The following is a 57671-nucleotide window of genomic DNA, read 5'->3' as shown; positions in this document are numbered from 1 at the left end:
ATCCAGGTCGATCTTTTCCAGAACCACCGTGGTCCCGAAGCGCTTGGCGATTTCATGCAGGCGGACCCGTTGCATCCTCATCATCCCTTCACGGCCCCGGCCGCGATCCCGCGCACGAACAGCCGTCCGGACAGGAGATAGACCAGGATGGTGGGCAGGGCGGCGATCATGGTCGCCGCCATGTTGACATTATATTCCTGCGGCCCGAGCTGCGACCCGGCCAGCACGTTCAGCGCCACCGTCACCGGCTGCTGCCCCGGCCCCGCGAAGGTCAGGCCCAGGATGAAATCGTTCCAGATATAGGTGAATTGCAGCACCAGGGCGACGGCACAGACCGGCAGCGACAAAGGCAGCATCACATACCAGAAGGTGGCCAGGAACCCGGCCCCGTCGATCCGCGCCGCCTTCAGAAGGTCGCGCGGCACCGACAGGAAGAAGTTGCGGAACAGCAGGGTGACGAAGGCCAGACCCCAGACCGTGTGGGCAAAGACCAGCCCGCCCCGCGTCCCGAACAGGCCCAGTTCGCGTACCAGTGCAATCATGGGATAGAGCGTGACCTGCGGCGGGATGAACAGGCCGATCAGCAGGGCGGCGAACAGGTAGTCCACCCACCGCGCCGTGCGCAGGCTGAGCGCATAGCCCGTCAGCGCCCCAAGCCCGAGGGAGCAGAACAGCGCCGGCAGCACAATGGCAAAGGAATTGCCGAACCAGACCGACAGGCCCCGGCAATCACCGGAGATGCAGGCCCCACCCCAGGCCTTGGTCCAGGCATCGACAGTCGGTTCCTGCGGCAGGGCGAACAGGCTGCCATTATTGATCTCCGCCAGTGGCTTCAGCGAGGTGGAAAGCATGACCAGCAGCGGGAACAGCACCACAATCGCCGCGATGGACAGCATCAGGTAAAGGGGCAGGCGCCGCATTCTCAATTCCCCTTCTTCTGCCGGATTTCGGCATAGAGATAGGGGCCGACGACGGCGGCAATGGTGGCCAGCATCATGCAGGCACCCGCCGCCCCCAGCCCCAGTTCCTGCCGGTTCAGGATATGCTCCATGACGAAGCGGGCCGGCAGGTCGGAAGAGAAGCCCGGCCCCCCGCCCGTCAGCGCCACCACCAGATCGAAGGATTTCACCACCAGCGAGAAGAGAAGAATGCCCGCCGTGAAGAAAACCGGCCGCAGCATGGGTGTGATGATGGAGGCATAGACCCGCCAGGTGGGAATGCCGTCAACCTTCGCCGCCTTCCAGATATTGGGGTCAACCCCGCGCAGGCCCGCCAGGAACAGGGCCATGCACAGGCCCGATTGCTGCCAGATGCCGGCGAGCGCCACGGTGTAGATGGACCGGTCGGCCCGCACCAGCCAGTTGAAGGCAAATTCCTCCCATCCCAGCCCACGCACGGCCTGCTGGATGCCCAGGCCGGGATTGAGCATCCATTGCCAGATGATGCCCGTGACGATGAAGGACATGGACAAAGGCAGCATGAAAATGGTGCGATACAGGCCCTCCGCCCGCACGCCCCGGTCGATCAGGATGGCCAGCAGATAGCCCAGGGCCAGGCAGCCCGTGATGAACAGCGCCCCGTAAAGGACCATATTGCCCAGCGCCGTCCACCAGCGCGCACTGGCGAACAGGCGCTCATACTGAAGCAGGCCGACAAAATCCCAACTGGGCAGCAATTGCGAGCCCGTCAGTGAGATGGCGAAGGTCCAGCCGATGAACAGATAGAAACAGACGAAGGTGATCAACCCTGCCGGCAACAGGGCGATGGTGGGTGCCCGATGCGATGCCTTCATCCCCGTCCTCCCTTATCCTTGATCATTATGGCCGTTTCTGGCGGGGTCAGCGAAATGCCAGCAGCGATTTGCGCAGCAGTTCCTGCCCTTCTTCCGGGCTCAGGCGTGGATCGTTCCAGAAATGGGAGATGGCGTCATCCAGGGCCCCCGCCACCCCACCGGGCAGGCCCATGCCCGTCGATGCCAGATTGGTGGCCGGATCGCGGATCAGGGCCATGGCCTGTTTCGCGCAAGCGTCGAAGCCATCTTCCGGCACATCGGTGCGGACGGGGATGGAACCCTTGGCCTGGTTCAGCCCGGCCTGCACATCCCTGTCCATCATGACTGTGACGAAGTGCTGCTGCGCCGCCGCCGTGGCGGCATCACGCGGGGGGGTGAAGGCGAAGGCGTCCACCACCATGATGTAGGCCTGGTCGCGGGCAGGGGCCAGGGCGCAGCCGATCTCCACCCCCGGTTCCAACCCGGCCGCCCTGATATCCCCCTTGGCCCAGTCGCCCATGAACTGAAACCCCGCGTCACCGCGCATCAGCATGGCCGTCGCCTGGTTCCAGCGCCGGCCGGGGCTGCCCTCATCCACGAAGGGGCGCAGGCTGGCGAACACGCGGAACGCTTCCAGCATGGTGGGGCTTGCCAGGGCCGCCGGGTCCAGTTGTTCATAGACCTGACGGTAGAAATCGCGCCCGCCGACACCCAGCACAACGGCGTTGAACAGCAGCCTTTCCTGCCAGGGCTGGCCACCGAGTGCGATGGGTATCTTGCCCATGGCTTTCAACCGCGCCGCCGCATCCAGGAACTCCGCCCAGGTCCGCGGCACGGCCAGACTGGCCTGTTGCAGCAGGGCGGCGTTGTAGAACATCCAGTTCTCGCCATGGATATTCAGCGGGGCACCCATGTAATGCCCCTGATATTTGGCCGACCGCGCCAGCAGCGGGGGCAGGACCCGGTCCCATTCCGGCCCTGCCCCTGGTACCGGCATGACAAGACCATGTGCCGACAGTTCCGTCAGTTGCGTCCCCACGGAGAACAGGAAGACCGGCGGCGGGTTGCCCCCCAGGATACGATTGACGGCAGCAGCACGGGCGGATGAGCCGCCGGGCACCGGCGCATCACGCCATCTTCCACCCTGATCCTGATAGGCTTGGCGCACGACGGCCAGCGACGCAGATTCCCCGCCAGAGGTCAGCCAGTGCATGACCTCCAGTTCCTGCGCCTGTGCGGCGGCGCCCATCAGAGCCAGCCAGGAAATTGCCGCGAATTGTGCGGCAGCGCAGCATGTTTTGATCCCTGATCTCATTGCGCCGCACAATCCAAAACGTTTCGATTTGTCGTGAGTATGGGCAGGATGCCCTCAATGTCAAACCTGTAAAAACACGTTTTGACGGAGATTCTTTCTAGACATGCTATTTCCGTAACGTTACGATTTTTCTGTTGATGCTCACGAGCCATCTATCCGACCGCCTGCGCGCCCTGGCGATGTGCAGCGGCATCGGCTGACTTCCTTTTCCGACAGGCAGTAAATGACGGCGACAATGCGTTTCCCCGACGGGTTCCGGTGGGGTGTCTCCACCTCCAGCTATCAGATCGAAGGGGGGGCGCCCGATGACGGGCGCGGACCCAGCATCTGGGACACCTATTGCGCAACACCCGGTCGGGTTGCCAATGGCGATACCGGCACCGTGGCCTGCGACCATTATCATCGCTGGGCGGGCGATCTGGACCTGATCCGCGACCTTGGTGCCCGTCAGTACCGTTTTTCCATCATGTGGGGCCGCGTGCTGCCGGATGGCTTGGGGGCTGTCAACCAGAAGGGCCTGGATTTCTATGACCGGCTGGTGGATGGCATGCTGGAACGGGGGTTGGAGCCCTGGCCCTGCCTATATCATTGGGACCTGCCGCAGGCCCTTCAGGACCAGGGCGGCTGGGTCAACCGTGACAGCGCCGGCTGGTTCGCCGATTACGCCGACCTGATGGTGCGTCGTGTGGGTGACCGCGCCTGCGCCTGGGTCACCTTCAACGAGCCGTCCGTCTGCGCCTGGGTGGGCAACGAGGAGGGCCGCCACGCCCCCGGCCTGACCGATCCGCGTGCCGCCGTGCGCGTGGCCCACCACCTGAACCTGGCCCATGGCCGCGCCGTTCAGGTGGTGCGGGACCTGGCGCCCGGCGTGCCGGTCGGTTTCGTTCTGCCTGTCCACAAGGGCCGCCCCCTGCCGCAATTCGCCGACCGCGACCGCCATCTGGTGGGGCTGTTTGAAGATAAATGGAACGGCGTGTTTCTGGGTCCGGTCCATCGGGGCCACTATCCCGACAGCGTACTGGATCGTTTTGCCCCCCATATCCAGGCGGGCGATATGGCGGAAATCCACCGGCCCGTGGATTTCCAGGGGGTGAACCATTATTTCCCCACCTATCTGGCCCCTGCGGAAGGAACCGCCTGGCCGTTCCGCATCGTGGAGCCGGAGAAATATCTGCGCCGGACGGAGATGAACTGGGGCATCGACGGGCATGCCTTTTATGAAATCCTGGACGGGCTTCGCCGCGACTATGACAATCCGCCTGTCTTCGTGACGGAGAACGGGGCGGCCTTCCTGGATATTCCCGGCCCGGACGGCCGCATCAACGACCAGGACCGCATCGCCTACTACCGGGATTATCTGGCCGGCATGCACCGTGCCATCACAGCGGGCGCCAATGTGCAGGGCTACATGCCCTGGTCCCTGCTGGATAATTTCGAATGGGCGCACGGGTACAATAAGCGCTTCGGTCTGGTCCATGTGGATTATGAAACCCTGAAACGCACGCCCAAGGCGTCCTTCGATTTCATGCGCCGGGTCATGCATGAGAATGAGGTGCCGCCGGCTGCCGATTGCCCATAATACTTTGGCTACGCCGCACGAGCGGTGCTGTGGCGGTCGCCACTGGACCAACTTGCGATGAGTTCTACTCATCGCAAGTTGGTATAACCTCGCGGCCCTTGTAAAGGTGAACAGACGAGCCGCCTGCCATGCAACCCACCCAGCGCACCAACCTGAAAACCCTTGCCGAGCATCTGGGGCTGTCGATTACGACCGTATCGCGGGCGCTGAAAGACGGGCCGGAGGTGAAGCCGGAGACGGTCGCGCGGGTAAAGCAGGCGGCGGCCAGCCTGGGTTATCTGCCCGATGCCGGTGGCGTTTATCTGCGCACGGGGCGGACGATGAAGATCTGTTCGATCTTCTTCGCGCCCGAAGTGGCGGATTATGGCGATGCCGGCTTCCTGGCACAGGTGGAAGGCGTGTCCCGCACGCTGGAGACGGACAGCTACAACCTGATCGTCCTGGCGCAGACGGCCACGCAACCGCCCCTGGAAATGGTGCGCCGCGTCTTTCAGCAGCGTCTGGCCGATGGGATCATCTTCTCCCGCACCACGCCGATGGATGAGCGGGCCCGTTTCTGCCTGGAATTCAAATTTCCCTTCGTCAGTTTCGGCCGTACCGAACTGCACAGTCCCCATGCCTTCGTCGATCATGATGACGAAGGCGGGGTCTATGACGCCATGATCCGCCTGGCAGCGGAGGGACACAAGCGGATCGCCCTGTTCAACCCCACCGGTGGCCTCACCTATGCCAGTTTCCGCCTGCGCGGATACCAGCGCGCCCTGGCGGAACTGGGCCTGCCCTGGGACAAATCGCTGCTGGTCAGCGGCAACCTGTCGGTCTGGGCCAGCCAAGCGGCCGTGCGTGACCTGCTGCGGCGTGACAGCACCGTCACCGCCATCCTGTGCGCCAACCAACTATCCATGTTCGGCGCCATGGAGGCGGCCCTGGAACATGGGATGGACCCGACCCGCGACGGGCTGCGCATCGTCGGCTTCGGCGGCATGCCCTTCCGCATGCCGTTCGAACAGGGTGTCACCTATTATTACCAGCCGCAGCGCCGCGATGGCGAGGAACTGGCACGGCATATCCTGGCCCTGCTGGGCGGAGAGCCGGCGGAAAGCCTGCAGACGGTTCTGCCCTATCAGCGGATCGACGATTTGCAGCGCTTCCGCATTGAACTGCGCGCCCAGGCGGCAGCCCGCGACAGCCAGCAACCCATGGAAGAAGGATGATGACAGGCCCGGACACGCCTAGCATTCATAGGTGGAATAATGACGGACTTCAAGTCATTTGACGCATGATTGACCACCCGCCGATACTTGCCGGAAGCCGGACCCTCATCAGGATGGGAACCGGAACAACGGCATCAATCGGGAGGGAAGGCGGCATGGAAAACTTCCTGCTAAATCGCTGGTATCAATTTGGTTTCAGCCATGAGCTGGGTGATGTTCCGCTTGCCCGGACGATCATCGACATCCCGGTCGTGGCCTTTCGCGCATCCACCGGCATCAGCGCGCTGCTGGACCGGTGCCCACACCGCTTCGCCCCCCTTTCCACGGGCACGATCGAACAGGACCGCATCGTCTGCGGCTATCACGGGCTGGCGTTCGACGGGTCGGGGCGCTGCGCGCTCAATCCGCATGGGCGGGCGACCACGGCGCTGCGCGTGCAAAGCTTCCCGGTTGAGGAACGCCACGGCGCCATCTGGATATGGATGGGTGATGCCCGACAGGCCGACACGGGCCTGATCCCCGATTTGTCGTTCATCGACGAGACGCCGGAAACGGCGCGCATCCATTTCACCCTCGCCATCCGGGCCAGCTATCGCCTGGTCACCGACAATCTCCTGGACCTCAGCCACGCCGACTATCTGCATCCAGACAGCCTGGGCGGTGTCATGACGGGGGTGCGGCCGGCCGTGGCCGAGACCGATGCCGGTCTGGCCGTGGAATGGGAGAACCGGGACGTTGTGCCGCCGCCCCGGTTCCACGAACGCATTTCCGCCTCGCAGCGGGCGAATGCCTGGACCCGGGCGGAATGGCAGGCCCCGGCCGTCATGGTCATCAAGACCGCCCTGACGCCGGCCGATCGCGGCCGCAGCCGGGAAGACGAGGTCTGGGCCCTGCACAGCATGACGCCGGAAACAGCGCAAAGCACCCACTACTTCGTCTGCGGGACAAGGCGTGACCGCATGGATGATGCCGAATATTCGACGCGGCTGCGGGCGATGCTGCAGCGCGCGTTCGAGCATGAGGACAAGCCGATGCTGGAGGACCAGCAACGGCGCATCGGCACCGCCGACCTTTCCAGCCTGCGCCCCATGCTGCTGCCGATCGACGCCGGTGCGGTGCTGGCCCGCCGCAAGCTGGACCGGCTGATCGCACAGGAACAAGCAGCCGACAGTGCCCCCAGTCAGTGACGGTTCCGGAGACGCTTTCCCGCGCAATAGGTCAGGGTGCGCAGGGCAGGCAACAGCGCCGTCACCTGCCGGCGACCGACTGATCACCCCTGCAGGAGGCACCGCTGGACATGGGCGGCCCGCAGCGCAGCGCGGGGGGGGCAGATCAGGAACCGGTGGTCTGGTGGGGTGGGAGATGATCCCGCGGCCCGGTGCCGTCTCCCGCCATGTGGCGGCCTTGAGATGGCAGACGGCCCTGGGCTCGGCCGGCATCAGAACGGCTTCAGGCCTCCCACCGGCCCGCCAGGCGTTTCAGGATCGGGACCAGGCCCGGCTCGCTGATCAGTTCAAGTGCTTCCGCCGGGGACAGCCAGCGCCGCTCCCGCTGGGTCCGCTCCGGCCAATCCGCCAGTTCGGTCGAGACCTCCAGCGGGAATACCGTCACATCGCAAGCCAGGACCGATCCGTCCTCCAGCCGCTTGTCATAGATATAGTCCCCGACAGGCTTCTTCTTGACCTTGCCGCGGACGCCAGCCTCCTCGAACGCCTCGATGGCGGCCATGTCGTGCGGCGCGACATTCTTTTTCGACCAACCCTTGGGGATGATCCAACGCCGCGTCTCCCGCGAGGTGACCAGCAGCACCTGCGGGCCGGTCGCGGCCAGACGATAGGGCAGGGCCGCGTACTGCACACTGTTTTTTCGTTCGCCCATGAAACTAAGTCTATACCCCGGACGCGACGGATGGGTAGCTATCCGTTGTCGGCACAGACGGATAATCATCCAGTATCTTGGTTCAACATGACCGTTTTGTGACAATTACATTACATCCTGACGCCGTTCAATGGTAGGAGGGGGCCAACCGGGTGGTCTTCCTCCGCCCCTGCCATGCGTTATCCGGAAGCCCAAGATGCTGAGCCTGTTCCGGGCCCTGATGCCCCGCGAAGAACGGTTTTTCGACCATTTCGACGATCATGCGCGCCAGATTCTCATCGCCGCGGAGGCGCTGCGGGATCTCATCCGCAACGGGGATGAGCTGGAAATGCGTTTCCAGCGCATCCATCAGGCCGAGAACGACGCCGACAAGATCACCAAGGAGATCCAGGCCGCGGTCCACCGTTCCTTCATCGTCCCGTTCGACCGGCCGGACATCCAGGATCTGGCCAAGCGCATGGACGACATGGTGGACCTGATCCAGGATGTTGCCCGGCATATCACCGAAGCGGGGCCGATGGAATATACGGCGGAAATGCATGCGCTGGCCGACCTGATCGTGCGCTGCGCCGCCATTCTGCCGGAATGCCTGCCCAAGCTGCGCAACATCCCCCGCCACGTGACGGAGATGACGCGCATGACGCGCGAAATCTCCGAACTGGAAAGCGACAGCGACAAGATACTGCGGGCCGCCAAGACGCGCCTGCGCCAGGAAAGCGGTGGACTGGACGCACCCATCACCTATCGCCAGGCGCTGATCCGGGAAATCCTGGAACTCATGGAAGCCGTGCTGGATGCGGGCGAGGATGTCGCCGACATCATCGACAGCATCATCGTCGACAACGTCTGATCCCGCGCGCGCGATCCCCTGGAATGATCCCATGGAACTGATCTCCCTGCCGCTGCTGATCGGGCTGATCGCCCTGGCGCTGGCGTTCGACTTTCTGAACGGGCTGCATGACGCCGCCAATTCCATCGCCACGGTGGTATCCACGCGCGTGCTGTCACCGCGCAATGCCGTGATCATGGCAGCCTTCTTCAATTTCATCGCCTTCCTGTTCTTCGGCCTGCATGTGGCCACGACCATCGGCAAGGGCATCGTCAGCGCCGACATCATCGACGCCTCGGTCATCTTCGCGGCGCTGATGGGGGCGATCACATGGAACCTGATCACCTGGTGGGGCGGCATTCCGTCATCCTCCTCCCACGCGCTGGTAGGGGGGCTGGTCGGGGCCGGCATCGCCAAGGCGGGGGCGGGCGTGGTGGAAAGCGGGCTGATCAAGACGGCGGTCGCCATCTTCGTGTCGCCGACCATCGGCTTCATCCTGGCCATCATCCTGATGACCATCGTCTCCTGGATCTTCCGCGGCTTCTCGCCCTTCAAGGTGGACAAGGTGTTCCGCGGGCTGCAGATCGTTTCCGCCTCGCTCTATTCGCTGGGGCATGGCGGCAACGACGCGCAGAAGACCATGGGCATCATCGCCGTGCTGCTGTTCAGCCAGGGCTATCTGGGCAACGAATTCCACGTGCCCTTCTGGGTCGTCATCTCCTGCCAAGCCTGCATGGGGCTGGGCACCCTGTTCGGCGGCTGGAAGATCGTGAAGACCATGGGGTCGCGCCTGACCGACCTGAAGCCGGTCCATGGCTGCTGCGCTGAAACGGCGGGCGCCATCACCCTGTTCACGGCAACGGCCATGGGCGTGCCCGTCAGCACGACGCACACGATCACGGGGGCCATTGTCGGTGTGGGCTCGGCCCGCCGTGCGTCCTCGGTGCGCTGGGGGCTGGCCAAGGGCATCCTGGTGGCCTGGGTTCTGACCATGCCGGCGGCGGCCCTGGTCTCCGCCACCTTCTTCGCCCTGACGCGCCTGCTCTGACCGGCCGCTTGCCGGAAAGCGCAACCAGGACCATTTTTCGTGGCAGGGCCCGGGATGAAACCCGGGCCCTGCGCGTTCTCCTGGGTGATTGGAGCCTCCGGCCGGCATCATGATGAGTGACGACCCGTTCAACCAGCAACTGACCTCGCACCTGGCAGCGCTGCGCCGCTACGCCTTCGTGCTGACGCGCGCGTCGGACGAGGCGGAGGACCTTCTACAGGACTGCCTGACCAAGGCGGTGGCATCGGCCGCGCAATGGCAGCCGGGAACCGACCTGCGCGCCTGGCTGTTCCGCATTCTTTACACCTGCCATATCAGCCGGCGGCGCCGGCAGCAGGTTCACCAGCGGATCATCGCCGACGCGGATGAGGGCAGCGACGGTGCGCGGGAGCCCGACCAGTTGGCGCGGGTGGAGGCGGGCCGGGTGCTGGCGGCGCTGGACAAGCTGCCGGAAGCACAACGCCAGGCCATCCTGCTGGTCGCCGTGGAGGACCTGCGGTACGAGGAGGCCGCCACCCGGCTGGGCATCCCGGTGGGAACCTTCATGTCCCGCATCTCGCGGGGGCGCGAGGCCTTGCGGCAGGCACTGGAGGGGGTGGAGAAGCCGGTTCTCAAAATGGTGAAGGGGGGGCGCCATGATGGGTGACGAACAGCGAGACGGGATCGAGGAAAGCGACCTGCATGCTTTCCTGGATGGGGCCTTGGACCCGTCACGGGAGGCCGCGGTGCGTGAATGGCTGGCCGTCCGGCCCGAGGAACATGAGCGCCTGGCACGCTATGCCGAGCAGCAGCTCGCGCTGGTCGCGGCGCGGGCGGAGCCCGACCGGCCGCGTCTGCCGGCCCCGCTGGTGCAGGCGCTGGAACGGGGTCTGCGCCGCGGTCTCTGGCGCCGCCGCATGGCGCGCGTCGCGGCCATGATCCTGATGGTCGCGGTCGGCTGGGGGGCGAACGACCTGCTGCGCCTTCCCGTCTTCGCGGGCCTGCCGGCCTATGCGCAGGAGGCCGCCAACCTGCATGGCGATTTCGGGAATGATACCGCTGTTTCCGCCGATCTGTCCGGAAAGCGGCCGGACGATATCCGTCACTGGCTGTCAGCCCGCCTGGGAGAAGCGGTGACCATTCCCGAACTGCACCTTATCGGCCTGGAACTGGTCGGTGCGCGGGTCATCGACAGCGAGCAGGGCCCCATGGGTCAGCTTTTCTACGAGGATGCGCTGGGGCGGCACATGACCCTGTCCCTGAACGCCGACGAAACCCTGGCCCCCCACCGGCCCACGCTGGCCGAATATGAAGGGATGGAGGTGGGCTACTGGCGCAATGAGGATTTCGCGCTGGTGGTGGTGTCCAGCAGCCTGCCCATCGCGCTCGACAAGCTGGTGGCGACCATCGACGGCGTTGCCGACGACCCGGGTCTGTGAAAAACGCATCCCTTGCCGGGATGAAAGTGGAAGGGCGCACGTTCTTCAAGGGTCAACAGCCGCAAAGACCCAAGCGCCCATGTCGAAGAACCCGCCATCGCAAGCCCGCGACCTGCGCATCGATATGCTGCGGGGTCTGGCGCTGCTGGCCATCTTCATCAACCATATTCCGACCAATCCGGCACGCTACCTGACCTGGGGCTGGCTGGGCTTTTCCGATGCGGCGGAAGTGTTCATGCTGCTGGCCGGTGTGTCCCTGGCCATCGGCTATGCCAATTACCAGGCCAGGCATGGCTGGGTGACGCTGGCTGCCCGGCTGGCCTCGCGCTCCTTCCGGCTGTACCGCACCTATCTGCTGCTGGCCATGGCGCTGGCGGCCGGCGGGGCCTTCGCCTTCGCGGTGACGGACAACCGTGCCGTGCTGTGGCACCTGGGCATCACCCCCTTGATCGACAATACGGTGGCGGCCCTGCCGGCCATGTTCGCCCTGTCATATCTGCCCGGATATGCCGACATCCTGGCCACCTATGTGCCGCTGGTGCTGTTCAGCGCCTTCCTGCTGCCGCTGGCCGGCCGGCACCCGGCCCTGGTGCTGGTGCCCTCGCTGCTGCTGTGGCTGATGGTGCAGGTGACGGGCCGGAACCTGCCGTCCGGCTTCGACGGACAGGGCTGGATGTTCAACCCGCTGGCCTGGCAATTGCTGTTCTGTATCGGCATGATAATCGGCCTTGGCGCCCGGCGGGGCTGGTCCTGGCCCCGGCACCGGTTGCTGGACGCGGCCGCCATCCTGTGGGTGCTGGCCGGTCTCGTGGCAGCGACCCCATGGCGCCATCTGGGCATCACGTTCGGCTTCCCCATGGAAGGGGAGATGCCGCTGGGGGCCAAGAACGACCTCGCCTGGCAGCGCCTGCTCCACATTCTGGCCCTGGCCCATCTGGTACAGCGGTTCATCTCCCGGGACGCCGCCTGGCTGCGCCAGCCTTGGCTGGTGCCGCTGACGCTGATGGGCCGGCAGCCGCTGCCGGTCTTCGCTGCCGGCGCCATTCTCAGTTTCGTTGGTTACTGCGCGCTGGTGTTATGGCCCGATCCGTCCTGGGCCCGGGTCCTGCTGGTCAATCTCGGTGGAGCGTCGCTGCTGGTGGCGCTGGCCCTGCTGAAGGAATGGCGCGCCGGCAACCTGTCTCAACCTGTTGCCCTTCGCCAGGGGCTGTGGCTGCCAGTCAGCCTGCAGCCGGCCCGGCGGGATAGCGCCCTGTCATGACATTCCGTATCTGAAGGCCTGAAGCATCATGGACTTCCTGCTTCCCGACACCGACCGTCCCGGTCCCGGTGAGCCCGCCCCCTTGTTCGTCGCCCCCTGCGGCGGCAACCCGCAGTTCCAGCTTGGCAGCATGGGGGGCCGGCATATCGTGCTGTTCTTTCCGGGGGTCGACCGGGCACGATCCATGCTATCCATCGAAATGATGGGGAAGCTTGCGGCCGGCCGGCCGGTGGGCAGGCTGGCCTGCTTCGGCGTGGTCGGACCGGCGGATATCGGGGTCTTGCGTGATCGTTTCCCGGCCCTCAACCTGTTCGAGGATGGCCAGGGCCAGATCCGGCGGCTTTACGGCGTCGACCGGGAGGGGGGCTTCATCCTGATCGACCCCATGCTCCGCGTTGTGCGGCGCGGCCCGCTGGATGACGGCCCGTCCCTGCTGGCGGAAGCCGCGCAGCGGACGGCGGGGTCCGCCACAACCGAGGGGCTGGCCCCTGTCCTGATCGTGCCTGACATCTTCGAACCGGCCTTCTGCCAGTACCTGATCGCACTGTACAGGCAGGATGGCGGTACGGACTCGGGCTTCATGCGCGATGTCGGTGGCAAGACCGTGGGCATCATCGACCATGGTTTCAAACGTCGGCGTGACATGGACATCCAGGACGAGAAGACCCGTATCGCCGCGCGTCAGCGGATCGAACGCCGGTTGCTGCCCGTCATCGCGCGGTCCCTGCAGTTCCGGGTCACCCGCATGGAACGCTATATCGTCGCCTGCTACGACGGTGACGATCAGGGCTTTTTCAGCCCGCACCGGGACAATACGACCCGCGCCACGGCGCATCGCCGGCTGGCCGTCAGCATCAACCTGAATGCAGAGGCGTTCGAAGGCGGTGATCTGCATTTCCCGGAGTTCGGCAGCCGTTCCTACCGCCCGCCCACAGGCGGGGCCGTGGTCTTCTCCTGCTCCCTGCTGCATGGCGCCATGCCGGTGACCAGCGGCACGCGCTATGCCTTCCTGCCATTCCTTTATGATGAGGAGGGGGCGAAGCAGCGGGAGGAGAATGTCCGTTATCTGGGCGACGGCAGCGCACGCTATCAGGCACAATCCAAACCGCCGGCGACGCCGGCCCCCCTTCCCGGGGGCTGACCCCGCCTTTCCCGGAACCCCGTCCTGGCCGTTCCCCGCCGGGAAACGCCAGGCCTGCGGCGGGAAATGCCGCCCGCCGGTATATTCCAGGTCGCAGGCCGTTTCCAACCTGTCCAAAGGATCATTGCAAGCCCCTTGCGGCCGGACCGATCTTGGCAGATGACACCGTTGGGAAGAACGGGAATGCCAGACCCCGGCCGGCACCCGTGCCGGCCGCCGGGCCCAGGGCGCTCCCGCGGTGACGGGCGGTGCCATGATGGAAAGCGTGACGGAAGACGGTGCGGCCATGCCCTGGCGGACCTGGGTGAAGGGCGGGCTGACGGGGCTGGTCATCCTGGCCGTGGCGGCCCTGGCCTGGACAGCCCTGTCGCGGCTGGCCGCCGAGATTTCATATGCGGAAGTGGTCGTGGCCCTTCGGGCCACGCCGCTCTGGGCCATCGGCCTGGCCCTGGCGGCCACCGGCGTCAGCTTTCTGGCACTGACGCTTTATGATTGGACGGCCCTGGCCTATGTGGGCCGCAGGGTGCCGTATCCGGTTGTCGGCCTCACCTCCTTCTGTGCCTATGCCGTGGGCAACACGGTCGGTTTTGGGCCGCTGACGGCCGGGGCGATCCGGTATCGCTTCTATACCCCGCACGGGCTGGAGCCGGAGGAGGTGGCGCGGATCGTCGGCTTCGTCACGGCGACCTTCGGCCTGGGCGTTGCCGGGGTGACGGCGCTGGGATTGCTGGTAGCGGGCGATGTGACGGGCCTGAGCCTGCCCGGCTGGCTGGGGCATGCCGCCGGGGCCGCGGGCCTGCTGGTGCTGGCAGGGTTACTTGTGCTGGCCGGCCGGCATGCCAGCCTGCCCCTGGGCCGCTGGCGGGTGGATTTGCCCCGGCCGCGCCTGCTGCTGGTACAGTTCGCCGCCACGCTGGTCGATATCGCGGCGGCCGGCACGGTGCTGTGGGTGCTGCTGCCCGCCACCGGCGTCGGGTTGCCGGCTTTCATCGCCATCTATGCCGTGGCCGTGGGGCTGGGGGTCCTCAGCCATGTTCCGGCCGGGCTGGGTGTGTTCGAGACGATCGTGCTGGCGGCATTGGCCGGACGGGCGGATACCGAACAGGTGCTGGGGGCGCTGCTGCTCTATCGCATCATCTACCATGTGGTGCCGTTGCTGCTGGCGGGCCTGCTGGTGGGGTTGCTGGAAACGCGGCGTGTGGCACTGGTTGTGGCGTCGAGCCGGGCGGTACAGGCCGGTGCCAGACTGGCACCGCCCGTGCTGGGGGCGCTCACGCTGCTATTGTCCGCCATGCTGGTCTTTTCCGGCGTGACGCCGGCCGATGACACCCGCCTGGCGTTGCTGGCCGGCTGGATGCCGTTACCCTTGCTTGAGGCGGCGCATTTCCTGTCGTCGGTCCTGGGTCTGGTCCTGTTCGTGGCGGCGCGCGGCATCACCTATCGCCTGGATGGCGCATGGTGGGCGGCTGTCTGCATCGTGCCCGTGGCGATCTTCCTCGCGCTGGCCAAGGCACTGGCCCTGACCGAGATGCTGCTGCTGACCTTGCTGCTGATCCTGTTGCTGATCACGCGGCGGGAATTCACACGTCATACATCCCTGCTGCACCAGTCCCTGACGCCACCCTGGCTGGTGGCCATGGGCCTGCTGCTGATCTCCGCGCTGGCCATCCTGTTCTTCGTTTACAAGGACATTGCCTATGTCCATGACCTTTGGTGGCGGTTCGAATTCTCCGCGGAGGCACCGCGCGGCCTGCGTGCCCTGCTGGGGGTGACGCTGCTGGCCGGGGTCGGTGCCACCTGGGTGCTGCTGCGTCCGGCACGGCTGAAGCCGGAAAGCCCGCCCGACGCCGCGGACCGGGCCCGCGCCCTGGCCATCGTGGATGCACAACCGCGCCCCGGGGCACAACTGGCCCTGCTGGGCGACAAGAGCCTGCTGTTCGCGGAGGATGGATCGGCTTTCATCATGTATGCGCGGCATGGCCGCTCCTGGATTGCGCTGTCCGATCCGGTCGGCCCGCAGGAGGCCTGGCCCCCCCTCATCTGGCGGTTCGTGGAAATGGCGCGGGCCGTGGGCGGCCGGGCCGTCTTCTATCAGGTCGCACCGGACAACCTGGCACTTTACGCCGATGCCGGGCTGGTCGCCTTCAAGTTGGGGGAAGAGGCACAGGTGGATCTGGCCCACTTTGAATTGAAGGGAGCGAAACGCGCCAATCTCCGCAACGGCTACAACCGCTGCGAAAAGTCGGGCCTGGAATTCGCCCTGGTCCCGCCCGAAGGCGTGCCGGCCATCATGGAGGCGTTGCGCGCCGTGTCCGATGAATGGATGGCGGCCCATAACGTCCGGGAAAAGCGGTTCTCGCTGGGGGCCTTCATTCCCGACTATCTTTTGTTGCGTCCCGTCGCGGTGATCCGCCATGAAGGCCGGATCGTGGCCTTTGCCAGCCTGATGCTGACGGGGATGACGGAAGAGGCGGGCATCGACCTGATGCGCTTTTCCGCCGCGGCACCTCCGGCAACCATGGAATATCTGATGTTGAAGCTGATCTTGCATTTCAAGGCGGCCGGCTACCGGCGCTTCAACCTGGGCATGGCGCCATTGTCGGGCCTGTCGGCCAGTGCAGTCGGCCTGTGGCAGCAGGTCGGGCGGGCCGTTTACGAACGCGGGGACCGGTTTTACAATTTCGCCGGGCTGCGGGCTTTCAAGTCCAAGTTCGGACCGGACTGGGAGGCCAGATACATGGCCGTGCCTGGCGGGCTCAATCCGATGCTGGCGCTGGCCGACATCACGATGCTGATCGGCGGCGGCCTGTGGGGCGTGGTGCGCAAATGAAATGGCGACTGCTGATATCCGGCGGGCTGGTCCTGGGTCTCGTCCTGCTGGCCGTTGCGGCAACGCTTTACAGAAATCCCGACGCCGACAGGTTGCGGGCCACCCTGATCGCCGACCCCCTGCTGGGGCCGCCGCATCTGGTGCCGGCCCAGGGTGACAGCCGCGCCGTGGTCTTCCTTTTCTCCGGCCTGGACGGCTGGGACAGCAACGCGGCCACCCTGGCCGAACAGCTGTCCGGCGCGGGGATCACGGTGGTCGGGATCGATGTCAAGGCAGCCCTGCCGCTTCTGTCCAAGGCGGCGGGCGACTGTGTCGATCCGCAATGGCGGGTGCAGCATCTGTCGCATGAGATACAGCGCGCCCTGAGCCTGCCGCGGTACCGCCTGCCCATCCTGGCCGGTGTCGGGGCGGGCGGCGATCTGGCCGCACGTATCGCAGAAAGCGCCACACCGGCCGTCCTGGGCGGCGCGATTGTGGTTGATCCCGTCCCCGCCCTGGGGCGGCCCATCTGCAATACGGGTGACGATCATCTGGGGGCGCCCGTCACCCGCCTGCCGACGGGCACGGGTGACGGGCAGGGTGGCTTGTTCCGGGCCCTGTCGGAACGGGCCGACGCGCCATCGGGGACGGAAGCCGAACTGGCCGACCTGCCGGTGACGGAACTGCCGGCAGCAGCGGACCGGAATACGCTGGCCATCGTCTATTCCGGGGATGGCGGCTGGCGGGACCTGGACAAGAGCATTGCCGAGTATCTGGCAGCCCACGGCGTGCCCACCGTGGGCCTGGACATGCTGCGCTATTACTGGACCTGGAAATCACCGGCCGACAGCGCCGCCGACCTGTCGCGCCTGATCCGCCATTACCGGGCAGCCTGGGGCATCGACAGGGTCGTGCTGGTCGGCTATTCCTTCGGGGCCGACGTGATGCCGGCGCTGTACAACCTGCTGCCGCCCGAAGATCGGACCCATGTGGCACAGATATCCCTGCTGGCCCTGTCCGCCAGTGCCGATTTCGAGGTCACGGTGGGGAGTTTCCTGTCAGCGAAGACAGACAGGGCACAGCCTGTACGGCCCGATCTGGAGCGGATCGATCCCGCAATGCTGCAATGTTTCCAGGGGCGGGACGATGGGGATGCGATCTGCGACAGCCTGGGTGGCCGGGGTGTATCCGTTGTGACCACGCCGGGCGGACATCATTTCGATGGCGACTATGACGCCCTGGCACAGCATATCCTGGACCGGCTGGCACAACGGCTGGCCACTGCGCCCGCTGTGGAAAGGTGACGGCGGGTAACCGCGCCGGCCGGCCGTGACACCTACAAGCGGCGCGCGATTAGGGCGCCATAGGCCGGCAGGCCGGTACCGGACAGATCGGCGCCATTGATGCCCTCCAGCACATGCCACGCCGCGGGGTCGCCGATCCCGTGCGGCTGGGCCGTGTCGGACAGGTTGACCACGACCAGTAGGTCCGTGCCGGCATATCCCCGCTCGAACGCCAGCACAGGGTCCGATGGTGGGTGGAACCGGATGTCTCCCAGACGCAGGGCAGGTTCGGCCCGCCGGCAGGCCAGCAGCCGGCGCGTGACATTCATCGTGCTGTCGGGGTCTGGTGCTTGCACATCGACGGCGAGCGCCAGATGCCTGGGGTCCAGGGGCAGCCAGGGCCGGCCGGACGTGAACCCGCCATGGGGAGGCTGGCTGGTCCAGGGCATGGGCGTGCGTGCGCCATCACGGCCCAATGTATGGGGCCAGTTGGCGATGGCCTCGGGATCGACCAGATCCTCGAACGCCACACGCGCCTGCGGCAGGCCCAATTCCTCCCCGTAATAAAGGAAGACGGAACCCGGCAGGCAGAGCAGCAGCGTGTTCAGGCACCGGGCCAGGGCGGGAGGCGGCACATCCCCACCCCAGCGCGACAGGGCGCGCGGGGCATCGTGGTTGGAGAAGGTCCAGGACGGCCAGGCACCGCCCGCCGCCTGATTCCAGCCTCCGATGATCCGGCGCGGCAGGCCGGCATCCAGGCTTTTCTGGTACAGGAAGGAGAAATTATAGGCCGTATGGCAGCGCCGGCCGGGCACCGTATAATCGGCCACCATGTCGAACGGCGCCTCCCCCAGTTCGGCTACCATGAACCGGTCGGGATAAAGATCCAGCAGGCGGCGCAGATCCTCGATGAAGGCCAGATTCTCAGGCTGGGAGATATTGTGGATCTGCTGCTGGAACTCATAGGGCCGCTTGGGGGCCGTCGCCTCCCGGTTCACCGGATTGTCGCGGAAGCTGCGGTCATGCATGAAGAAATTGGCGGCGTCGATGCGCAGCCCGTCCACGCCCCTGTCCATCCAGAACCGCGCCACATCCTTGATCGCCGCCTGTACTGCCGGATGGTGCAGGTTGAGGTCGGGCTGGGTGGACAGGAAATTATGCATGAAATATTGCCGGCGGCGGGCATCCCAGGTCCAGGCCGGCCCGCCGAACACGGACTGCCAGTTGTTGGGCGGCGTGCCATCGGGCCTGGCATCGTGCCAGACATACCAGTCCGCCCTGGGATTGGACCTGTCGCGGCGGCTTTCCTGGAACCAGGGGTGCTCGATGGATGTGTGGGAATAGACCTGATCGATGATGATTTTCAGGCCAAGCGCATGGGCCCTGGCAATCACCGCATCGCAGTCCGCCATCGACCCGAAGATGGGATCGACATCGCAATAATCGGAAATATCGTATCCGAAATCATCCATAGGGGACTTGAAGAAAGGGGAAATCCAGACGGCGTCTGCCCCCAGCCCGGCCACATGGTCCAGTCGCGCCAGCAAGCCCTGAAGGTCACCGACGCCGTCACCATTGCTGTCGGCAAAGCTGCGGGGATAGATGTGGTAGATGACGGCGCCCTGCCACCAGGGCGGGGACACGCCCTCTCCCTGTCCGGAGAGCCCGCCGGCCCGACCCGTTTCCGCCGCCATCGTCATTTGAACTTCCCCCCGGACACAGCGCTTGTTGTCGGGGCATGGTAGATTTGGCTGCGCCGGACGGATATTCCTCACATACGTATGCGCGGGCATGCTGCGCTGCGACGCATACGTATTTAGTGGTTGGTGCCACGCAACAGGGGGCGGCAAATGCAAAACCGGCCCGGCACCCAAGGGCACCGGACCGGTTCATCTGCCGGCCTGGCCGACCCCCGAAAGGGGCGGGGATCAGTTCTGGGCGACCTGGGCCTGCTGCGACTTGAAGGAACGGAGCTGGCTGTTATAGGCGTTGACCGTCACTTCGAGCTTGTCGGCCACTTCCTCGCGGTGGGCGGCCAGGGCGGCGCGGAAGGAAGGCTGCGCCATATAGGCGGTGGAAATGGGCTGATTGTCCAGGCAGGTCAGATACTTCAGCGACTCGTCGGCGAAACCGCGGACGGAGCCGGCCACCAGGCGCATGGATTGTTCGGTGGCGCTTTTGCCATCAATCAGACCCGGTGCGGCAGGAGCCTGACCGCAGGCCCGCTTGACGGCGGGGTGGGCCGCCTGGGACTGGCCGGCGGCCAGCAGGGCCAGAGCGGAAAGCAACAGGGCGGAATAGAGCTTCTTCATAGCGATACTCACAAAGCTGAAGCGGGGCGGGATGCCACCGGCATTTCGGGCCTTGTACGTTCGCTCCCTTTCATAAGGTCCGGGTCGGTGCCGAAACCGTGTTCTTGTGCGTCGCAGTATAGTTATGTTGCGATGCAACGGAAGCATTTTTGATGGTTAACTGACACCGTTGGCATGGGAATCGGCCATGCGCCATTCGCATGGCCGATCATCGGACGGCATCAATCGACGGACGCGATCTGGGCCTGACGGGATTTGAAGCGCCGCAGTTCGGCGTTGAAATTACTGACATCCTGCTCCAGCCGGTCGGCGACCTGCCGGCGATGATTGATGACATCGCGGCGATAGCTTGCGGAGGCAAGCGCCGTATCCGACACCGGATGTTCGTCCAGACAGGTGAGGTAGGCCATGAGCCGGCCCGTGTAATCACGCATCTCGGCACCGTACCGGCGCATGGCATCATCATCGGCACTGTTGCCGGCGACACGCGCCGGTGCATCGGGCAGTCCGCCGCAGGCCTGGTTCAGGGCGGCGATATCGGCAAGGGCAGGGCTGGTGAACAGGGCCAGGGTGGAGAGGATCAGGGCGGAAATGAGCTTCTTCATCGCGTCCTCACAAAGCCGGACAGCAGCGGCGGCGCCACCGTCATGATTGCCTTGTTCGTTCGCTTCCCCCACGGATTTTCACCACCGGTACGTGCCGGCAGTGGGTTTATATCTGCAAGTCTAGATCGGTAATTCCATTACGTACAGGCCTCTATCCATGCGTTTTTCGATGGAAACAATTTTTTGTAACGCCATCAATTCATATCCCTTTTCCATCGCACCGCCCGTCGCAACCGCCACAACCGGCGGGCAGGGGAAGGGGGGCGGACAAAGGAGGGGAAGGGACGGGCTGCGGGCTCGACAGGATCTGCGCCGCCACGGCCACGGCGATTTCCCCCGGATGCTTGCCCGTCAGGCCGGGCAGGCCGATGGGACAGACCAGCCGTGCCGCATCCTGGCCGGCGACGGCCAGCCGGCTGGCGAAGCGTGCCCGCTTTGTCTGCGATCCGATGACGCCGACAAACGGCTGGTCCGAAAGGCGCAGCGCGGCGACCGTCAGCCGATAATCCAGCGCATGGTCATGCGTCATGATCAGGATATGGCTGAACCCCGGCACCAGCAGGCTTTCCGGTGCCGCCGCCACGCAGGCCGTCACATTGGCCGGGACCGTGGCCGGGAACAGGTCCGGCCTGCTGTCGACCCAGGTGACACGGGCCGGCAGGGTCCCCAGCAGCGTCACCAGCGCCTTGGCCACATGCCCTGCCCCGAACAGACCGATGCGCAACCGGGGCGGATACAAAGGCTCATACAGCAGGCTGACACGCCCGCCGCAGCATTGGCCCAGCCGGGGCCCCAGCGGATAGGTTTCCGTCCGTAATTCCGTTACATCGCCATCCAGCAGGGCGCGAGCCGTTTCGATGGCGGTGAATTCCAGTGCGCCGCCGCCGATCGTACCGGCCAGCCCGTCCGCCGTCACCAGCATCTTCGTGCCGGCGGCCCGCGGGGTGGAGCCGGCGGCATCCAGCATTGTGACCAGAACAGCCGGATGGCCCAGGCGGTCACATTCTGCCAGTGCCGTGATCCACGCGCCGTTCATGGCGCCCCCGGGTTCCGGCGTGCCTGCACAGCCATCAGGATGCGTTCCGGCGTGGCCGGCGCATCAAGCATCACCGGGCCGCCGCCCCCCGCCGCCGCGACGGCATCCCGGATGGCCTGGAAGGTGGAGATGGCCAGCATGAGAGGGGGCTCACCAACGGCCTTCGACCTGTGGATCGTTTCTTCCGGGTTGGGCCGGTTGATCAATTCCACCCTGAAATGCGCCGGCACATCGCCGCAGCCGGGGATCTTGTAGGTGCTGGGCGCATGGGTGCGCAAGTGGCCCTGGGCGTCGAATACCAGTTCCTCCATGGTCAGCCAGCCCATGCCCTGGATGAACCCGCCCTCCACCTGCCCGCGATCCAGCGCCGGGTTGAGCGATGTACCGCAATCATGCAGGATGTCCACGGCCAGCAGCTTGTTCTCTCCCGTGGTGGTGTCGATCACCACTTCCGACACGGCGGCACCATAGGCGAAATAGTAGAAGGGGCGCCCGATCAGGGTTTCCTTGTCCACCTCGATCTTCGGTGTCGCATAGAAGCCCGTGGCCGACAGGGAGAGGCGGGCCAGATAGGCCTGCCGCGCCAGATCGGCGAAATCCATGGTCCTGTCACCTGCTGTTACACGGTCATCGGCGAAGCACAGGTCTTCCACCGCCACCTCCCAGCGGGATGCCAGGAACGCGGCCAGCCGGTCGCGGATGGTGCGGGCGGCATTGAAGGCGGCCATGCCGTTCATGTCGGCACCGGCAGACGCGGCGGTGGCGGATGTGTTGGGTACCTTGTCGGTGCGGGTGGCGGTGATCCTGACCCCTTTCAGCCCGATGCCGAAGACATCGGCCACCACCTGCGCCACCTTCGTGAACAGCCCCTGGCCCATCTCCGTACCGCCATGGTTCAGCATGACGGAACCATCGGCATAGAGATGCACCAGTGCGCCCGCCTGGTTCAGGAAGCTGGTGGTGAAGGAAATGCCGAATTTCACGGGGGTCAGCGCAATGCCGCGCTTCAGCACCGGGCTGGCCGCGTTGAAGGCGGCGATGGCCGCCCGCCGCTCCCGGTAACGGCTGGATGCCTCCAACCGGTCGATGATGTCCGGCGCGATGAAGTCCGTCACCTGCATGCCATAGGGGGTGAGGTCCCGTCCCGGCCCGCCATAGAAATTGGCCCAGCGGACGGTCAGCGGGTCACGCCCCAGATGGCGGGCCACATCGTCGATCACCTGTTCGATGGCCAGCATGCCCTGTGGCCCGCCAAACCCGCGAAAGGCCGTGTTGGACACGGTATGGGTCTTGTAGCGATAGGATGTGATGCGAACCGCAGGCAGGAAATAACAATTGTCGCAATGAAACATGGCACGGTCGTTGATGGCGCCCGACAGGTCGGCCGACATGCCGCACCGGCTTTCCAGCGTGATGTCCAGGCCCAGGATGCGGCCGGCATCATCGAAGCCGACCTGGTATCCCACCTCGAAATCATGCCGCTTGCCGGTCATGACCATGTCGTCGTCGCGATCAAGGCGCAGCTTGGCGGCCCGGCCCGTGCGGTCGGCGACAAGTGCCGCGACGGCGGCGAACAGGCTGGCCTGCGTCTCCTTGCCACCGAAGCCGCCGCCCATGCGCCGGACCTCCACGGTCACGGCATGGTCCGGCCGGCCGAGTGCGCGGGCCACCAGATGCTGCACCTCCGACGGGTGCTGGGTGGAACAGAGGATGTGCATGTCGCCATCCTCTCCCGGTGTCGCCAGCGAGACCTGGCCCTCCAGATAGAAATGATCCTGCCCGCCCATGGCCAGCCGGCCCGCCAGGCGATGCGGCGCACCCGTGATGGCCCCGTCCGGGTCGCCGCGTTCCAGCCGCCGCGGAGGCAGGACATGGCTGTCTGCCTTGCGCGCGTCGGCGATGGTCACCAGGGCCGGCCGTTCCTCGTAGACGACGCGGGCCAGACGGGCGGCGGCACGGGCGGCCTGTCGGGTTTCCGCCGCCACGGCGAACAGGCTCTGTCCGACATATTCAACCAGCCCCTCGGCGAAGATCGGATCATCCGGCAGGACGGGACCGACATCGTTCCGGCCCGGCACGTCCCGCGCCGTCAGCACCGCGACCACGCCGGGAAAGGCGGAGACGGCCGAAAGGTTCATCGACAGGATGCGGGCATGGGCCTTGGCACTCTGCCCGATGGCCACATGCAGCAGGCCGGCGGGATCCGGCATGTCATCGGTATAGCGCGCGGCCCCTGTGACATGCAGGTGGGCGCTGTCGTGCATGATCTCCCGATGGACGGCGGGGAAGGGGACAGCGGTGGTGGGGGGCGGAGGGCGGCTCATGCCGGACTTCCCCCCACCCTGGGGGGCGCGCCCAGGGTGAAGTCGGTCACCCGCGTCGCCATGACGGGGCGCCCGGGCCCCATCCGGTCCTGCTCCATCTGGAATTTCGTGATCAGGTTGCCTGCGACGGCCAGCCGATATGCGGCGCTGGCCCGCATGTCAGACAAAGGCTGGAAATCGGTGGCCAGCGCGGCCGCCGCCGCCTGGGCGGCGGCCGGGTCGAAAGGCCGGCCGGTCAGGGCCGCCTCTGCCGCCGCTGCCCGTTTCGGTGTGCCGGCCATGCCGCCGAAGGCCAACCTGGCCTCCACCACCACGCCACCGCGGACATCCAGTCCGAAACCGGCCATGACGGCGGAGATATCCTGATCGAAGCGTTTGGAAATCTTGTAGCAGGCGAACAGCCGGCCGGGTTTCGGGACAGGGATGCGGATGCCGGCCACGAATTCCCCCGAGCGCAGTGCCGTGCGGCGATAGGCCAGGAAGAAATCCTCCAGCGGCATCTCCCGCACCTCCCCACCCCGGCGCAGCCGCAGACGGGCGCCCAGGGCGATCAGCACGGGCATAGTGTCGCCGATGGGAGAGGCATTCGCGATATTGCCGCCCATCGTCGCGGAATTGCGCACCTGTTCCGATCCGTAGCGGCGGAACAGGCTGTCCAGGTCGGGATGGAGTGGGGAAAGGGCTGCCGCCACGTCCGTGATGGTCGCCACGGCGCCGATATCGATCCAGTCCCCCTGCCTGTCCCTCTGCCTGTCGATGCGTGACAGGTCTGCGATGCCGCCAATATGGATGATCGTACCCAGATCGCGGAACTGCTTGGTCACCCACAGCCCTACATCGGTGCCACCGGCCACCAGGGTGGCATCGGGATGGGTCAGCAGCAGGTCGGCCAACTGGTCGGCGCTGGCCGGGACGTGCAGGCCGGCCCCGGGTGGCGAAAGCGTCCGGTCGCGGGTGATGGAACGCAGCAAGGCAAGGGTTTGCGCCTGATCCGCATCGAAGCCGTCCCGGCCGCACCCCGCATTGACCGCCGCCTCCACGATGGGGCGATAGCCGGTGCAGCGGCACAGGTTGCCGGCCAGGGCCGTATCAATGCGCCGGCGGTCGGGGGCCCTGTCTTCATGGTAAAGCGCGAACAGCGACATGACGAAGCCCGGCGTACAGAAGCCGCATTGGCTGCCATGGCTGTCCACCATGGCCTGCTGTACCGGATGCAACGTGCCATCGGGTGCCGCCAGATCCTCCACCGTCACCAGTTCCTTGCCGTCCAGGGCGGACAGGAACAGGATGCAGGCATTGACCGTGCGATAGCGCACACGCCCCCCCTCCGCGCTACCCAGAACGATCGTGCAGGCGCCGCAATCCCCTTCGTTGCATCCCTCCTTCGTGCCGCGCCGTCCTAAATCCTCGCGCAGGAAGTCCAGCACGGTGCGGGTCGGGGCGAAGCCGGACAGGTGCCGGACCTGTCCTTTGTGAACAAAGCGGATGCTTTCGGGCATGGTGTTCCATTCGTTCCCAAAGACAGTATCGCAAATCAGGAATTGCCGCCTGTCAAGCCGCTTTACAGAAGTTTGACGCAGTGCAACATTTTAGCGGGGCAGCAGGCATCCGCCGACGCAGTACCGCAGGCCCCGGCACCCACCACCAGGGAACACCAGCATGACCATGCTCGCCGCCCCCGCCTTCGGCACTATCGCCGGCCATGTCCGCCAGGAAAGGCTGGCGCAACGTCTGGCGGATATGGGGCGGATCGGGGCGACGGTGAAGGGTGGCGTCAACCGGCCGGCCCTGTCGCGGGAAGACGGGCTGGCCCGTGCCCTGCTGGCCTCCTGGGCGGCCGCGCGCGGCTTTTCGGTGGAAACCGATGGGATCGGCAATCTTTACGTCCGCCGCGCCGGCAGCGATCCGGCGCTGGCGCCCGTGATGACGGGCAGCCATCTGGACAGCCAGCCCACCGGGGGCCGCTACGATGGTGTTTATGGTGTTCTGGCCGGGTTCGAGGTGCTGGAGGCGCTGGAGGATGCGGGCCTGCCCACGCGGCATCCGGTCGAGGTCGTGGCCTGGACCAACGAGGAAGGGTCCCGCTTCCAGCCCTATTGCATGGGATCGGCGCTGTTCGCCGGCAAGATGGACCTGGAGATGGTGCTGGGCTGCACCGATCCGCAGGGCGTAACCGTGCGCGACGCGCTGGCGCAGACCCTGGCGCTGGCCCCCGCCATGCCCGTCCGCCCGTTCGGCGGACCCGCCGCCGCCTATGTGGAGGCGCATATCGAGCAGGGGCCGCGTCTGGAGGCGGAGGACCGGACCATCGGCGTCGTATCCGGCATCCAGGGAAGCCGCTGGTTCCAGGTGGAGGTGACAGGGCAGGAGGCCCATGCCGGCACCACCCCGCACGGCGCCCGCAAGGATGCATTTCAGGCGGCCCTGCGCATGGTGTCGGCCCTGAACGACCTGATGGCCGATCCAGATGACATCGTCCGCTGCACCTTCGGCCGGTTCGAGGTGCTGCCCGGTTCCCCCAACACGGTGCCTGGCAAGGTGATCTTCACCATCGATTTCCGCCATCCCGACGCCGCGATGGTGAAGGCGCGTGGCGACGCGATCACGCCACTGATCCAGGCACTGGCCGCCCCCTGCACCGTGGCGGTGAAGGAGACATCCACCACGTCCCCTGTCGATTTCGATCCTGCCGTCATCGATGCCGTGCGCGCGGCGGCCGTCGGCCTTGGCTACAGCCATATGGACATGCCATCGGGCGCCAACCACGATGCCAAGTTCATGGCGCCGCGCTGCCCCACCGGCATGATCTTCATCCCCTGCCGTGACGGGATCAGCCATAACGAGGTGGAATATGCCTCCCCCGGCCATTGCCATGCCGGTGCCGCGGTGCTGGCGGAGACATTGTACCGGCTGGCCCGATAGGCCGAGCGACCCTTGCAACCGACCCCATCCGCCCGCCAGGAGCCCATGACCCATCCCGTCCTGTCCATCCTGTCAGACCTGATCGCCATTCCGTCCGCCTTTCCACCGGGCGACACGGTCGCCATCGCGGCCTATGCCGCCGACCGGCTGGAGAAGGCGGGCTACCGTGTGCAGGTCCTGCACCGTGACCGGCCGGAGATTGCGAATGTCGTGGCGGAATGGGATGGGCCCGCGCCCGGCCCCTGCCTGATGTTCAACGCCCATGCCGATACCGTGGGCATCGGGGAGCGGTCGGCCTGGCAGACCGACCCCCTGGCCGCCACGATCATCGACGGCCGTGTCCACGGGCTGGGTGCGGGCAATTGCAAGGGGTCCATGGCGGCCCAGCTCTGGCTGGCCGATGAGGTCGCACGCCGTGGGGGACCGGCGCGGGGCCGTCTGGTCTTCACCTTTTGCGGGGATGAGGAGAATCTGGGGCCCGACGGCGCCCGCTATCTGCGCGAAAGCGGGGTCGTGAAGCCCGACATGCTGGTCGTGGGCACGCAGACGGAAAACCAGTTGATCACGGCCGAACGCGGGGTGATGTGGGTGGAACTGTCCGCGCGCGGTCGGTCAGCCCATGCGGGCAACCCGCAGGAAGGCGACAACGCCATCCTGCGCCTGATGCGGCTTGTCACCCATGTCGATGCCGAGATGACGGGCCGGCTCCGGGCACGAGTATCGGGGGAGCAGCGATCGACCCTGAATGTCGGTCTTTTCCGCGGTGGCGAGAATACCAACGTCGTCCCCGGTGCCGCGCGGGTGGAAATCGATCGCCGTCTGCTGCCGGAAGAGAAGGTGGAAACCGCCTTCGCGGAGATCGAAGCACTGGTCAAGGCCCATCCGGAGGCGGATAACCTGTCCTGCCGGCTGCTGACGGGCACCAACGGCTTTCGCGCGCCGCATGACGGGCCGCTGGTCACGGCCCTGTGCGCATCCATCGCTGCGGTGACGGGAACCCCGGCCCGTTTCCTGCCGGATACGGGGGCAAGCGACGGCCGCTATTTCGCCGATGACGGGATCGAGATCGTGAATTTCGGCCCTGGCGCCGGCTGGCAGGGACATCGTGCGAACGAGTTCGTGCCCCTGGACCAGCTTCTGGCCACCACCGCGATCCTGGAAGGACTGGTGGAACGGACATTGGGGCTGCCGGGTAAGCCTGATCGGGCCCTCGCCCGGCGGGCGATGACACGTTGAAAAGGCGCGTACAGCAGCCGACAGGATGCCGCCATCGACGCGGCGACGGCCCACACCGATGGCGATTTCACCAAATTGTCGGCCCAAATACGGCGTGATCAGGCACTTCTTCCTGCGCGGTGCCCTGGCAGGGCAATGGAGCAGCACAAACCTGGACAGTTCGGAACAATTCCCCCTCGGCGGTCCCGCGGGCGTGCCTGCCGATCCCGTCAGCGAGGGATCGGGCGACAGCAGGCTCCCGGCCAACCTTGAACTGCACCGCCCCGTCACGGAGGGAATGGCCCGTGGGCTGGACCTGTTCGGCGTCATCGATGCCGGCTATGTGCTGGATGGCGGGCTTGCGTTGCGGCTGAACCCGGACGGCAGCACGTCCGACCCGCGTGTCTGGTTCACGGCGACCGCACCGTTCTGATCAGGGGGCGGGATGATGATCAATCATGGCGGCAGAGGCGGCGGGTGCCGATGCCCTGCCAACGGACGGGCAACCTTTCAGGACAGCCGCTGCCCGGGGACGCGGCTGGGGAACAATGGCGTCCGGTTGGCGTTCAAGGGCATGCGCAGGCGTGAAAGGGTTTGCCTGGCTGCCTGCGTTCCATACAGCCAGCGACGGAGGATGCAATGCCCCGCGGCGACAAATCCAGCTATACGGACAAGCAGAAGCGCAAGGCCGACCATATAGCGGAAAGCTATGAGGAACGCGGCGTCAGCCATGAGGAGGCCGAGCGGCGGGCCTGGGCCACGGTGAACAAGGAATCCGGCGGCGGCAACAAGTCCGGCTCAGGCCGCGGCCATCCGGACACCCATGAATCCTCCCGGAAAGGCGGTCGTCGCGGCGGGTCCAGCCAAAGCCACGAGAAACGGTCCGCCGCGGCCCGGAAGGGCTGGGAAACGCGCCGGAAACGCGCGCAGGGATGACGGGCCCGCGATGGGCTCACCGCACGCGGACCGGTGCTTCCATCCGCCAGCCCGTCTTTTTCGCGCTGATGACCTTGCCTGTGGTCCGGTCACAGACCACGGGGGTGATCCGCTCCCCCGTGCTGCGCCGGATCAGCCGCACGGGCGGGTCGTCGAAATTGCACAGCCAGCGCTCGCTCCAGCCATGGATGGCCAGTACGAGCGGATGCAGCGCCAGCCCCACATCGGTCAGCCGATACTCGTGGCGTGCCGGGCTTGACTGGTACTGGCTTTTCCGCAGCAGGCCGAAATCCACCAGACGGCCCAAACGGTCGGAAAGCATGTTGGGCGCCATGCCCGTGGCCTCCAGCAATGCATCGAACCGCCGGAATCGCAGGAAGGCACAGGCCACGATGGACCAGGTCCAGTAATCGCCGACGATGGTCACCGACCGCTCGATCATCGGGCGTTCGAGTTGCACACGGGCCACCGCCGCACGCCGCAGGGGAGGTGGGGGCCGCTCCACGAGGCCGGGGCCGATGGCATAGATGACATCATCGATGCCGATCGGGTTGCCCTGTTCCCGGTCCAGCACGACCGGTTCGACCACATTGCCGGTCAGGGCATTGAAGAAGGTGAGGGAATAGCGCTCCTGCATGGCCGAGGGCGCGAACTTGCGTTCCCACTGGCCCTGGATGAGTGCTGCGCCGAACAGGTCCAGACCCATGGGGGTCAGGACATATTCCGCCCGCTTGCGACCGGGCGGAACGACGGATGCCATGATCCCCACCTCGCACAGGTGGGTCAGCCGTTGCGACAGCACACTGCGCGGAACGCGCAGGCTCTCGCTCCACTCGTTAAAGCGTCGGACACCGAAAAAAGCTTCGCGCAGGATAAGCTGGCTCCACGCATCGCCGAAAACGGCATGCGCAAGTGCGACCGGATTGCCGGTCACCAGTGCCCTGCTCGACACATCACCTGTCACAACGGCTCCCTTTCGGGCGGTCTGGCGAGACCACGGCGACCGCCCGGAACATCGTCTATCCATCTTCCCGGTCCGGAGCGGTAACACTCCGGATACTGACGGCAGGCCATATCATGTGCCCCGGCCCGCTGTCGATCCTTCCCAAGGTAAAGAGTGCAAGGTCACGACAAGCGGTAGCAAGCGGGAAACGGGGCTGCCGCCCCCCGGGGGCCCTATGCCCGCATCCTGTCGGCGAAGGCCAGCCGCAGGGCCTTCCGGTCCGGCTTGCCCAACCCCGTCTGGGGGATGGAAGCTGAAAACTCGATCAGCTTGGGCGCCTGCACCGGCCCCTTGGCATCCCGGACAGCCCGGATCAGGTCGTCTGCCACCGGGCTGGCACCGGGGGCGGGCACAACCAGGGCCACCACCGCTTCCCCCCATTTGTCATGCGGCACGCCGAAGACGCAGGCCGCGGCGACGCCGGGCTGGGCGGTCAGCACGTCCTCCACCTCCCGCGGGAACACATTGAAACCGCCGGAAATGACCATTTCCTTCTTGCGGTCGATGACGTGCCAGTCACCATCGGCGTCGATCCGGCCGATGTCACCCGTATGCAGCCAGCCATGGGCGAAAGCGTCCCGCGTGGCATCCGGCATCCGCCAGTAACCGCTCATCACCAAGGGGCCCCTGACGCAGATCTCCCCCGCAGTGCCGGCGGGAACGGGCTGTCCATCCTCGTCCAGCAGCGCCACTTCCAGGCCGGGGAAGGGCCGGCCGGCCGCCATGGGCTTGCGTGCCTGATCGGTGCCCGCCAGGGTTAGAACCGTGTTCGGCGCCTCTGTCTGGCCATAGCATTGCACCAGGACCGGCCCGAACCGATCGATCGCCTGGCGGACGCGGTCCGGCGCCATGGGCGCGCCCGACCAGACCAGGGTTCGCAGGCTGGAAAAATCGCGGCATGCGGCGACGGCATCGTCCAGCAGGCCGATGATCATGGTCGGGACCAGCCAGGTGACATTCGCCCTGTACCGTTCCAGGGCCGCGCAGAACCGCTCCGGCTCGAACCCCTGCTGCAGAATGATCGTCCCCCCCCGTGCCAGCGTCGGCAGAATAAGGGAACCGGCCCCATGCGAAAGGGGAGCCGGACAGAGGAAGCGGATATCGTCCGACGGCCAGGGGATGCCGGCCAGCGCCATCATGGTGTTGGCGACCAACGCCCGGTTGGACAGCATCACACCCTTGGGCCGGCCCGTCGTCCCGCCCGTATAGGCCAGTCGCACGATGGTTTCCGCCCCACCCTTTGCCTGGGCGGGCAGGGCGGTATTCCCATCGTCCGGCATCCAGAAACCATCCAGCCCGCCCGCCGCCTCATGGCCCAGCAGCCGCAAGCCGGTAACCGACAGTTCGCGCGCGCGGGCCGCATGTGCCGCATCCGCAATCAGGATGCCGGCCCCGGCATCGGCCAGGATGAATTGCTGGTCATCGCGCCCGGCCAGTGGATGCAGGGTCAGCGAGCGGTAGCCACCGATATAGGCGGCAGCCATGACCGCATACATGTCGGGACTGTTGGCCGATATCTGGGCGACCGTATCGCCGGGCTCAAGCCCCAGCCGGGTGAAGGCCGCCAGCGCCTGGGCGATCCGCCGGCCCAGGCTGCCATAGCTGACCTGCCGGTCCCCGTCGATGAAGGCAATCCGGTCACCAAAGCGGGCCAGGGCCGTCAGGATGATGTCGCCGACCCGTCCACCTTCCACGGGGGGGAGGGGGGAAGGGGCCGGGACGGGGAAGGTATCGTCCAGCAACGGCATCGCATAATCGGGCAGGACGGCCGTGCCCTGGATCTGCCCATCGATCAGGCCCCGGTCGAAATAGTCGCGCCAATCCGCGATCAGCCCGTCGCGCAGCGTGATGCAGCCCGCATAAGGAACCTTCACGTCACGTCCCTGGACGGTGGTGAAATCCTCCACCGCCTCGAAAAAGATCGTATCCCCCTGTCGCACCTGGCGTAACAGGCGCAGGCGGTTCTCCCGGCTCATGCCGGAATAGCGGAGAAGGAAATCGCGGATGGCAGCGTGACCGATGGCCGGCGGCTTGGTGGCAGCGGAGAAATGCCAGACGGCGTCCGGCGTGAAAAGGCCAACGATCTCCTCAATCCGGCCCGCCCGCCAGGCAGTGAAGATCGCTTCGACAAGATCATCGCCGCTCATCCCGTCACCCCTTCCATATCATGCTGCAACCGCGCCGCCAGGGCCGGGATCGTCGTCTTCGCCTCGCGGGTCGTGGCGAACATGTGCGCCGGCCGGGGCGCACGGTCGAACCAGATGACATCCGCCTGGGGCGGGGGCTGCGTTGCCGCCAGCCACAGGATCGTGTCAGCACCTTGCGCCGTCGTGCGCAGGACGGCGCCGATCCAGCGATCCATCCAGGGCAGGGCGGAACGCACCCCATCGGTGCGAACCCAGCCGGGATGCATCGTATAGGCACGCAGCCCCGGAACCGCTGCATTCCAATGGTCGGCCAGGGCGATCTGCGCCCGTTTCTGCGAGGCATAGGCGGCGAAGCCGTTAAAATCGGCTTCCCGCGCGTCCAGCCCCGGCAGGTTCAGCGGGGCATTGTAAGCCCCGCCCGAGGTGACATTGATGACCGTACCGCGCCGCAGTCTGCCCCGGGCCAGCAACCCTTCCGTCAGGGCGAAATGGCCCAGCAGGTTGGTGGCGTACATGCGGCTGAAGCCTTCTTCCGTCCGGTGGTATCCGGTATCGAGAATCCCGACATTATTGACCAGGACATCGATTTCCGGATGCCGTTCGGCCAGTTCCCGGTTGCGGGCGACCAAAGACAGGTCGGCCGCAACCGGGGTGATGGTGCCCGTTGCCGATGCGGCCAGCGCCTCCAGCAGCGCAGGGCGGCGGCCGACGGCGATGACATGAGCCCCGGCCGCCGCCGCGGCCAGGGCGACGGCCCGCCCGATACCGCCCGTCGCACCGGTGACCATCCAGGTCTGGCCGGAAAAATCCGCCCGCACGGGGCGGCGGGACAGCCCGCGCGCCACGAAGCCGATGGCTGTGAAGGAGGGCAGGAAACGGGCATAGAATTTGAGCGCTTTCATCGCCGGCTCAATATTTCAGGCTCGCCTGCAACGAAATCGCCCGGCCGCGGGCGACAGATGCATATTGCGTATTGGCTCCGACCGACGATGCGAAGGGCACGTTGGCCGAATAGGTCAGGTAGTGCTTGTCCAGCAGGTTCTTGCCCAGCACGGCCAGATCCCAGGTGTCGGTGCCGATGCCGATGCGCATGTCGACCAGCGTATACCCCTTCACCTGGCCCAGCGGGTCGAGATTGTCGTGAACCTGATGGCTGCTGCGATAGGACACGTCCAGGCCGCTGCGCAGGTCGATCGTGTCGGTCAGCGGCTGGTTGACGGTCAGATTGCCCATCAGGTTCAGCTTGGGCGTGAACCGTCCCCGCCGGCCTGTATAATCGCACAGGCGCACGCCCCCGACCACGTCGCCATCCGGCGTCTCGCCGAAGGCGCAATTGCCGCGCCGGAACTCCAGATACTCGAAATCAAGATAGGATACCGACGTTCCAGCGGTAATGCCGGGGGCCAGCGCATAGCGCGCCTCTGCCTCCACGCCCTGTGCGCGCGTGCGGCCGGCATTGCCGACATTGAAGCCGACCGTGCCGTCGAACTGGCTGATCTGCAGGTTGGAATAGGTGGAGCGGTAGGCCGTCAGGCTCATCGAGCCGCGGTTGCCCAGGAAGCTGGAGCGCACGCCGGCTTCCCAGGTTTCCACTGTTTCGTCATCGAACTCGAAATTCGCATTGTTGTTGGCGCGGACGTTGAAGCCACCGCCCTTGTAGCCTTCCTTGTAGGAAGCGAAGAGCATCGTGTCGTCCGTCACGTCATATTCGACCGTGACGGAGGGAACCAGACGGGTCTGGCCGCGGCTGGCATTGATGTCGTGGCCGGCGCCGCCGGGATTGTCCAGGGAGAAGCCCAGCCCCGCCTGCAGGGTGGCGATGGTGGCCGCCGACGTTACCAGCGTGCCGTTCAGGGCACCCTGGCCCTGAATGGCGAACACCCGGCGCGCGGCTTCCTTTTCATCGCGGGAGAGACGAAGGCCGCCGATCAGGCGCAGATCGTCGGTGGCGCGGGCCGTCACCTGGCCGAAGGCGGCATAGGTGGTGCTGGACTGGCGATAGGTACGCGCGGCGCTGACATCGGCGATGGCGCCATAGCCCAACCTGACCAGATCGCGCCCGAACTCCGTCGCGTCGGCGTAATCGATCTTGTTATGCTCGAAATAAAGGCCGCCGATGAAGGAGAAGGTACCGTCCTCCGCCGAGGCCAGCCGCAGTTCCTGGCTGATCTGGCGGAAGGATTCGTCGGTCAGGCCACCCAGCATGTTGGCCTCGGTGAAGTCCAGGTCGACATGGAAGGCGCGCTGATAATCGACAAGACCGGTAATGGCGCTGACGACTGCGTCACCCACCTCGAAATCGTTCGCCCAGGTGATTTTATACAGCTTGGTGCTGTCCGTTTCGTAAAGATCGGATTGGCGCTTGAAATCGAAGCTGGTATCCGTCAGCACGCCGGGCAGGCCCTGCAGGGCGAGCGCGCTGGCGAAGGTCAGGGGCTGACCGGCCGTGGGGCCGGCCGGTATCGTGCGTGTGGCATTGTCGGCGATGACCTCCAGTTCCCGGCCGGTCACATCAAACTTGGAATATTCGACCTTGAAGGTGGAATTGAACCCGTCACCACCATATTGCAGCGTGGCGCGGGCGGCGATGTCCTCACCGTCCGGCTCGTCCTTGTCCTTGGTCAGGTTGCGGACGTAGCCGCCGCCCTTGGCATGGCGCACAGCGACACGGGCCGACAGGTTATCGGCGACGGGGCCGGAAACGAAGGCCGTCGTCTCGAACTGGTCGAAGGCCGGTGTATAGGTGGTGGTCAGCCCCGCCTGCACGAAATCGGTCGGCCGGGCCGCGATCACGCTGAGCGCACCCGCGGTGGAATTCTTGCCGAACAGGATCGATTGCGGGCCCCGCAGCACTTCCACCCGCTGCGTATCGAAGAACGGTGCGCGCGTCAGGGCGGCGCGGCCGTAATTGATGCCATCGACATACTGGGCAACCGACTGCTCGAAGGCGGGGTCGTTGCCCGACCCGATGCCGCGAATGAAGGTCTGTGTCGTCAGGCCGGTCTTCGTGATCTGGAAGTTCGGCACCGTGACGGCCATGTCCTGCAGGTTGCTGACCGATTTTTCGGCCAGGGCCTCGCCGCCCAGCACGGAGATGGAGATCGGCACCTGGCTCAGCGACTGTTCGCGCTTCTGCGCCGTGACGATGATCTCCTCCAGCAGGATACCGGTCGACCCGGCGCCCGATGCGGCGGCGGCGGCCTGTTCCTCGGCCGCGAAGGCGGGCGTGGCGGCCAGCGCGACGGCGGAAACGCCCAGCGCGGCAACGGCGTGCATCTTCATGGTACCTCCCCAATTTCATTGATTGTTTCGCCATGGGCCGATCGGCGGGCGAATAGTTGTCCGAGATTGATATTAGTACTGGACTAAAAAAGCAAGCGGGATGTAAGGTCCATTAAAACAAGTTATGGGCCCTGGCCAAAAGGGGGGAGCCGATGGAATGGGAAATGGAAGCCGCCGTGGCGGCGGCCGTGGTGATGGCGGCATGGCTGATCCTGCTGCCGCGCGACGCGCGGGGCAAGGCATGGCATTACCTGCTGGCGCCCGTGCCGCTGGTGGTCGCGCTTGGTATCTGGGCCCTGTCGCCGGGACCGCTGCGCTCGATGGGCGCGGCGTGGATCGGGGGCGGTGTGGCGGCCCTTTCGCTGCTGCTGCTGACATGGACGGCGGGATCCTTGGCGCGCAACCATGGCTTCATGGACATCGTGTATCCGATCGCGCCCGCCTTTATCGCCTGGTCCGCCTGGATTCTGGCGGGCGAAATGTCCGTTGCGGCGGCACTGGCATTGCTGGCCGTCACGCTCTGGGGTGGGCGCCTGTCATGGCAGACACTGGGCCAGAATCATGCCCAGGAACGTGAACCCTATGCTTCCTGGCGGGCCAGGGGCGGTTCCCGCTGGCGATTCTGGAGCCTGTTCCAGGTCTATCTGCTGCAAGGCACCATGATCTGGCTTTGGTCCGCGCCCCTGGTCTTCGCGGTCATGGCGCCCGATGGCGGGGCAATGCCATGGCTGGGCTTTGCGGTCTGGGCCTGCGGCTTTGCCCTGCAGACCGCCGCTGACCGACAGCTTGCCCGCTTCCGCGCTGCCGGCGGCGGACGGGGCCGCATCCTGGATCAAGGCGTCTGGGCCCTTGTCCGGCAGCCGAACTATCTGGGGGAAGCCGTCATGTGGTGGGGCTATTTCATCTGTGCGCTGGCGCATCCGCTGGGCTGGATATCGATCGGTGCCCCGATCTTCGCCACATGGTTCATGGGCTTCGGTTCGGCGGGGCCCTTCAAGGAACGGCACATGGCGCGCACCCGGGGCGAAGCGTGGCAGGCCTATTGCCGGCGCACCCCCCGTTTCTTCCCGTGGCCACGCCCCAGGGCAGCTGACAATATCGGTTCTTGAGTCAAATTAGATATTTATAATGGACTGATTGTGCGCCGCATCACACCGCCGGCACCCCCATCGAACCCGACATGCACAGTTAGCGGGCCGGACTTTCCGGCAGGAGGAAACAGATGACAGCCCAACCCAATATCAATGATCTGAACCCCTATATCCACGGCTTCTATGCGCCGCAGCGGCGGGAGTTGACGGCGCTGGACCTGCCCGTGATCGGGGAATTGCCCAAGGACCTGCATGGCGCCTTCGTGCGCAACGGTCCCAATCCGTTCAACGATCCGCAGGGGCCGCACCATTGGTTCGACGGCGATGGCATGATCCACGCCATCTATTTCGAAAACGGCAAGGCGGAATACCGCAATCGCTATGTCGGATCGGCCGATCATCTGGCCGACCGGACCGGTGGCTGCGGCGCCGGGGGCGTGCTGCTGCCGGCCACCCGATCGCGCGGTGAAAAGGTCTACAAGGACACGGCCAACACCGATCTGGTGCTGCATAACGGCCAGTTGATGGCGCTGTGGTACATTTCCGGCACGCCGGTGCGCCTGAACGCGCGCACGCTGGAAACGCTGGGGGAAGAGACATTCGGCGGCCACCTTCCGCGCCATGTCTCTGCCCATTCCAAGGTCGATCCGCTGACCGGAGAGTTCGTCTTCTTCGATTATTCGCTTTACGAGCCGTGGATGAGCTTCGGCGTGGTGTCGAAGGACAATGAGCTGACCCATTTCGCGAAAGTCGATCTGCCGGGCCCGCGCCTGCCCCACGACATGGGCCTGACGAAAAACTACATCATCCTGCATGACCTGCCCGTGGTATTCACGGAATCGGGGCTGCGTAACAGCATGTGGCAGATCCAGACGCAGAACCGGGGGGCGCGTTTCGGCGTCGTGCCACGCAACGGAAGCGGTGATCAGGTCCGCTGGTTCGAAACCGATCCCTGCTACATCTACCATGTCGCCAATGCCTGGGAGGAAGGCGACGAGGTGGTCATGCATGCCTGCCGCATGGTGCCCAACGGGCTGAAGCCCAATCCGGCCTATGGTGCCTATGCCACCATGGTGACGGTGATGGCGCTGCATGCCGTGCCGTTCGAATGGCGCATGAACATGGCGACCGGCGAGATCCGCCAGCGCCAGCTTGATGACCGGCTGGGTGAATTTCCCATCATCAACCAGGAATATACAGGCCGGAAGAGCCGGTGGTCATACAATGTCTCCATGGCGCCGGAGGAGCTTCAGCGCTTCGACGGCCTGATCAAATACAACCTGGAGACGGGCGACAGCGAGGTGTGCATGCACCCGGCCGGCTGGGGCGGGTCGGAGGCGGGCTTCGCGCCGCGCATCGGCGCCGTGGACGAGGATGACGGTTATGTCATCTCCTTCGTCACCGATCCGGTCAATGGCAGGTCGGAGGTGCATGTCATCGCCGCGAAGAACTTCGCCGACGGTCCCATCGCCCGCATCCCCCTGCCGGGCCGCGTACCGGCCGGGTTCCACGGTACCTGGGCGGCCGGCGACCTGATCCGCAATTGAACGAAGGGCGGGATATTCCGATGGAAGCTTTCATCTTCGATGCCGTCCGCTCGCCGCGCGGCAAGGTCCGGCCCGACGGCCCGCTGGCCGGGGTGGAGCCGGCCGGGCTGGTAGCACAGTTGGCCCAGGCGCTGGACGGGCGGGTCGCCGGCGCCGTCGGCAAGGCCGACGCCCTGATCCTGGGCTGTGTGACGCAGACGGGGGCGCAGGGCGGCCATGTTGCCCTCTTGTCAAAGTTCCGGGCCGGCCTGCCCGACGCGGCCACCGCCATCTCGGTCAATAATTTCTGTGTCTCCAGCCTTTCGGCCATCGGCATGGCCGTGGCCCGCGTTGCCCTGGGCAATGACCGCGCCGTGCTGGCCGGGGGTGTGGAACATATGTCGCTGGTCCCCATGATGGGCGACAAGGCCAGCTATTACCGCGACATGACCTATCCCGTGAAAAGCCGGTTCGTGCCCGTGGCGATCGGTGCCGACAGGCTGGCCGCCACCTGGGGCGTGGGGCGGGACCTGCTGGACGCCGCGGCCCTGACATCCCAGTCCAGGGCCGTGGCGGCGGAGGACGATCCGGCTTTGTCGCGTTCCCGCATTCCCGTGCGCGACACGACGGGAGCCGTGATCCTGCAGGTCGATGAATGCATCCGGCCCACCACGCCGGAAAAGCTGGCCGGCCTGGCCCCGGCCTTCGGTGACCTGGCCCGGACCTTCGCCGCCGCCCTGGAGGGGGAGAACGTGGCGCCGGTTCACACCATCGCCCACACCCCGCCCATGTGCGACGGGGCGGCCCTGGCGCTGGTCGGCGCGCGGGATGCCTTCGACGTGGCGCCACGGGCCCGCGTGGTCGCCTTCGCCGAGGCGGGTGGCGATCCGCACGCCTCGCTGACCGCCGGCTTCGCTTCCATGGAAAAGTGCCTGGCGCAAGCCGGCCTGACCCTGGCCGACATGGACCGGATCGAGTTCATGGAGGCGTTCGGTGTGACCGTGGCGCGGTTCCTGCGCGATTATCCCGTCGATGCCGCCAGGGTCAATGTGGCCGGCGGCGCCCTGTCGCGCGGCCATCCGCTGGGGGCCAGCGGCGGTGTCCTGCTGTCATCGCTGCTGGATGCGCTGGAGGCCTGCGATGGCCGGTATGGTCTGGCCGTGGGGGCCGGCGGGTCCGGCGTCGGGGCCGCGATCCTGATCGAACGGGGAGATTTCTGACCATGGCTACGCATTCCCCGAACCCGGCCCTGGAAGCACTGGTCGCCGCCCATGCCGGCACGCTGGCGGATGCCATCAAGGCGGTGGAGACGCGCAACAGTTGGAGCCCGTTTGCCGACAGCCCTTCCACCAAGATCCATGGCGCTGAAAAGCCGGTGGCCGGCAAGGCGGCGTTCGAAGCCCGGCTGGGCCGGCGCTTCGACCTGCAACAGCCGGGCATCGTGGATTGGGTGGGCGCTGAAACCTCCCCCTTCACGCGCCAGCCGCTGGGCATCACCTATCCGCGCAGCGCCCCCGACGCGCTGGTCGCGGCGGCGCAGGGGGCTATGGCGACATGGCGGCATGTCGATCCGGAGGCACGCATCGCCCTCTGCCTGGAAATGGCCCGGCGCCTTTACGACCGCAATTTCGAGATGGCGCATGCGGTCATGCATGTGGCCGGGCAAAGCTATGTCCAGGCCTTCAGCGGCAGCGGCCCGAACGCGCTGGATCGCGGCATCGAGGCGCTGGCCTATGCCGCCAAGGCCATGCGCGACGTGACCCCGAGGGTGCAGTGGCGGCGGCCGTTCGGCCGGGACGATGTACGGCTGGAAAAGCGCTATACCCTGGTGCCGCGCGGCATCGGGCTGGTCATCTGCTGTGCATCCTTCCCGACCTGGAATGCCTATCCGGCCATTTTCGCCAATCTGGCCACGGGCAATGCCGCCATCGTGAAGCCGCACCCCATCGCCATCCTGCCCATGGCCATCGTGGTGGATGTGGCACGCCAGGTTCTGGCCGAATATGGCCAGAACCCCGATCTGGTGACCCTGGCCGTCGATACGCCGGACGCACCGGTGGCCCAGGCCTTCATCGATGATCCGGCCGTCCAGATCATCGATTTCACGGGCAGCCCGCGCTATGGCGCCGTGCTGGAACGGACCATCGTCGGCAAGCTTCTGTTCACGGAAACCGCCGGCCTGAACAGCGTGGTGGTGGAATCCACCGATGATGCGACCGCCACCGTGCGCGCCATTGCCCGGTCGGCCTCGCTTTTCTCCGCCCAGATGTGTACCAGCCCGCAGACGATCTTTATCCCGGCCGGTGGTGTGCGCACGCCGGCCGGCCCGATGGGGGCGATGGACTTCGCCCGGGCCGTCGCGGCGGAGATCGATGCCATCGCCGATGACCCGGCCACGGCCGCGGGCATCATGGGCGCCATCCAGGGAGAGGTCAGCATCAAGGTGATCGAGACGCTGCGGCAGACCCTGCCGCAACAGCCCGGCGTCTCCATCCTGCGTGACGCCCGCCCCTATGCCCATCCCGACCATCCCGATGCCCGCACGATGACCGCGCTGGTGGCGGTCGTGCCCGCGGCGCTGAGCCATATCTATGCGGAGGAACAGTTCGCCCCCGTCCTTTTCATCGTGGAGACGGCGGACGCGGATGAGGCGGTAGGGCTGGCCACATCCCTGGCCAAGGAAAAAGGCACCATCTCCGCCTATCTTTATTCCACCGACGAGGCGTTCGTCGAACGATCGGTCGATGCCTATGCCGCGGCCGGGGCGAACCTGTCCATCAACCTGCACGGGGCGATGTGGATCAACTTCGCGGCCGCCTATAGTGATTATCATGTCACGGGGCTGAACCCCGCCGGCAATGCCTGCCTGGCCGATCTGGCCTTCGTGGCGTCACGGTTCCGGATTGTCCAGCGGCGCTGGCCGGCGGCCGTGGCATGACGGTCCCGGTCCTCATCGCGGGCATCTCCTGCACGCCGCTGGGCAAGCGCCCGGCGCACAGCGTCAAGGATCTCGTGGCCGAAGCCGTCGGTGCAGCATTGCGCGACGCCGGCGCGCGGGCCGACCAGATCGAGGCGGCCTGGTTCTCCAACACCCGGCAGCCGATGCTGGAAGGCCAGAACGCCATTCGGGGGCAGATCGCGCTGCGCCCGCTGGGCCTTTGCGGCATTCCGGTCGTGAATATCGAGAATGCCTGCGCCAGCGGCTCCAGCGCCCTGATCCAGGCCATGACCGCCATCCGGGCCGGCATGGTGGACATCGCCCTGGTGGTGGGGGCGGAGAAGATGGTCTTTCCCGACCGCCCCGATGCGGTTGCCGCCGCGTTTCTGGGCGGCACCGACATCCACGACCTGGAAAATACCAAGGCATATGCCCGCGCGCTTGGTGTCGATGTAGATGACGAGAGCAACGGGCGGCGCAGCATCTTCATGGACCTTTACGCCGCGCAGGCCCGCCTGCATATGCAGCATTTCGGCACGGCGCAGACGGATTTCGCCCGCATTGCCGCCAAGAACCACACCCATGCCCGGCACAACAGGCGTGCCCAGTTCCGCACGCCCATGAGCGTGGAACAGGTGATGGCCGACCGGCTGATCAGCTATCCCTTCACCCGCGCCATGTGCGCCCCGGTCAGCGACGGGGCCGCGGCAGCCGTGGTCTGCTCTCCGGCGGGACTGCGGCGGCTGTCGGGCATGGCCGGGCGGGCGGTGGGCATCAGGGCCAGTGTGCTGCGTTCCGCCACGGTGCGCGCGCCAGCGGCCTTCGACCGGCATATCGGCCGGCTGACGGCGCGGGCCGCCTATGAGGCGGCGGGACTGGGGCCAGCGGATGTCGACCTGGCCGAGGTCCACGACGCCACCGCCTATGCCGAGCTGCAGCAGATCGAGAATCTGGGCCTGGCCGAGCCCGGCACGGTCGGGGAGCGGCTGCGCCGCGGCGATTTCGCGCTGGGCGGCCGCCAGCCGGTCAGCGCATCCGGCGGCCTGCTGGCCAAGGGCCATCCGGTGGGTGCCACCGGCCTGATCCAGCTTCACGACCTGTGCGAGCAGTTGCGCGGCGAGGCGGGAGCGGCACAGGTTGACGGCGCCCGTATCGGCATCGCCGAGAATGGCGGCGGCTTTCTGGGGGGCGAGGAAGGGGCAACAGCGGTTACCATCCTGGAACGTCTTTCAGCATAGCGACAGGCGCCGCAGAGCGCCGAAGGGAGGCAGTCATGATCATCGTCGAGGCCGCACGCATCGCGGAATTCAAGGCCAGGGGCTGGTGGGGCGACACGACGCTCATCGACAAGATGAACGCCCATGCCGATGCCAGGCCGCAGGAAGAGGCGCTTGTCGATCCGCCCAATCTGGCGGAGATCGCCGGCATCACGCCCAGCCGCCTGACCTGGCAGGAAGTGCGTGATGGGGTGGAGAAGCGGGCGGCCCTGCTTTACCGGCACGGGTTCCGCAAGGATGACGTGATCGTCATCCAGCTTGCCAACAGCGTCGATCTGACCCTGGCCCTGCTTGCCTGCTTCCGGCTGGGCGTGATCGCCTCGCCCGCCCCGGCGCAATACCGGCAGAACGAACTGGCCGGCATCGTCCGCCGCACCGGGGCGTCGGGCCTCATCATGGCCGAACGGATCGGCCGGCATGACCATGCAGCCCTGATGGCAGCGGTGCGGGCCTGCTCTCCCGGCTTGCGCCATTGTTTCCTGGTCGGCCCCGGCGGCGGGGATGGGATCAACCTTGCCCAGGCGCTGGCGGCGGTGGTGCCGGCGGATGTGGCCTCCATGCAGGCGGCCGTCGCACAGGATCCGCCCACGGCGGACGATGTCGCCACCATCTGCTGGACATCGGGTACGGAGGCAGACCCCAAGGGCGTGCCGCGCAACCACAATGAATGGATCGTGATGGGGCAGGGGTGCATGGCCTGCGCCAAACTGCGGCCGGGCGATCGCACCCTCAATCCGTTTCCCATGGTGAACATGGCCGGCATTTCCACGGGGCTTTGCACCTGGCTGGAATTCGGCGGCACCCTGGTCCAGCACCATCCGTTCGACCTGCCGGTCTTCCTGTCCCAGATCCGGGAGGAACGCATCAATTATACCGTGGCCCCACCGGCCCTTCTGACCGCATTGCTGTCCAATGACCAGTTGCTGAAAGGCATCGATTTCGGGCTGCTGCGGCGCATGGGGTCCGGTTCGGCGCCCCTGTCGGACTGGATGGTGCGGACCTTCCATGAACGCCACGGGGTGGAGGTCATCAATATCTTCGGCTCCAACGAGGGCGCCTCCTTCGCGGCCTGCCTGGAGGATGTGCCCGACCCCAGGGATCGGGCCATCCATTTCCCGCGGCTGGGCGACCATGGCTTCACCTGGACCTATGCGCTGGCCGACCGTACCTGGACGCGGCTGGTCGATCCCGATACCGGTCACGAGATATCGTCGCCCGGCGTGCCGGGGGAACTGCGCGTGAAGGGGCCGGGGATCTTTTCCGGCTACTGGCAGGCGCCGGAGGTCACGGCCCGGTCTTTCGACGAGCAGGGATGGTTCTGTACGGGCGACCTGTTTGCCATTGCGGGCAACCACAACCAGTATTACCGCTTCGTCGGCCGGCTGAAGGATATCGTGATCCGCGGCGGCATGAATATCTCCGCCGAGGAGATCGAACGCTATCTCATCGAACATCCCGCCGTGCGCGACGTGGCGGTCATCGGCTATCCCGACCACATCCTGGGGGAGAAACTGCTGGCCTGTATCGTGCCGGCCGGCGACGGCCCGACGATGGAGGAACTGAACCGGTTCCTGGTCGAAGAGAAGAAGATCGCCCTGTTCAAGCAGATCGAACGCCTGGAACTGCTCGACGAACTGCCGCGCAACCCGGTGGGCAAGCTTCTCAAACGTGAATTGCGCGCAGTCTTTTCTGAAAATGGTGACGAATGACCGAGCCTCTTTTCTCTTCCCTGCGGGTGCCCGCCATTGCGGCACCCATGTTTCTGGTGTCCGGCCCCGATCTGGTGGTCGCGGCCTGCGAGGCCGGCATCGTCGGCAGTTTCCCCACGCCCAACTGCCGCACCATCGACGACCTCGACCATTGGATGCAGGACATCACAACGCGGCTGGACCGGGCCCGCGCGTCCAGCCCGCGGGCTGTGGGGCCCTGGGCCGCCAATGTCGTGACCCACAGTTCCAATGCACGGCTGGGTGACGAACTGCGTCTGCTGGAAAAATACCGCCCCCCCATCGTGATCACGGCGCTGGGCTCGCCCAAGCCCGTGATGGAGGTGGTGAAGGGCTATGGCGGCCGCGTCTTCGCCGATGTGATCAACATGCGGCTGGCCGGCAAGGCCGTGGAAGCGGGGGTGGACGGGCTGGTCTGCGTGTCGGCCGGGGCCGGAGGGCATACCGGCTATCTGTCACCGTTCGCCTTCGTGTCCGCCGTGCGGTCGATGTTTGACGGCACGATCGTCGTAGGCGGGGGGATCAGCGACGGGGCCGGGATCGCGGGTGCCATCGCGGCCGGGGCTGATCTGGCCTATCTGGGCACGCGCTTCATCGCGACCCGGGAAAGTCTGGCGGCCGATGCGTACAAGCAGATGATCGTTGATCACGGGCCGGACGACCTGATCGTCAGCGATGCCGTCACCGGCACGCCCGCCTCCTGGCTGCGGCCCAGCCTGATCGCCTGCGGTTTCGACCCCGACAACATGCAAAAGCCGGCGGGTGAACGCAATTACACGTCGGGAGCAGGCAGCCAGAAGCGCTGGAAGGATGTCTGGGCGGCCGGACAGGGGCTGCAATCCATCAAGGATGTGCAGCCGGTGGCCGGGATCGTGGATGGGCTGGCGGATCAGTACGAGGCGGCATGCCGCCGGTTCCAGACCTTCGCGCGGGGGCCGGCATGATGGACGGCCCGGGCAATCTGCCGGTCTTTCCGCTGGACCGGTCACAAAGCGGCCTGCAATTGCTGCATCGCTGGATCGAGATGGGGCCGGTGGCCGGCCTGAACGGCACCTTGTGCTCCTATCCGCTGGAAGCCGCATTCGGGCGGGTGCTGTTCGCCTGCCGGCCCGACGACCGGCATGTGAATTTCGTCGGCCTGGTGCATGGCGGGGTGGGGGCGGCGCTGATCGATATTGTCGGCGGTGCGGCCGCCATGTCCTGCTTGAAACCGGGAGAGACATTGCTGACCACGGACCTGAATGTCCGGTTCCTGCGGCCGGTTCACACCGGCCGGGGTGAATTGCTGGCCGAAGGCCGGGTGCTGCACCATGACAACCGGAAGGTCGTGGCCGATGTCTGCGTGCGCCTGGGCACGGAGATCGTGGTCATGGGAACCGCGGGCGTATCGATACGCCCGCCGGCGCCAGGCCTTTGATGCCCGTTCCCGGTGAATAGAACTCTCCGGGAACGGTACGACATGTCGACGCGCAACAGGGAGGGAACCGGAATGGATGATACCGGTGACTGGACGGAATTGCATCGCGGCCGCACCGTGCTGGTCACGGGTGCCGGTGCCGGACTGGGCGCCACGCTCGCCCGGCACTATGCCGGGGCCGGCGCGCGGGTGATGGTCAACAACCGCCACCGCCGCGAGGGGGAACCGTCAGCGGAAAAGGTGGCGCGCAGCCTGCGCGCGGAAGGGTGGGATGCCACCGCCGACCTGCACGCCATCGACGCGCCCGACGCCGCGGCCGGCATCCGCTCCGCGCTGGAGGAACGGTATGGCGGGCTTGACACGCTGGTCCTGAATGCCGGCATCAACGGCACCGCCAGCCGGATCGCCAGCATGGACCCGGCGGCATTCGCCCAGGTCATGGCGGTGAACTTCACGGCGAATGTGGCGCTTGTCCAGGCCCTGCTGCCCCTGCTGGAACGCAGTGCGGCCGGCCGCATCCTGTTCGTCTCGTCCAGCGCGGGACTGCACGGGCTCTACGGCCGGGCGCATTATGCCGCCTCCAAGGGGGCCATGAACGCCTTCGCCCTGACCCTGGCGGCCGAATTGCGGCGCAGGGGCATCGGCGTGAACCTGCTGCTGCCCTATGCCGATACGGCAATGACGGAAGATGTCGGGGCCGCGGTCATGGCGCATTTCGCCGCCGACAAGGTGGCACCCGCGGCACTGTGGCTGACCAGCCCGCAATGTCAGGCGACCGGGGAGATGTGGATTGCCGGCGGCGGACATTTTCGTCGCGCCATGACGGTGGAGACGCAAGGAACCACCGTGCCGGCGTTCGGGCCGCGGGACGGCGGCGCCATCGCGGCGGCGGCGGCCGACCTGGACGGGCTACGCCCGTTCACCGATGGGGAGGCCGCCTTCCGTGACGTGCTGGCCGCCATCGACCGGGGATAGGGCGGCCGCGGCCGTCCCGATCCTCCTCAGGCGAACAGCGCGCGCAGGCGTTTCTTGTCGATCTTGCCGACGCTGGTCTTGGGCAGGTCATCGACGATCCGGAACCGGTCCAGCCGGGCAAAGCGGGTGATGACCCCCGTGGCGATGGCCTGCTCGATGGGGGCGTTCAGGTCGGCAAGGTCCGGACTGGCGCCCGCATCCGGCACGATCACGGCCAATGGCCGTTCCCCCCATTTTTCGTCCGGCACGGCGACGACGCTGGCCTGGGCCACGCCGCGGGCCGTTGCGACCAGTTCTTCCAGATGGATGGAATCGATCCATTCACCGCCCGTCTTGATGACATCCTTCAACCGGTCGCGAATGCGGATGCGGCCATCGGCATCGATCGTGGCGATATCCTGGGTATGCATCCAGCCGCCATGCCACAGGTCGGCGGAGGCCTGGTCGTTGCCGACGTAGCACGGGGTCAGCCAGGGGGCCCGCAGCACCAGCTCACCACGTGCCACGCCGTCATGTGGCAGGTCGCGCATGTCCGCATCCACGATCCGCGCATGGACCAGCGGCACCGGCACACCGGCCGCCGTCAGCGCCTCCACGGCCCGTTCCTCCTGCTCCTCTCCGTCCGGCGCCGGGCGGGCCATTGCGATCATGGGGGCGGTTTCCGACATGCCGTAACCGGCGACCACCACCATGCCGCGCCGGCGGCCCTCGACGCACAGGGCCCGCGTCAGGGCCGATCCGCCGATCACCATCTTCCAGCCCGAAAGGTCGGCGCCGGTGCGGGCGGCCGCATCCAGCACCATCTGCAATATGGTGGGCACGCAATGCGAATAGCTGACGCGATGCTCCTGACGCAGGCGGCAGATCATCTCCGGCTCATACCGGCCGGGATAGACCTGCTTCAGCCCCAGCATGGTGGCGACATAGGGTGCCCCCCAGGCATGGACATGGAACATCGGCGTCAGCGGCATATAGACATCGCCATAGCCGAACAGGGGTGCCACGGGGGAGGCGCCGAACGGTCCCGATGCCGCCAGCGTGTGCAGCACCAGTTGCCGGTGGCTGAAGCACACGGCCTTGGGGTCCCCCGTCGTACCGCTTGTGTAGAAGCTGGTGGCGATGGCGTTCTCGTCGAAATCGGCGAAGGGAAAGCCGGGGTCGGCGGCGGCAGACAGCGCCTCATATTCGCCGGTCGCCCAAGCGGGCAGGGGGCTTTCCTCCCCATCCAGGATCGCCACCACCGCCTTCACATCCGGCAGGGACGGCAGGATGGCCTCCACCAGGGGGAAGAAATCCCGATGGACCAGCAGCACCTCAGCCCCGGCATGGGCGAGCGTGTAGGCCACCTGCGCCGCCGGCAGGCGGATATTCACGGTCAGCAGCACCGCTCCCATCATCGGCACCGCGAAATAGGCCTCCAGATAGCGGTGGCTGTCCCAGTCCATGACGGCCACGGTGGCGCCAGCCTCCACGCCCAGCCCCGCCAGGAAGGAAGCCTGCCGCCCCACCCGCCCGACAAGATCGGCATAGGTCAGGCGCACCTTGTCGCGATAGACGATTTCCCGCGATGCGGCGGTCAGCAGCACATTGGCCAGCAGATGGCGTATGGTCAGCGGATACCGGTAGGCCTCGGCTGTCGGTGGCGCAAAGCGCAGGGGCATCTTCCTCTCCTGGTCGACGGCGGGGGAGGCTGTATCGAGTAGCAACCGCGGGACGGAAGCACCAATTCACAGAACGTATCATTCCATGCGGGCTGCCCATGGGACACCGCCGATCATGCCGCCCATGTATCCAACGATTTGATGAAAGCATTAGCGCGCCGGGGCGGCGGGACCTATCTCCAGTCCACGGTCGGTGCCCCCGAGGCCCCGACCGGGAGGAGCAAAGAGAGCGAGGGCCGACAAGGTCCGCAGGAGCCATCCCGGCACAGGCGGAGCCCCCGGAGAACGGGGGTGGGTCCCGGCCGCCGGCGGTCTGCCGGCCGGCGCCGTCAACCAAGGAGAGAGACCGATGACACACCCGACGCGCGTCAGCCCCGTCGATCACAGAAACCTATCGCCGCGGCAGACCGTGGTCAGTGCCAAGATGGGGAAATTCGGCACGCCGGATGCCTCCAACCTGATGCGGACGATGCTGAATTATCCGGAATTCGCGCGTTCGATCGGTCGCCTTTCCACCCGTGTGACGCTGACCACCAGCCTGCCGTCCCGGCTTTACCAACTGGCCTGCATGCGCACCGTCTGGCTGTGCGACAGCGAATATCTGTGGGCGCGGCATCGGGATGAATGCCTGGCGCTGGGCATCACCGAAGATGAACTTCACCAGGTGGCGCTGGGACCGGTCACCGGCACGCTGCAGGGGCTGGACCGGCTGATCATCGAAGCGGTCGATGAGATGCACTACACCCATTACCTGTGGGACGGGAAATGGACGGGCTTTGACCGGTTCGGCCCCAACGCCGTCATGGATGTCATGTCGACCTACGGCTTCTATGTCACCATGGCAGCGTTCTGCAACAGTACGGGTGTCGCGCTGGAAGATGGCTTTGCCGGCTGGTCCCCCGCGCTGCTGTCATTGAAGGCCGCAGACCAGACCGGCCACAAGCCCCCACAGCCGGGCACACCGCTGCCCGGGCGGGTGACGGAGGCCGATTACGCCGCCCTGACGCCAGAACAGCAGGAACAGGCCAACCGCATGGGCCGCCGCGGCCTGCCTTCGACATCGAAGCTGCAGAAATGCATGATCAACTATGTCGATTTCCTGAAGGCCATCGCGCCTTTCGGCAAGCGCGCCATCGATGATACATCGCTGCCGCCCCGGGTCTGGCAACTGGCGTGCATGCGCACCGTCTGGCTGTGCGACAGCGAATATCTCTGGTCGCAGCACCGCAAGGCCTGCCTGAAGCTGGGCGTCACGGACGAGGATCTGCTGGGTGTGGCAGAGGGGCCGCGGAGCACCCGGCTCAACGGCTTCGACCGGGTGGTGGTGGCGGCCATCGACGAGCTTTATTACCAGAACCGGCTGTCCGACGCGCATTGGGGACAGTTCGACCAGTTCGGACCGGAGGGGGTGACGGACCTGATGCTGGTCTATGGGCTGTACATCATCCAATCCTGCGTCGCCCGCAATTTCGGCACGACGCTGGAGCCGAACTCCCTGGGCTACCTGCCCGAACTGGAACCGCTGCGGGCCGGCCAGCAACGCTGACCACTCGCCATCCCGGTTGCCACCCCGGCTGTGGCGGTGGCGGCCGGGATGGCGATACCGGCGACAGGGTGCGACGGCAAGGGGCGCGGCGGTTCGGAAGACCGGGCCGCGCCTTTCTGCGCTGCCTTTATCCCGTGCTGCGGCCGGTCATCCTGACCGCCCCGGCGGCCCGCAAGGTGGCGATATCGGGGAAGCCGTCCACCGCCATCAGCAGATCCGCCTCCGCCAGCAGGGAGCGCAGGACGTGCACCACGCCGGCGGTTCCATCCAATGCCAGGCCATAGAGATAAGGGCGGCCCACGCCTACGGCCGTGGCGCCCAGGGCCAGGGCCTTGGCCACGTCCGTACCCGACCGGATGCCGCTGTCGAACAGGACGGGCACGGGACCGGCGGCCTCGACGATGCCCGGCAGCAGGTCGATGGCTGCGATGCCGCCATTGGCCTGCCGCCCGCCATGATTGGAACAATAGATACCGTCCGCCCCCTCATCGATGGCGCGCCGCGCATCATCGGGATGGCAGATGCCCTTCAGGATGATCGGCAGTCTGGTCAGGGACCGCAGCCAGGGCATATCCGCCCAGGTCAGCACCTTCCCGAAGGTGCCGGCCCAGGTCTTCACGACGGCCGGAACATGGCCCGCCGCCTCGGCGCCCAGCATGGTGCGGAAGCGCGGGTCGGACGTGTAGTTGGACAGGACATGGCCGCGCAGTTGCGGGAAATTCGCGTCATTGAGGTCGCGTGGCCGCCAGCCCGTGACCCAGGTGTCCAGCGTGACGATGATGGCCTTGTATCCGGCCGCTTCCGCCCGCCGGACCAGGCTTTCAGCCAGTTCCCGGTCCTTGGGCGTGTAAAGCTGGAAGAAGCCGGGCGTGCCGCCCATGACGGCGGCCACATCCTCCAGCGGGTCGTTCGTCAGGGTGGAAACGGTCAACGGCACCCCCGTGGCCGCCGCCGCCCGCGCGGCCTGCAGGTCGCCATGGCCGTCCTGCGCGCACAGCGCCGTGACACCGACCGGCGCCATGAACAGCGGGCTGGGCAGCCTCATCCCGAACAGGTCGACGGACAGGTCACGGGTCGTGCAATCGACCATCATGCGCGGCACGATGCCCCATTCCCGGAAGGCATCCACATTCCGGCGCTGGGTATGTTCATCGCCGCAGCCACCCTGGACATATTTCAGGATGGCGGGGGGCAGCGCCGCCGCCGCCCGCCTTTCCAGGGTTGCGAAATCCACGGGCAGCCGGGGTGTGACACCGCTCAGGCCCGCGAAATAGATATCAAGCTGATAATCTCCGAATTGAGGCATGCCTTGCTTCCCTGATGGGGTTGCGCAATGGAGTACGCCAGCGACCCCTGGGGGCGCTGGCGTCCTTTCTTCCGGATGTCGCGCCGGCGGCAAGGCCGGCGCCTTGGTCAGTAGCTCCAGCGCACGGTGGCGCCATAGGTCGTGGGAGGATTGTAGGCGGCGAACATCACCCCGCCGAACACCGCCTGGTAGGTGGCCGTCTTCTCATTCGTCAGGTTCTTGCCCCAGAGTGAGACGGACCAGTTGCCATCCGGTGTCGTATAGATCATCCGTGCATCGATGAAATGCGTTGGTTCCCGGATGGCCGGTGGCTTGTTGTTGTGATCGTCGTAGATCCGGCTTTCATAGGTATAGTCCGCGGCCAGTTCCAGCGTGGCCCCGGACTCTAGATCATGCGTATAGGACGGCGTCAGGGTCACTTTGTGGTCAGGCACGCGGGTCAGGCGGTTGCCGGCATAATCCACGTTCGCCCCATTCTCCACGGTGATGAACTTGGTGTAGCGGGTATGGGTGTAGGCATAGCTTCCAGCCAGGGCGAAACCGTTGCCCATCCGCCAGGTCAGCTCGGATTCCAGCCCGTAGATCTCTGCCGATGCATTGTCGGCGCGATAGCCGAAGCCCGTCAGCATGCGGGTCTGCAGGTCCGTATAGCGTGTGAAATAGACCGAATTGTTCCAGATCAGGCGCCGATCCAGAAAGGTCCCGCGCTGTCCGATTTCAAAGTTGGTGGCATATTCCGGGTTGATGCCGGCGCGGACATCGGCGGAATCGGTGGGTGTGTCCTGATATCCGCCGCTCTTGAAGCCGCGGGCCACGGATGCATAGAGCATGATGTCGGACGTGGGGTGCCAATCCGCACCGGCCCGCCAGGTAAAAGCCCCCCAACTGTTACGGGCCGCCGCCTCGTAGAAGCCGGACGGATCGCCATCCTCATCCGGGTCGCCGACCGTGAAGAAGGTGCCGGGATCGTTCGTCTCACCCCTGCCGGACAACCGCTTCTTGTCCCAAGTGTAGCGCGCGCCGCCGAAGATATTGATGGTGTCGGTCACCGGTACCGTGACGTCGGCATAGATCGCCTTGCTGTCGGTCGTGGCGTCCTGCACGACATAGTCGGACACGGCGACGTCACCGGCAACGCGCAGGTCGGTCGTGGAATCGCGGAACGTGTCGGCCTTGTAGGCATAGAGACCGACGACCCAGCGCAGGTCGCTTTCCGGCAGCGAACGCAACTGAACCTCGTGGCTGGAAAACTCCGTCCGCTCGCTGTTGCCGCCATCGATATCGAAAGTCGGGCGGCCGGGCAACGGGTCCGCCCCGTCGAAATCGTAAAAGCTCTCATAGTCGAGTTCGCGGTAAGAACCCAGATAGCTGATGCTGGCGAAGGCCAGGTCCTTCTCGATCTTGCCGCGCACGCCCCAGGTGTCACGGTCCTGGATGCCGTTGAACGTGGCTGCGTTCTCTCCCCGCTTCGTGCCCGGTGCCAGCAGGCCGGACAACCCGCCATCGCCCAGGTCGATCACGGGGCGGTTGCCGGGTCCATGGGCCCGGTCGCGTGCGTAATCGGCCTTCACGTCCAGACGCAGCGTGTCGGACGGTTCCAGGTAAATCTGGGCACGGCCGTACTTCGCGTTCTGATCGTCCAGATCGCCGTCCTTCACGCCGTTCACCACACGATCCACATAGCCGTCATGGCGGTGCAGCGTGCCGGTGACGCGGATGGCGCCCTTGCCGTCCGCGATGGGCGCATTGACGAAACCTGCGAGATCGACCCGGTCGTAATTGCCGTAGGTGCCCTCGGCACCGGCGTCGAAACCGCGCGGATCGGCCGGGTTGGTGACCGTGCTGACCGCGCCGCCGGCCACGTTGCGCCCGAACAGGGTGCCCTGCGGCCCCTTCAGCACCTCCACCCGCTGCACATCATAGGTTTCGAAGATGATCGCGGCGGGACGGCCGTAATAGATCTCGTCGATGAAGATGGCGGTGCTGGGGTCGCCGCCGGCACCACGCGCGGACGAGCCGATGCCCCGGACCGACAGGCGCGGTTCGCTGGCCGGATAGGTATCGAAGCCGAAGCCCGGCGTGCGCGCCACGATATCCTGCACCGACTGGATGCGTGCATCGCGGATGAAATCGCCGCCCAGCACCGTCACGGTGACGGGCACATCCTGCTTGTTTTCCGCCCGGCGCTGCGCCGTGACGATGATTTCCGACAGCACATCACCGGCCTGCCTGCCGCCGGCATCCTGTGCGGCCGCCGGCATGGCGACGCAGGAAAGGGCGAGAACGGAGGCGCCGAGAAGCCGGCGGCTCCTTATCCCTTCGCGTGACATGATTTTTCCTCCCCATGTTATTTTGAATGAACGGGTAGGGCATGACCCGGAACATCCCCGGCCGGGGATCATGCCTTCCTCTGTTTGCGGCGGGGACGACCGTGTCCGGCCCCGACTTTCTCCGGCTTTTGCAGCCGTATTCTGTGATCACCGGGCCGGCCGACAGCGTTGTGGTCTGTCAGTGCGTTCCAGGAACGTTGGGCAATCAGCGGTGCCCGCGCATAACGAAATAGTTGCCGGCGAATTCTTTCTCCAATCGAAAAACCGACTGTAACAATTCGGCCGGAGTATAGGGCGGCTGCTGGATTGTCCAGGCGCATGGGAACAATTCGGCCGCCCCGCCACCAGGCGTGCGCGGGCGCTGGATACGGCCGGGATTGCCTGAAGGTTCTTAAAGGACCTTGCCGCGGTTCAGCAGGCCCTTCGGGTCCAGTGCCGTCTTCAGCCGCCGCATCATCGCCAGTTCCTCCAGCGAGCGCGACAGGGGCAGCCATTCGCGCTTGTCCAGCCCGATGCAATGTTCGGCGGAAACGGACCCGCCCAGCACGGCCAGCGGACCATAGACCAGGATCTCCGCATTGTGCTTCGCCTTCGCGTTCCAGGGGCGTGGGGCGACAAGCAGATGCAGGTTGTTGTCACCGATATGGCCGTATACGACCATCATCGCGTCCTTCCCGCACAAATCGGGAAGGGAGCGGCACAGACCATCGACATATTCCTGCATCTTCGTAATGGGCAGGCTGACATCAAGGGAGATGCCCGGCATCAGCATCTTGATCTGGCCTTCCACATCCTCCCGGATGGCCCATATGGCGTTGCGCTGCGCCTTGGATGCAGCGATCACCGCGTCGCGGGCCAGCCCCTGCTCCAGCGCCTCGCCCAGCATCCCGGCGAACAGGGCCTCGTCGCGCTCCGGGTCGGTGCCGGCACTCTCCACGATCACATAGAAATCATGGCCCGTGGGCAGCGGCGGCCGGTGACGGCCGCTCTGGATCGCGATCAGGTCGTAATAGCTGCTCCACATCACCTCAAACGATTTCAGGCCGCCGTCCAGCCGCCGCCCGGCCAGCGCGAAAAAGCCGGTCAGCGCGTCGAACCCATCGATGGCCAGGATCGCCGTCGCCTCGCTGGACGGTGCGGGATGCAGGCGCAGCACGGCGCGCGTGACCAGTCCCAGCGTCCCCTCGCTGCCGATGAACAGATGCTTCAGGTCATAGCCCGCATTGTTCTTCAACAGGGCGTTCATGGATGACAGGATGGTGCCGTCGGCCAGCACCGCTTCCAGCCCCAGGACATTGTCACGGGTCATGCCATAGCGGATCACCGTATTGCCACCGGCATTGGTGGCGATGTTGCCGCCAATGGTGCAGGAACCGCGGGCCCCCAGATCGACGCCGTAGATCAGCCCATGTTCCGCCGCTGCGTCGTGAACGGCTTCCAGCGGGACGCCGGCCTGGACCACCATGGTCCGGCCGACGGGGTCGATGGCCTCGATCGTCCGCATGCGTTCAAAGGAGACCAGCAGTTCTTCATCCGTCGCCGACGCACCACGGACCAGCCCCGTCAGCCCGCCTGCGGGGACGACGGGCTGGCCGGCGGCGTGGCAAAGCTTCATGACGGCAGCCAGTTCGGCCGTGGTCCGGGGCCGCACCACGGCCCTGGCCCGGCACGGCGTTGATCCCGTCCAATCTGCCGGGCGGCGCGCGACATCCGCGCCCGTGACCAGACCGACATCGCCGACTATTGCCCGTATCTGTTCCAGAAGGGTCATTTCAGCACCTCATACCACATCGCGGTGATCGGAACCGATCACCGGCCTTGAATGCCCGGGCCACCATCCGTTGGCCCCGGGCGTGCGCCGCACAGGCGGCATGGCATTGGTCACCGCCTTACCAAACCCCGGTTTCTCAACCGGGAACTGGCATCAGGGATTTGCCGGGGCCTGCCGGACCCCGTCAGAGCAGTGCCTCGATCAGGCGGGGCCCGCCCGTCGCCAAGGAATGCGCCAGCGCCTCGCGGAATGCGCCGGTGGTGGCGACGCGGGTCGCGGGGACGCCCAGGCTTTCGGACAGTTGCGCCCAGTTGATCGCCGGCCGCGTCAGGTCCAGCATCGACAGCGCCTTGGGTCCCGGATCGCGTACGCCGACGCGCGCCAGCTCGATGTTCAGGATGGCATAAGAACCGTTGTTCAGGATGATGGTGACGATATCCAGCCCTTCCCGCGCCATGGTCCACAGCGCCTGGTTGGTATACATGCCGGACCCGTCGGCCTGCAGCGCAATGACTTTCCGGTCCGGACAGGCCACGGCGGCCCCCACCGCCACGGGCAGTCCCTGACCGATGGAGCCGCCCGTCAAGGACAGCCACTCATGGGGCCGGGCGCCCACCGTCATGGCCTGCAGTGCAACGCCGGCCGTCACCGCCTCGTCGGAGATGATGGCATTTTCCGGGATCAGGCCGGCCAGGATCGCCGCCAGACTGGCCGGCGTCAGCGGGCCCTCTTCAAGGGGCGGATGCTCGCCCGGCGGCTGGACCAGGGCCGGATCAGCCGGTGCGTCCAGGGCCGTCGCCAGATCCGCCAGGGCCGCATGCACATCCTCCGCCGGCCCGGCCAGACGGATCAATTGTGCCTGTGGGGGAGAAAGCCAACCCGGCTTGCCGGGATAGGCGAAGAAGGAAACCGGTGGTTCTGCGCCACAGAACAGAATGGTGTCGAACTGCCGGAGGAAAGCCTCCGCCTGTTCTCCGAAATAGGGCAGCTTTTCCACCGCCACGCGGCCGGCGCCGCGCGCCTGGCGGGCGGGAAAGGTTTCACAGACCAGCCGGGCACCGGTGGCCGCGGCGATGCGACCGGCCTGTACCAGCGTATCCTCCCGCAGGGCCCGCCCGCCCAGGAACAAGCAACAGGGGCCAGATGTCGCGCGCAGGGCATCGGCCGCCTGCCCGATCACCGGCCGCGGGCTGCGCGGCGGCACGGGCAGGGCAGGGGGGCCGGCCGGGGCCGCCCCGTCGGTCCAGGCATGGTCGGCCGGCACGATCACCGTGGCGATCCGGCCCGGATAGGTCATGGCAGCGGCATAGGCCTCCGCCCCGGCCTGGGCCAGATCGCGGGCGGACCGCGACAGGCGCAGCCAGTCGGACATGGGCCGCGCCACCGCGGCCGTGTCCGATGTCAGCGGCGCGTCATGGTGCAGGTGGTCGGTCGCATGTTCGCCCACCAGGTTGAGGACGGGCGTGCGCGCCCGGCGGGCATTGTGCAGGTTGGCCAGCCCGTTGCCGATGCCGGGTCCCAGATGCAGCAGGGTCGCCGCCGGCTTGTCCGCCATGCGGCCATAGCCATCGGCGGCGCCGGTGACCACGCCTTCGAACAGGCACAGGATGGCCCGCATCCCGTCCTGGCGGTCGATGGCCGCGACAAGCTGCATCTCCGATGTGCCGGGATTGGCGAAGCAGACCTCCACCCCGCACCCCGTCAATGTGTCGATAATGGCGTGTGCGCCGTTCATCCGCAGGCTCCCGGCGCCAGGCGGGTCGCGGCATCATCGCCCCAAACCTGCGCATTCATGGTCTTGAAGCGTTCGTAATCGCCCGGTTTGCCGAAAAGCCGGATGACCTCCGCGTCGCTCAGTTCGCGGCCCGTACAGGTGTCGGCCGTGCGCATGCCCAGCAGGATCGCCGCCTCCACATAGCTGTCGGGCGGCGACACCCGATGCTCACGGGTCTTCAGCACTGCCGGGTCGCGGCTGGCCAGCCAGCCGGGGGTGCGGATGGCCGCCACGGGACGCAGGGCGTTCACGGCGATGCCGTTCTGCCGTTGCTCTGCCGCGAAGCCCAGGGTCATGCCGACCACGGCGCGCTTGGTCAGGCCGTAATGGCTGGCCTTCTGCGCCGCGACGGAAGAAACGGTGATGATGTTGCCGCCGCCCTGCGCATTCATGGCGGGCAATACCGCCCGGATGGCATGGAACACACCATCCACATTGACCCGGAACTGCCGGTCCCAGTCGGCCATGTCGATGGTGGACAAGGTCCCCGGCGCGAAATAGGCCGCATTGGTCATCAGCAGGTCGATGCGTCCAACCCGGTCCAGGACGGTGCCGACCATCCCCGTGATGGATGCCGGGTCGCCGACATCGCAGGAAACCGCAAAGGCGTTGCCGCCCGCCTGTCGGATCATTTCCACGGTTCCGGGACCCGCCTCCTGCGATGAACGGGCCGCCACGATCACGGTGGCCCCCTCCGCCGCGTAGCCCAGGGCGCAATATTGGCCGAGGCCCCGGCTGGCGCCGGTGATGACCGCGACTTTTCCGGCCAGTCTTTCCGCCATCTTTCCTCCCTTATCGTCTGTCGTGATTATGTGCCGGTCATAACTGGCACCGGCCGGCATCAATGACCGATCGCGTCTGCGATGGCCTTGCCGCAGGTTACGGTATCCGCCGGCCCGCCCAGGTCGCGGGTGCGCAGATGCGGCTGGGCAAGGACGGTTTCGATGGCCCTTACGATGGCCGCCCCGGCCTGGTATTCGCCCAGATGGTCGAGCATCAGGGCG

General features: G+C 66.2%; 46 protein-coding genes (1 of these 46 running past the window's edge). 25 read left to right on the top strand and 21 right to left on the bottom strand.

Going from position 1 to position 57671, the window contains the following annotated elements; genetic code table 11:
- The 4 genes in view from ACM9LZ_RS11510 to ACM9LZ_RS11495 are tightly spaced (at most 46 nt apart) and all read right to left on the bottom strand, a layout consistent with a single transcriptional unit that may run on beyond the window.
- On the bottom strand, nt 1–75 hold the beginning of the coding sequence (locus ACM9LZ_RS11510; protein ID WP_416619608.1) for an ABC transporter ATP-binding protein. It extends 1017 nt beyond the left edge of the window; the window shows 75 of its 1092 coding nt (coding positions 1–75); its start codon is at nt 73–75; its stop codon lies beyond the left edge, outside the window.
- Nucleotides 76–80: 5 nt separating this feature from the next.
- Nucleotides 81–920, bottom strand: a complete 840-nt coding sequence (locus ACM9LZ_RS11505) for a carbohydrate ABC transporter permease (RefSeq protein ID WP_416619607.1) — start codon at nt 918–920, stop codon at nt 81–83.
- Between the two features lie 2 nt (nt 921–922).
- Nucleotides 923–1792, bottom strand: a complete 870-nt coding sequence (locus ACM9LZ_RS11500; protein WP_416619606.1) for a carbohydrate ABC transporter permease — start codon at nt 1790–1792, stop codon at nt 923–925.
- 46 nt (nt 1793–1838) lie between these two features.
- On the bottom strand, nt 1839–3020 hold the full coding sequence (locus ACM9LZ_RS11495; RefSeq protein ID WP_416619605.1) for an ABC transporter substrate-binding protein: 1182 nt from the start codon (nt 3018–3020) through the stop codon (nt 1839–1841).
- A 289-nt stretch (nt 3021–3309) separates the two neighbouring features.
- Between ACM9LZ_RS11495 and ACM9LZ_RS11490 the strand changes: the two genes are divergently transcribed.
- From ACM9LZ_RS11490 to ACM9LZ_RS11480, 3 genes are all read left to right on the top strand, one after another.
- The gene (locus ACM9LZ_RS11490; protein WP_416619604.1) at nt 3310–4665 is read left to right on the top strand and encodes a GH1 family beta-glucosidase; all 1356 of its coding nucleotides are present in this window, start codon (nt 3310–3312) and stop codon (nt 4663–4665) included.
- Nucleotides 4666–4793: 128 nt separating this feature from the next.
- The gene (locus tag ACM9LZ_RS11485) at nt 4794–5879 is read left to right on the top strand and encodes a LacI family DNA-binding transcriptional regulator (RefSeq protein ID WP_416619603.1); all 1086 of its coding nucleotides are present in this window, start codon (nt 4794–4796) and stop codon (nt 5877–5879) included.
- Nucleotides 5880–6034: 155 nt separating this feature from the next.
- Nucleotides 6035–7066 (top strand): Rieske 2Fe-2S domain-containing protein, encoded by a 1032-nt coding sequence (locus tag ACM9LZ_RS11480; RefSeq protein WP_416619602.1) that lies wholly within the window; start codon nt 6035–6037, stop codon nt 7064–7066.
- Nucleotides 7067–7328: 262 nt separating this feature from the next.
- On the opposite strand, the gene ACM9LZ_RS11475 is transcribed toward ACM9LZ_RS11480, so the two are convergent.
- Complete coding sequence (locus ACM9LZ_RS11475; protein WP_416619601.1) at nt 7329–7757, bottom strand: NUDIX hydrolase; 429 nt, start codon at nt 7755–7757, stop codon at nt 7329–7331.
- A gap of 196 nt (nt 7758–7953) precedes the next feature.
- Between ACM9LZ_RS11475 and ACM9LZ_RS11470 the strand changes: the two genes are divergently transcribed.
- The 8 genes from ACM9LZ_RS11470 to ACM9LZ_RS11435 all read left to right on the top strand — a co-directional run bounded on the left by ACM9LZ_RS11470 (nt 7954) and on the right by ACM9LZ_RS11435 (nt 17567).
- The gene (locus ACM9LZ_RS11470; RefSeq protein ID WP_416619600.1) at nt 7954–8607 is read left to right on the top strand and encodes a DUF47 domain-containing protein; all 654 of its coding nucleotides are present in this window, start codon (nt 7954–7956) and stop codon (nt 8605–8607) included.
- 31 nt (nt 8608–8638) lie between these two features.
- On the top strand, nt 8639–9634 hold the full coding sequence (locus ACM9LZ_RS11465; RefSeq protein WP_416619599.1) for an inorganic phosphate transporter: 996 nt from the start codon (nt 8639–8641) through the stop codon (nt 9632–9634).
- A gap of 109 nt (nt 9635–9743) precedes the next feature.
- The gene (locus tag ACM9LZ_RS11460; RefSeq protein WP_416619598.1) at nt 9744–10280 is read left to right on the top strand and encodes a sigma-70 family RNA polymerase sigma factor; all 537 of its coding nucleotides are present in this window, start codon (nt 9744–9746) and stop codon (nt 10278–10280) included.
- A complete protein-coding gene (locus tag ACM9LZ_RS11455; protein ID WP_416619597.1) occupies nt 10270–11052 on the top strand; it encodes an anti-sigma factor family protein in 783 nt (260 codons plus the stop codon). Before ACM9LZ_RS11460 ends, ACM9LZ_RS11455 begins: the two co-directional genes overlap by 11 nt.
- Nucleotides 11053–11131: 79 nt before the next feature.
- The gene (locus ACM9LZ_RS11450; RefSeq protein WP_416619596.1) at nt 11132–12313 is read left to right on the top strand and encodes an OpgC family protein; all 1182 of its coding nucleotides are present in this window, start codon (nt 11132–11134) and stop codon (nt 12311–12313) included.
- 28 nt (nt 12314–12341) lie between these two features.
- Nucleotides 12342–13454 carry a 2OG-Fe(II) oxygenase family protein gene (locus tag ACM9LZ_RS11445; protein ID WP_416619595.1) on the top strand — a complete coding sequence of 371 codons (1113 nt, stop codon included), beginning with the start codon at nt 12342–12344 and terminating at the stop codon, nt 13452–13454.
- 238 nt (nt 13455–13692) lie between these two features.
- On the top strand, nt 13693–16284 hold the full coding sequence (mprF, locus tag ACM9LZ_RS11440) for a bifunctional lysylphosphatidylglycerol flippase/synthetase MprF (RefSeq protein ID WP_416619594.1): 2592 nt from the start codon (nt 13693–13695) through the stop codon (nt 16282–16284).
- Entirely contained in the window at nt 16281–17567 is a 1287-nt protein-coding gene (locus tag ACM9LZ_RS11435) for a virulence factor family protein (protein WP_416619593.1), read from the top strand. The genes mprF and ACM9LZ_RS11435 overlap by 4 nt, the downstream gene beginning before the upstream one ends.
- A 32-nt stretch (nt 17568–17599) precedes the next feature.
- On the opposite strand, the gene ACM9LZ_RS11430 is transcribed toward ACM9LZ_RS11435, so the two are convergent.
- The 6 genes from ACM9LZ_RS11430 to xdhA all read right to left on the bottom strand — a co-directional run bounded on the left by ACM9LZ_RS11430 (nt 17600) and on the right by xdhA (nt 25322).
- Nucleotides 17600–19246: an alpha-glucosidase gene (locus ACM9LZ_RS11430; protein WP_416619592.1), complete on the bottom strand. Its 1647-nt coding sequence runs from the start codon at nt 19244–19246 to the stop codon at nt 17600–17602.
- 228 nt (nt 19247–19474) lie between these two features.
- Nucleotides 19475–19858: a hypothetical protein gene (locus ACM9LZ_RS11425; protein WP_416619591.1), complete on the bottom strand. Its 384-nt coding sequence runs from the start codon at nt 19856–19858 to the stop codon at nt 19475–19477.
- A 221-nt stretch (nt 19859–20079) separates the two neighbouring features.
- On the bottom strand, nt 20080–20463 hold the full coding sequence (locus ACM9LZ_RS11420) for a hypothetical protein (RefSeq protein ID WP_416619590.1): 384 nt from the start codon (nt 20461–20463) through the stop codon (nt 20080–20082).
- Nucleotides 20464–20662: 199 nt separating this feature from the next.
- Nucleotides 20663–21499, bottom strand: a complete 837-nt coding sequence (xdhC, locus tag ACM9LZ_RS11415) for a xanthine dehydrogenase accessory protein XdhC (protein WP_416619589.1) — start codon at nt 21497–21499, stop codon at nt 20663–20665.
- Nucleotides 21496–23823, bottom strand: coding sequence for a xanthine dehydrogenase molybdopterin binding subunit (gene xdhB, locus ACM9LZ_RS11410; RefSeq protein WP_416619588.1), 2328 nt, complete (start codon nt 23821–23823; stop codon nt 21496–21498). The genes xdhC and xdhB overlap by 4 nt, the downstream gene beginning before the upstream one ends.
- A complete protein-coding gene (gene xdhA, locus ACM9LZ_RS11405) occupies nt 23820–25322 on the bottom strand; it encodes a xanthine dehydrogenase small subunit (protein ID WP_416619587.1) in 1503 nt (500 codons plus the stop codon). Before xdhA ends, xdhB begins: the two co-directional genes overlap by 4 nt.
- A gap of 160 nt (nt 25323–25482) precedes the next feature.
- Here xdhA and ACM9LZ_RS11400 point away from each other — a divergent pair, with 160 nt between their 5' ends.
- The 4 genes from ACM9LZ_RS11400 (at nt 25483) to ACM9LZ_RS11385 (ending at nt 28896) form a co-directional block, all read left to right on the top strand.
- Nucleotides 25483–26745, top strand: a complete 1263-nt coding sequence (locus ACM9LZ_RS11400) for a Zn-dependent hydrolase (RefSeq protein ID WP_416619586.1) — start codon at nt 25483–25485, stop codon at nt 26743–26745.
- Nucleotides 26746–26790: 45 nt separating this feature from the next.
- Nucleotides 26791–27981 (top strand): M20 family metallopeptidase, encoded by a 1191-nt coding sequence (locus tag ACM9LZ_RS11395; protein WP_416619585.1) that lies wholly within the window; start codon nt 26791–26793, stop codon nt 27979–27981.
- 94 nt (nt 27982–28075) lie between these two features.
- The gene (locus ACM9LZ_RS11390) at nt 28076–28393 is read left to right on the top strand and encodes a hypothetical protein (protein ID WP_416619584.1); all 318 of its coding nucleotides are present in this window, start codon (nt 28076–28078) and stop codon (nt 28391–28393) included.
- 206 nt (nt 28394–28599) lie between these two features.
- A complete protein-coding gene (locus ACM9LZ_RS11385) occupies nt 28600–28896 on the top strand; it encodes a hypothetical protein (RefSeq protein ID WP_416619583.1) in 297 nt (98 codons plus the stop codon).
- 16 nt (nt 28897–28912) lie between these two features.
- On the opposite strand, the gene ACM9LZ_RS11380 is transcribed toward ACM9LZ_RS11385, so the two are convergent.
- The 4 genes from ACM9LZ_RS11380 to ACM9LZ_RS11365 form a co-directional block, all read right to left on the bottom strand.
- The gene (locus ACM9LZ_RS11380; protein WP_416619582.1) at nt 28913–29830 is read right to left on the bottom strand and encodes a winged helix-turn-helix transcriptional regulator; all 918 of its coding nucleotides are present in this window, start codon (nt 29828–29830) and stop codon (nt 28913–28915) included.
- 242 nt (nt 29831–30072) lie between these two features.
- Entirely contained in the window at nt 30073–32046 is a 1974-nt protein-coding gene (locus tag ACM9LZ_RS11375; protein WP_416619581.1) for an AMP-binding protein, read from the bottom strand.
- Nucleotides 32043–32948 carry an SDR family NAD(P)-dependent oxidoreductase gene (locus tag ACM9LZ_RS11370; protein ID WP_416619580.1) on the bottom strand — a complete coding sequence of 302 codons (906 nt, stop codon included), beginning with the start codon at nt 32946–32948 and terminating at the stop codon, nt 32043–32045. The genes ACM9LZ_RS11375 and ACM9LZ_RS11370 overlap by 4 nt, the downstream gene beginning before the upstream one ends.
- Before the next feature lie 7 nt (nt 32949–32955).
- Nucleotides 32956–35328 carry a TonB-dependent receptor gene (locus ACM9LZ_RS11365; protein WP_416619579.1) on the bottom strand — a complete coding sequence of 791 codons (2373 nt, stop codon included), beginning with the start codon at nt 35326–35328 and terminating at the stop codon, nt 32956–32958.
- Nucleotides 35329–35480: 152 nt separating this feature from the next.
- Here ACM9LZ_RS11365 and ACM9LZ_RS11360 point away from each other — a divergent pair, with 152 nt between their 5' ends.
- From ACM9LZ_RS11360 to ACM9LZ_RS11320, 9 genes are all read left to right on the top strand, one after another.
- Nucleotides 35481–36437, top strand: coding sequence for a DUF1295 domain-containing protein (locus ACM9LZ_RS11360; protein WP_416619578.1), 957 nt, complete (start codon nt 35481–35483; stop codon nt 36435–36437).
- A 113-nt stretch (nt 36438–36550) separates the two neighbouring features.
- Entirely contained in the window at nt 36551–37966 is a 1416-nt protein-coding gene (locus ACM9LZ_RS11355; protein WP_416619577.1) for a carotenoid oxygenase family protein, read from the top strand.
- A 20-nt stretch (nt 37967–37986) separates the two neighbouring features.
- Nucleotides 37987–39165: an acetyl-CoA C-acyltransferase gene (locus tag ACM9LZ_RS11350; protein WP_416619576.1), complete on the top strand. Its 1179-nt coding sequence runs from the start codon at nt 37987–37989 to the stop codon at nt 39163–39165.
- Between the two features lie 2 nt (nt 39166–39167).
- On the top strand, nt 39168–40883 hold the full coding sequence (gene paaN / locus ACM9LZ_RS11345; RefSeq protein ID WP_416619575.1) for a phenylacetic acid degradation protein PaaN: 1716 nt from the start codon (nt 39168–39170) through the stop codon (nt 40881–40883).
- Nucleotides 40880–42121 (top strand): thiolase family protein, encoded by a 1242-nt coding sequence (locus ACM9LZ_RS11340; protein WP_416619574.1) that lies wholly within the window; start codon nt 40880–40882, stop codon nt 42119–42121. The genes paaN and ACM9LZ_RS11340 overlap by 4 nt, the downstream gene beginning before the upstream one ends.
- Before the next feature lie 35 nt (nt 42122–42156).
- A complete protein-coding gene (locus tag ACM9LZ_RS11335; RefSeq protein WP_416619573.1) occupies nt 42157–43869 on the top strand; it encodes a class I adenylate-forming enzyme family protein in 1713 nt (570 codons plus the stop codon).
- On the top strand, nt 43866–44831 hold the full coding sequence (locus tag ACM9LZ_RS11330; RefSeq protein WP_416619572.1) for an NAD(P)H-dependent flavin oxidoreductase: 966 nt from the start codon (nt 43866–43868) through the stop codon (nt 44829–44831). Before ACM9LZ_RS11335 ends, ACM9LZ_RS11330 begins: the two co-directional genes overlap by 4 nt.
- Nucleotides 44828–45304 (top strand): PaaI family thioesterase, encoded by a 477-nt coding sequence (locus ACM9LZ_RS11325; protein ID WP_416619571.1) that lies wholly within the window; start codon nt 44828–44830, stop codon nt 45302–45304. Before ACM9LZ_RS11330 ends, ACM9LZ_RS11325 begins: the two co-directional genes overlap by 4 nt.
- 72 nt (nt 45305–45376) lie before the next feature.
- Nucleotides 45377–46279 (top strand): SDR family NAD(P)-dependent oxidoreductase, encoded by a 903-nt coding sequence (locus ACM9LZ_RS11320; protein WP_416619570.1) that lies wholly within the window; start codon nt 45377–45379, stop codon nt 46277–46279.
- Between the two features lie 26 nt (nt 46280–46305).
- Here ACM9LZ_RS11320 and ACM9LZ_RS11315 read toward each other — a convergent pair whose 3' ends face one another.
- Nucleotides 46306–47940 (bottom strand): fatty acid--CoA ligase, encoded by a 1635-nt coding sequence (locus ACM9LZ_RS11315; RefSeq protein ID WP_416619569.1) that lies wholly within the window; start codon nt 47938–47940, stop codon nt 46306–46308.
- Nucleotides 47941–48289: 349 nt separating this feature from the next.
- On the opposite strand from ACM9LZ_RS11315, the gene ACM9LZ_RS11310 reads away from it, so the two are divergent.
- Nucleotides 48290–49486 (top strand): carboxymuconolactone decarboxylase family protein, encoded by a 1197-nt coding sequence (locus ACM9LZ_RS11310; protein WP_416619568.1) that lies wholly within the window; start codon nt 48290–48292, stop codon nt 49484–49486.
- Between the two features lie 127 nt (nt 49487–49613).
- Here ACM9LZ_RS11310 and ACM9LZ_RS11305 read toward each other — a convergent pair whose 3' ends face one another.
- The 5 genes from ACM9LZ_RS11305 to ACM9LZ_RS11285 form a co-directional block, all read right to left on the bottom strand.
- The gene (locus ACM9LZ_RS11305) at nt 49614–50792 is read right to left on the bottom strand and encodes an alpha-hydroxy-acid oxidizing protein (protein WP_416619567.1); all 1179 of its coding nucleotides are present in this window, start codon (nt 50790–50792) and stop codon (nt 49614–49616) included.
- A 107-nt stretch (nt 50793–50899) separates the two neighbouring features.
- Nucleotides 50900–53122, bottom strand: a complete 2223-nt coding sequence (locus tag ACM9LZ_RS11300) for a TonB-dependent receptor (protein WP_416619566.1) — start codon at nt 53120–53122, stop codon at nt 50900–50902.
- Between the two features lie 391 nt (nt 53123–53513).
- Complete coding sequence (locus ACM9LZ_RS11295; RefSeq protein WP_416619565.1) at nt 53514–54893, bottom strand: FAD-binding oxidoreductase; 1380 nt, start codon at nt 54891–54893, stop codon at nt 53514–53516.
- A gap of 184 nt (nt 54894–55077) precedes the next feature.
- The gene (locus tag ACM9LZ_RS11290; protein ID WP_416619564.1) at nt 55078–56628 is read right to left on the bottom strand and encodes an acetolactate synthase large subunit; all 1551 of its coding nucleotides are present in this window, start codon (nt 56626–56628) and stop codon (nt 55078–55080) included.
- Nucleotides 56625–57449 (bottom strand): SDR family NAD(P)-dependent oxidoreductase, encoded by an 825-nt coding sequence (locus tag ACM9LZ_RS11285; protein ID WP_416619563.1) that lies wholly within the window; start codon nt 57447–57449, stop codon nt 56625–56627. The genes ACM9LZ_RS11290 and ACM9LZ_RS11285 overlap by 4 nt, the downstream gene beginning before the upstream one ends.
- Nucleotides 57450–57671: the final 222 nt, after the last annotated feature.

The sequence above is a fragment of the Niveispirillum fermenti genome, assembly GCF_048066175.1.
Lineage (GTDB): Bacteria > Pseudomonadota > Alphaproteobacteria > Azospirillales > Azospirillaceae > Niveispirillum > Niveispirillum fermenti.
The sequence above is the reverse complement of the archived record's forward strand: the minus strand, read 5'-3'. Positions and strand labels throughout refer to the sequence as shown.

Coding starts and splice junctions, on each gene's coding strand:
- ACM9LZ_RS11505 (WP_416619607.1), bottom strand. CDS start 920: ATGCGGCGCCTGCCCCTTTACCTGATGCTGTCCATCGCGGCGATTGTG.
- ACM9LZ_RS11430 (WP_416619592.1), bottom strand. CDS start 19,246: ATGACGATGGCGGCGGAAACGGGTCGGGCCGGCGGGCTCTCCGGACAG.
- paaN (WP_416619575.1), top strand. CDS start 39,168: ATGGCTACGCATTCCCCGAACCCGGCCCTGGAAGCACTGGTCGCCGCC.
- ACM9LZ_RS11450 (WP_416619596.1), top strand. CDS start 11,132: ATGTCGAAGAACCCGCCATCGCAAGCCCGCGACCTGCGCATCGATATG.
- ACM9LZ_RS11300 (WP_416619566.1), bottom strand. CDS start 53,122: ATGTCACGCGAAGGGATAAGGAGCCGCCGGCTTCTCGGCGCCTCCGTT.
- ACM9LZ_RS11385 (WP_416619583.1), top strand. CDS start 28,600: ATGCCCCGCGGCGACAAATCCAGCTATACGGACAAGCAGAAGCGCAAG.
- ACM9LZ_RS11495 (WP_416619605.1), bottom strand. CDS start 3,020: ATGGGCGCCGCCGCACAGGCGCAGGAACTGGAGGTCATGCACTGGCTG.
- ACM9LZ_RS11295 (WP_416619565.1), bottom strand. CDS start 54,893: ATGACCCTTCTGGAACAGATACGGGCAATAGTCGGCGATGTCGGTCTG.
- ACM9LZ_RS11445 (WP_416619595.1), top strand. CDS start 12,342: ATGGACTTCCTGCTTCCCGACACCGACCGTCCCGGTCCCGGTGAGCCC.
- ACM9LZ_RS11420 (WP_416619590.1), bottom strand. CDS start 20,463: ATGAAGAAGCTCATTTCCGCCCTGATCCTCTCCACCCTGGCCCTGTTC.
- ACM9LZ_RS11325 (WP_416619571.1), top strand. CDS start 44,828: ATGATGGACGGCCCGGGCAATCTGCCGGTCTTTCCGCTGGACCGGTCA.
- ACM9LZ_RS11290 (WP_416619564.1), bottom strand. CDS start 56,628: ATGAACGGCGCACACGCCATTATCGACACATTGACGGGGTGCGGGGTG.
- ACM9LZ_RS11480 (WP_416619602.1), top strand. CDS start 6,035: ATGGAAAACTTCCTGCTAAATCGCTGGTATCAATTTGGTTTCAGCCAT.
- ACM9LZ_RS11425 (WP_416619591.1), bottom strand. CDS start 19,858: ATGAAGAAGCTCTATTCCGCCCTGTTGCTTTCCGCTCTGGCCCTGCTG.
- ACM9LZ_RS11460 (WP_416619598.1), top strand. CDS start 9,744: ATGATGAGTGACGACCCGTTCAACCAGCAACTGACCTCGCACCTGGCA.
- ACM9LZ_RS11320 (WP_416619570.1), top strand. CDS start 45,377: ATGGATGATACCGGTGACTGGACGGAATTGCATCGCGGCCGCACCGTG.
- ACM9LZ_RS11400 (WP_416619586.1), top strand. CDS start 25,483: ATGACCATGCTCGCCGCCCCCGCCTTCGGCACTATCGCCGGCCATGTC.
- ACM9LZ_RS11335 (WP_416619573.1), top strand. CDS start 42,157: ATGATCATCGTCGAGGCCGCACGCATCGCGGAATTCAAGGCCAGGGGC.
- xdhA (WP_416619587.1), bottom strand. CDS start 25,322: ATGCCCGAAAGCATCCGCTTTGTTCACAAAGGACAGGTCCGGCACCTG.
- ACM9LZ_RS11330 (WP_416619572.1), top strand. CDS start 43,866: ATGACCGAGCCTCTTTTCTCTTCCCTGCGGGTGCCCGCCATTGCGGCA.
- ACM9LZ_RS11355 (WP_416619577.1), top strand. CDS start 36,551: ATGACAGCCCAACCCAATATCAATGATCTGAACCCCTATATCCACGGC.
- ACM9LZ_RS11470 (WP_416619600.1), top strand. CDS start 7,954: ATGCTGAGCCTGTTCCGGGCCCTGATGCCCCGCGAAGAACGGTTTTTC.
- ACM9LZ_RS11360 (WP_416619578.1), top strand. CDS start 35,481: ATGGAATGGGAAATGGAAGCCGCCGTGGCGGCGGCCGTGGTGATGGCG.
- ACM9LZ_RS11485 (WP_416619603.1), top strand. CDS start 4,794: ATGCAACCCACCCAGCGCACCAACCTGAAAACCCTTGCCGAGCATCTG.
- ACM9LZ_RS11315 (WP_416619569.1), bottom strand. CDS start 47,940: ATGCCCCTGCGCTTTGCGCCACCGACAGCCGAGGCCTACCGGTATCCG.
- ACM9LZ_RS11435 (WP_416619593.1), top strand. CDS start 16,281: ATGAAATGGCGACTGCTGATATCCGGCGGGCTGGTCCTGGGTCTCGTC.
- ACM9LZ_RS11475 (WP_416619601.1), bottom strand. CDS start 7,757: ATGGGCGAACGAAAAAACAGTGTGCAGTACGCGGCCCTGCCCTATCGT.
- ACM9LZ_RS11490 (WP_416619604.1), top strand. CDS start 3,310: ATGACGGCGACAATGCGTTTCCCCGACGGGTTCCGGTGGGGTGTCTCC.
- xdhC (WP_416619589.1), bottom strand. CDS start 21,499: ATGAACGGCGCGTGGATCACGGCACTGGCAGAATGTGACCGCCTGGGC.
- ACM9LZ_RS11350 (WP_416619576.1), top strand. CDS start 37,987: ATGGAAGCTTTCATCTTCGATGCCGTCCGCTCGCCGCGCGGCAAGGTC.
- ACM9LZ_RS11340 (WP_416619574.1), top strand. CDS start 40,880: ATGACGGTCCCGGTCCTCATCGCGGGCATCTCCTGCACGCCGCTGGGC.
- ACM9LZ_RS11455 (WP_416619597.1), top strand. CDS start 10,270: ATGATGGGTGACGAACAGCGAGACGGGATCGAGGAAAGCGACCTGCAT.
- ACM9LZ_RS11500 (WP_416619606.1), bottom strand. CDS start 1,792: ATGAAGGCATCGCATCGGGCACCCACCATCGCCCTGTTGCCGGCAGGG.
- xdhB (WP_416619588.1), bottom strand. CDS start 23,823: ATGAGCCGCCCTCCGCCCCCCACCACCGCTGTCCCCTTCCCCGCCGTC.
- ACM9LZ_RS11465 (WP_416619599.1), top strand. CDS start 8,639: ATGGAACTGATCTCCCTGCCGCTGCTGATCGGGCTGATCGCCCTGGCG.
- ACM9LZ_RS11375 (WP_416619581.1), bottom strand. CDS start 32,046: ATGAGCGGCGATGATCTTGTCGAAGCGATCTTCACTGCCTGGCGGGCG.
- ACM9LZ_RS11305 (WP_416619567.1), bottom strand. CDS start 50,792: ATGCCTCAATTCGGAGATTATCAGCTTGATATCTATTTCGCGGGCCTG.
- ACM9LZ_RS11370 (WP_416619580.1), bottom strand. CDS start 32,948: ATGAAAGCGCTCAAATTCTATGCCCGTTTCCTGCCCTCCTTCACAGCC.
- ACM9LZ_RS11365 (WP_416619579.1), bottom strand. CDS start 35,328: ATGAAGATGCACGCCGTTGCCGCGCTGGGCGTTTCCGCCGTCGCGCTG.
- ACM9LZ_RS11285 (WP_416619563.1), bottom strand. CDS start 57,449: ATGGCGGAAAGACTGGCCGGAAAAGTCGCGGTCATCACCGGCGCCAGC.
- ACM9LZ_RS11310 (WP_416619568.1), top strand. CDS start 48,290: ATGACACACCCGACGCGCGTCAGCCCCGTCGATCACAGAAACCTATCG.
- ACM9LZ_RS11395 (WP_416619585.1), top strand. CDS start 26,791: ATGACCCATCCCGTCCTGTCCATCCTGTCAGACCTGATCGCCATTCCG.